51 protein-coding genes, 2 tRNA genes and 1 riboswitch (1 of these 54 cut by a window edge) are annotated in these 54,834 nt (G+C 70.1%); of the genes, 30 read left to right on the forward strand and 23 right to left on the reverse strand.

All coding sequences use genetic code 11. The features are described 5' to 3' along the window. Both ACIOKD_RS06380 and ACIOKD_RS06385 read right to left on the reverse strand, forming a co-directional pair. Nucleotides 1-670, reverse strand: partial view of an ABC1 kinase family protein gene (locus tag ACIOKD_RS06380; protein WP_402078942.1) — the 5' portion only. Its footprint begins 719 nt before the window's first position; only the first 670 of its 1,389 coding nucleotides appear in the window; it begins with the start codon at nt 668-670; its stop codon lies off the left edge, out of view. After that, nucleotides 663-1,856 (reverse strand): TOMM precursor leader peptide-binding protein, encoded by a 1,194-nt coding sequence (locus ACIOKD_RS06385; protein ID WP_402078944.1) that lies wholly within the window; start codon nt 1,854-1,856, stop codon nt 663-665. The genes ACIOKD_RS06380 and ACIOKD_RS06385 overlap by 8 nt, the downstream gene beginning before the upstream one ends. A gap of 222 nt (nt 1,857-2,078) precedes the next feature. On the opposite strand from ACIOKD_RS06385, the gene ACIOKD_RS06390 reads away from it, so the two are divergent. The 4 genes from ACIOKD_RS06390 to ACIOKD_RS06405 all read left to right on the forward strand — a co-directional run bounded on the left by ACIOKD_RS06390 (nt 2,079) and on the right by ACIOKD_RS06405 (nt 5,995). Continuing rightward, nucleotides 2,079-2,675, forward strand: coding sequence for a M48 family metallopeptidase (locus tag ACIOKD_RS06390; RefSeq protein ID WP_402078945.1), 597 nt, complete (start codon nt 2,079-2,081; stop codon nt 2,673-2,675). 151 nt (nt 2,676-2,826) lie between these two features. Continuing rightward, nucleotides 2,827-4,530, forward strand: a complete 1,704-nt coding sequence (locus ACIOKD_RS06395) for a TerD family protein (RefSeq protein WP_402078947.1) — start codon at nt 2,827-2,829, stop codon at nt 4,528-4,530. 13 nt (nt 4,531-4,543) lie between these two features. Then, on the forward strand, nt 4,544-5,224 hold the full coding sequence (locus ACIOKD_RS06400; RefSeq protein WP_107020137.1) for an AIM24 family protein: 681 nt from the start codon (nt 4,544-4,546) through the stop codon (nt 5,222-5,224). Nucleotides 5,225-5,239: 15 nt separating this feature from the next. Next, entirely contained in the window at nt 5,240-5,995 is a 756-nt protein-coding gene (locus tag ACIOKD_RS06405) for an AIM24 family protein (RefSeq protein ID WP_402078949.1), read from the forward strand. A gap of 166 nt (nt 5,996-6,161) precedes the next feature. Here ACIOKD_RS06405 and ACIOKD_RS06410 read toward each other — a convergent pair whose 3' ends face one another. Both ACIOKD_RS06410 and ACIOKD_RS06415 read right to left on the reverse strand, forming a co-directional pair. Then, entirely contained in the window at nt 6,162-6,683 is a 522-nt protein-coding gene (locus ACIOKD_RS06410) for an NUDIX hydrolase (RefSeq protein ID WP_402078952.1), read from the reverse strand. After that, the gene (locus ACIOKD_RS06415) at nt 6,680-8,101 is read right to left on the reverse strand and encodes a zinc-dependent metalloprotease (protein WP_402078955.1); all 1,422 of its coding nucleotides are present in this window, start codon (nt 8,099-8,101) and stop codon (nt 6,680-6,682) included. The genes ACIOKD_RS06410 and ACIOKD_RS06415 overlap by 4 nt, the downstream gene beginning before the upstream one ends. A gap of 190 nt (nt 8,102-8,291) precedes the next feature. On the opposite strand from ACIOKD_RS06415, the gene ACIOKD_RS06420 reads away from it, so the two are divergent. The 4 genes from ACIOKD_RS06420 to ACIOKD_RS06435 all read left to right on the forward strand — a co-directional run bounded on the left by ACIOKD_RS06420 (nt 8,292) and on the right by ACIOKD_RS06435 (nt 11,579). After that, nucleotides 8,292-9,455, forward strand: coding sequence for an SDR family oxidoreductase (locus ACIOKD_RS06420; RefSeq protein ID WP_402078957.1), 1,164 nt, complete (start codon nt 8,292-8,294; stop codon nt 9,453-9,455). Between the two features lie 235 nt (nt 9,456-9,690). Further along, nucleotides 9,691-10,152: a molybdenum cofactor biosynthesis protein MoaE gene (locus ACIOKD_RS06425; RefSeq protein ID WP_402078960.1), complete on the forward strand. Its 462-nt coding sequence runs from the start codon at nt 9,691-9,693 to the stop codon at nt 10,150-10,152. A gap of 104 nt (nt 10,153-10,256) precedes the next feature. After that, a complete protein-coding gene (locus tag ACIOKD_RS06430) occupies nt 10,257-10,421 on the forward strand; it encodes a hypothetical protein (protein WP_402078963.1) in 165 nt (54 codons plus the stop codon). Between the two features lie 69 nt (nt 10,422-10,490). Further along, the gene (locus ACIOKD_RS06435; RefSeq protein WP_402078966.1) at nt 10,491-11,579 is read left to right on the forward strand and encodes a PDZ domain-containing protein; all 1,089 of its coding nucleotides are present in this window, start codon (nt 10,491-10,493) and stop codon (nt 11,577-11,579) included. A 42-nt stretch (nt 11,580-11,621) separates the two neighbouring features. Here the strand turns inward: ACIOKD_RS06435 and ACIOKD_RS06440 are convergent, their stop codons facing one another. Continuing rightward, nucleotides 11,622-12,179 carry a PPA1309 family protein gene (locus ACIOKD_RS06440; protein ID WP_402078969.1) on the reverse strand — a complete coding sequence of 186 codons (558 nt, stop codon included), beginning with the start codon at nt 12,177-12,179 and terminating at the stop codon, nt 11,622-11,624. Between the two features lie 137 nt (nt 12,180-12,316). Between ACIOKD_RS06440 and ACIOKD_RS06445 the strand changes: the two genes are divergently transcribed. From ACIOKD_RS06445 to ACIOKD_RS06460, 4 genes are all read left to right on the forward strand, one after another. Further along, a complete protein-coding gene (locus tag ACIOKD_RS06445; protein ID WP_402079244.1) occupies nt 12,317-15,292 on the forward strand; it encodes a UPF0182 family protein in 2,976 nt (991 codons plus the stop codon). A gap of 74 nt (nt 15,293-15,366) precedes the next feature. Then, nucleotides 15,367-15,440, forward strand: a tRNA-Met gene (locus ACIOKD_RS06450). A gap of 240 nt (nt 15,441-15,680) precedes the next feature. Next, nucleotides 15,681-17,486 (forward strand): sel1 repeat family protein, encoded by a 1,806-nt coding sequence (locus ACIOKD_RS06455; RefSeq protein WP_402078972.1) that lies wholly within the window; start codon nt 15,681-15,683, stop codon nt 17,484-17,486. A 235-nt stretch (nt 17,487-17,721) separates the two neighbouring features. Beyond that, nucleotides 17,722-17,795: transfer RNA gene (locus tag ACIOKD_RS06460), tRNA-Met, on the forward strand. Between the two features lie 84 nt (nt 17,796-17,879). Here ACIOKD_RS06460 and ACIOKD_RS06465 read toward each other — a convergent pair. Continuing rightward, nucleotides 17,880-18,296 (reverse strand): Fur family transcriptional regulator, encoded by a 417-nt coding sequence (locus tag ACIOKD_RS06465; RefSeq protein WP_402078976.1) that lies wholly within the window; start codon nt 18,294-18,296, stop codon nt 17,880-17,882. 138 nt (nt 18,297-18,434) lie between these two features. Between ACIOKD_RS06465 and ACIOKD_RS06470 the strand changes: the two genes are divergently transcribed. Next, a complete protein-coding gene (locus tag ACIOKD_RS06470; protein WP_402078979.1) occupies nt 18,435-19,904 on the forward strand; it encodes a catalase in 1,470 nt (489 codons plus the stop codon). A 151-nt stretch (nt 19,905-20,055) separates the two neighbouring features. On the opposite strand, the gene ACIOKD_RS06475 is transcribed toward ACIOKD_RS06470, so the two are convergent. Both ACIOKD_RS06475 and hisN read right to left on the reverse strand, forming a co-directional pair. Then, nucleotides 20,056-20,448, reverse strand: coding sequence for a cyclic nucleotide-binding/CBS domain-containing protein (locus ACIOKD_RS06475; protein WP_402078982.1), 393 nt, complete (start codon nt 20,446-20,448; stop codon nt 20,056-20,058). 217 nt (nt 20,449-20,665) lie between these two features. Continuing rightward, nucleotides 20,666-21,466, reverse strand: a complete 801-nt coding sequence (hisN, locus tag ACIOKD_RS06480) for a histidinol-phosphatase (RefSeq protein ID WP_402078984.1) — start codon at nt 21,464-21,466, stop codon at nt 20,666-20,668. Nucleotides 21,467-21,863: 397 nt separating this feature from the next. On the opposite strand from hisN, the gene ACIOKD_RS06485 reads away from it, so the two are divergent. After that, nucleotides 21,864-22,475 carry a TetR/AcrR family transcriptional regulator gene (locus ACIOKD_RS06485; RefSeq protein ID WP_402078986.1) on the forward strand — a complete coding sequence of 204 codons (612 nt, stop codon included), beginning with the start codon at nt 21,864-21,866 and terminating at the stop codon, nt 22,473-22,475. 50 nt (nt 22,476-22,525) lie between these two features. Here the strand turns inward: ACIOKD_RS06485 and ACIOKD_RS06490 are convergent, their stop codons facing one another. The 4 genes from ACIOKD_RS06490 to ACIOKD_RS06505 all read right to left on the reverse strand — a co-directional run bounded on the left by ACIOKD_RS06490 (nt 22,526) and on the right by ACIOKD_RS06505 (nt 26,309). Then, complete coding sequence (locus tag ACIOKD_RS06490; RefSeq protein WP_402079246.1) at nt 22,526-22,849, reverse strand: DMT family transporter; 324 nt, start codon at nt 22,847-22,849, stop codon at nt 22,526-22,528. 194 nt (nt 22,850-23,043) lie between these two features. Beyond that, nucleotides 23,044-24,054, reverse strand: coding sequence for a ribosome small subunit-dependent GTPase A (gene rsgA / locus ACIOKD_RS06495; protein ID WP_402078990.1), 1,011 nt, complete (start codon nt 24,052-24,054; stop codon nt 23,044-23,046). Nucleotides 24,055-24,070: 16 nt separating this feature from the next. After that, nucleotides 24,071-25,387, reverse strand: coding sequence for a 3-phosphoshikimate 1-carboxyvinyltransferase (aroA, locus tag ACIOKD_RS06500; RefSeq protein WP_402078993.1), 1,317 nt, complete (start codon nt 25,385-25,387; stop codon nt 24,071-24,073). Nucleotides 25,388-25,586: 199 nt separating this feature from the next. Continuing rightward, nucleotides 25,587-26,309, reverse strand: a complete 723-nt coding sequence (locus ACIOKD_RS06505; RefSeq protein WP_402078996.1) for a M50 family metallopeptidase — start codon at nt 26,307-26,309, stop codon at nt 25,587-25,589. 320 nt (nt 26,310-26,629) lie between these two features. On the opposite strand from ACIOKD_RS06505, the gene ACIOKD_RS06510 reads away from it, so the two are divergent. The 4 genes from ACIOKD_RS06510 (at nt 26,630) to rsrA (ending at nt 29,442) form a co-directional block, all read left to right on the forward strand. After that, a complete protein-coding gene (locus ACIOKD_RS06510) occupies nt 26,630-27,445 on the forward strand; it encodes an SOS response-associated peptidase (protein WP_402079249.1) in 816 nt (271 codons plus the stop codon). A 10-nt stretch (nt 27,446-27,455) separates the two neighbouring features. Continuing rightward, nucleotides 27,456-28,169 carry an alpha/beta family hydrolase gene (locus tag ACIOKD_RS06515; RefSeq protein WP_402079252.1) on the forward strand — a complete coding sequence of 238 codons (714 nt, stop codon included), beginning with the start codon at nt 27,456-27,458 and terminating at the stop codon, nt 28,167-28,169. Nucleotides 28,170-28,447: 278 nt separating this feature from the next. Beyond that, on the forward strand, nt 28,448-29,128 hold the full coding sequence (gene sigR / locus ACIOKD_RS06520; RefSeq protein ID WP_402078999.1) for an RNA polymerase sigma factor SigR: 681 nt from the start codon (nt 28,448-28,450) through the stop codon (nt 29,126-29,128). Continuing rightward, nucleotides 29,125-29,442 (forward strand): mycothiol system anti-sigma-R factor, encoded by a 318-nt coding sequence (gene rsrA, locus ACIOKD_RS06525; RefSeq protein ID WP_267027178.1) that lies wholly within the window; start codon nt 29,125-29,127, stop codon nt 29,440-29,442. The genes sigR and rsrA overlap by 4 nt, the downstream gene beginning before the upstream one ends. Nucleotides 29,443-29,679: 237 nt before the next feature. Here rsrA and ACIOKD_RS06530 read toward each other — a convergent pair whose 3' ends face one another. After that, nucleotides 29,680-30,045 (reverse strand): hypothetical protein, encoded by a 366-nt coding sequence (locus ACIOKD_RS06530; RefSeq protein ID WP_402079002.1) that lies wholly within the window; start codon nt 30,043-30,045, stop codon nt 29,680-29,682. 163 nt (nt 30,046-30,208) lie between these two features. Here ACIOKD_RS06530 and ACIOKD_RS06535 point away from each other — a divergent pair, with 163 nt between their 5' ends. The 10 genes from ACIOKD_RS06535 to ACIOKD_RS06580 all read left to right on the forward strand — a co-directional run bounded on the left by ACIOKD_RS06535 (nt 30,209) and on the right by ACIOKD_RS06580 (nt 40,736). Next, the gene (locus tag ACIOKD_RS06535) at nt 30,209-30,574 is read left to right on the forward strand and encodes a hypothetical protein (protein WP_398286844.1); all 366 of its coding nucleotides are present in this window, start codon (nt 30,209-30,211) and stop codon (nt 30,572-30,574) included. Beyond that, entirely contained in the window at nt 30,571-31,614 is a 1,044-nt protein-coding gene (locus ACIOKD_RS06540; RefSeq protein ID WP_402079005.1) for a DUF4388 domain-containing protein, read from the forward strand. Before ACIOKD_RS06535 ends, ACIOKD_RS06540 begins: the two co-directional genes overlap by 4 nt. A gap of 557 nt (nt 31,615-32,171) precedes the next feature. Continuing rightward, on the forward strand, nt 32,172-32,321 hold the full coding sequence (locus ACIOKD_RS06545; RefSeq protein ID WP_402079271.1) for a hypothetical protein: 150 nt from the start codon (nt 32,172-32,174) through the stop codon (nt 32,319-32,321). Nucleotides 32,322-32,370: 49 nt separating this feature from the next. Next, complete coding sequence (locus tag ACIOKD_RS06550; protein ID WP_402079008.1) at nt 32,371-32,760, forward strand: roadblock/LC7 domain-containing protein; 390 nt, start codon at nt 32,371-32,373, stop codon at nt 32,758-32,760. 282 nt (nt 32,761-33,042) lie between these two features. Further along, nucleotides 33,043-34,446 (forward strand): HD-GYP domain-containing protein, encoded by a 1,404-nt coding sequence (locus ACIOKD_RS06555; RefSeq protein ID WP_402079011.1) that lies wholly within the window; start codon nt 33,043-33,045, stop codon nt 34,444-34,446. 305 nt (nt 34,447-34,751) lie between these two features. After that, the gene (locus ACIOKD_RS06560; RefSeq protein ID WP_402079254.1) at nt 34,752-36,005 is read left to right on the forward strand and encodes a metal-dependent phosphohydrolase; all 1,254 of its coding nucleotides are present in this window, start codon (nt 34,752-34,754) and stop codon (nt 36,003-36,005) included. Nucleotides 36,006-36,122: 117 nt separating this feature from the next. Further along, nucleotides 36,123-37,130 (forward strand): tetratricopeptide repeat protein, encoded by a 1,008-nt coding sequence (locus tag ACIOKD_RS06565; protein WP_402079014.1) that lies wholly within the window; start codon nt 36,123-36,125, stop codon nt 37,128-37,130. 172 nt (nt 37,131-37,302) lie between these two features. Then, nucleotides 37,303-37,953 (forward strand): peptide deformylase, encoded by a 651-nt coding sequence (gene def / locus ACIOKD_RS06570; RefSeq protein WP_402079017.1) that lies wholly within the window; start codon nt 37,303-37,305, stop codon nt 37,951-37,953. A 360-nt stretch (nt 37,954-38,313) separates the two neighbouring features. Continuing rightward, a complete protein-coding gene (gene cyc1, locus ACIOKD_RS06575; protein ID WP_402079257.1) occupies nt 38,314-39,369 on the forward strand; it encodes an epi-isozizaene synthase in 1,056 nt (351 codons plus the stop codon). Next, nucleotides 39,366-40,736: a cytochrome P450 gene (locus ACIOKD_RS06580; RefSeq protein WP_402079019.1), complete on the forward strand. Its 1,371-nt coding sequence runs from the start codon at nt 39,366-39,368 to the stop codon at nt 40,734-40,736. Before cyc1 ends, ACIOKD_RS06580 begins: the two co-directional genes overlap by 4 nt. Before the next feature lie 15 nt (nt 40,737-40,751). Here the strand turns inward: ACIOKD_RS06580 and ACIOKD_RS06585 are convergent, their stop codons facing one another. Continuing rightward, complete coding sequence (locus ACIOKD_RS06585) at nt 40,752-41,717, reverse strand: helix-turn-helix domain-containing protein (protein WP_402079022.1); 966 nt, start codon at nt 41,715-41,717, stop codon at nt 40,752-40,754. A 93-nt stretch (nt 41,718-41,810) separates the two neighbouring features. Here ACIOKD_RS06585 and ACIOKD_RS06590 point away from each other — a divergent pair, with 93 nt between their 5' ends. Further along, complete coding sequence (locus ACIOKD_RS06590) at nt 41,811-42,047, forward strand: hypothetical protein (RefSeq protein ID WP_402079027.1); 237 nt, start codon at nt 41,811-41,813, stop codon at nt 42,045-42,047. Here ACIOKD_RS06590 and ACIOKD_RS06595 read toward each other — a convergent pair. The 9 genes from ACIOKD_RS06595 to ACIOKD_RS06635 all read right to left on the reverse strand — a co-directional run bounded on the left by ACIOKD_RS06595 (nt 41,960) and on the right by ACIOKD_RS06635 (nt 53,015). Next, the gene (locus ACIOKD_RS06595) at nt 41,960-42,988 is read right to left on the reverse strand and encodes a ribonucleotide-diphosphate reductase subunit beta (protein WP_402079030.1); all 1,029 of its coding nucleotides are present in this window, start codon (nt 42,986-42,988) and stop codon (nt 41,960-41,962) included. The two genes, ACIOKD_RS06590 and ACIOKD_RS06595, sit on opposite strands and share 88 nt — an antisense overlap. Next, nucleotides 42,988-45,423, reverse strand: a complete 2,436-nt coding sequence (locus tag ACIOKD_RS06600) for a ribonucleoside-diphosphate reductase subunit alpha (RefSeq protein ID WP_402079033.1) — start codon at nt 45,421-45,423, stop codon at nt 42,988-42,990. Before ACIOKD_RS06600 ends, ACIOKD_RS06595 begins: the two co-directional genes overlap by 1 nt. A gap of 137 nt (nt 45,424-45,560) precedes the next feature. Beyond that, a riboswitch (cobalamin riboswitch) is annotated at nt 45,561-45,760 on the reverse strand. A 57-nt stretch (nt 45,761-45,817) separates the two neighbouring features. Beyond that, nucleotides 45,818-46,354 (reverse strand): GNAT family N-acetyltransferase, encoded by a 537-nt coding sequence (locus ACIOKD_RS06605; protein WP_402079035.1) that lies wholly within the window; start codon nt 46,352-46,354, stop codon nt 45,818-45,820. 7 nt (nt 46,355-46,361) lie between these two features. Then, complete coding sequence (locus ACIOKD_RS06610; protein WP_402079038.1) at nt 46,362-47,351, reverse strand: nucleoside hydrolase; 990 nt, start codon at nt 47,349-47,351, stop codon at nt 46,362-46,364. Nucleotides 47,352-47,538: 187 nt separating this feature from the next. Further along, complete coding sequence (mctP, locus tag ACIOKD_RS06615; protein WP_402079041.1) at nt 47,539-49,167, reverse strand: monocarboxylate uptake permease MctP; 1,629 nt, start codon at nt 49,165-49,167, stop codon at nt 47,539-47,541. Next, the gene (locus tag ACIOKD_RS06620; protein WP_402079043.1) at nt 49,164-49,457 is read right to left on the reverse strand and encodes a DUF3311 domain-containing protein; all 294 of its coding nucleotides are present in this window, start codon (nt 49,455-49,457) and stop codon (nt 49,164-49,166) included. The genes mctP and ACIOKD_RS06620 overlap by 4 nt, the downstream gene beginning before the upstream one ends. Before the next feature lie 138 nt (nt 49,458-49,595). Beyond that, nucleotides 49,596-49,805, reverse strand: coding sequence for a YbdD/YjiX family protein (locus ACIOKD_RS06625; protein ID WP_402079045.1), 210 nt, complete (start codon nt 49,803-49,805; stop codon nt 49,596-49,598). Continuing rightward, complete coding sequence (locus tag ACIOKD_RS06630) at nt 49,777-51,930, reverse strand: carbon starvation CstA family protein (protein WP_402079048.1); 2,154 nt, start codon at nt 51,928-51,930, stop codon at nt 49,777-49,779. Before ACIOKD_RS06630 ends, ACIOKD_RS06625 begins: the two co-directional genes overlap by 29 nt. Before the next feature lie 320 nt (nt 51,931-52,250). Beyond that, complete coding sequence (locus ACIOKD_RS06635; protein WP_402079050.1) at nt 52,251-53,015, reverse strand: GntR family transcriptional regulator; 765 nt, start codon at nt 53,013-53,015, stop codon at nt 52,251-52,253. Between the two features lie 418 nt (nt 53,016-53,433). Here ACIOKD_RS06635 and ACIOKD_RS06640 point away from each other — a divergent pair, with 418 nt between their 5' ends. Continuing rightward, nucleotides 53,434-54,711: an extracellular solute-binding protein gene (locus ACIOKD_RS06640; protein WP_402079053.1), complete on the forward strand. Its 1,278-nt coding sequence runs from the start codon at nt 53,434-53,436 to the stop codon at nt 54,709-54,711. Nucleotides 54,712-54,834: the final 123 nt, after the last annotated feature.

The raw sequence follows: 54,834 nt of genomic DNA on the forward strand, positions 1-54,834 counted from the left end.
CCAGCACATCCGGGTCGTCCGCGAACTCCTCCGCGTGTTCCTGCTGCGCCTGTGCCTCCAGGCCGTAGTCGAGCTCTTCGGACACCCGGTCGCGCAGTTCCGCGATGAGGGGCTTGATGTCCATGCCCGGGATCAGCGGCCCCAGCAGCCGGGCGAAACGGCTCAGCTGGTTCAGATCGGACAGCAGGGCTTCGCCCGCCCCGGGGTACTGGACCTTGACCGCGACCTGCCGACCGTCGTGCCAGACCGCTCGGTGCACCTGTCCGATCGAGGCCGCCGCGGCGGGTTTGTCCTGGAACTCCAGGAACAGGTCCTGCCAGTCCTCGCCGAGCCGCTCGGCCAGCACGGTGTGCACCGTGCGCGTGGGCATCGGCGGGGCCGCTTCCTGGAGCTTCGTGAGCGCCGCGCGATAGGGGCCCGCGACCTCCTCGGGGAGAGCCGACTCGAAGACGGACATGGCCTGCCCGAACTTCATGGCGCCGCCCTTGAGCTCGCCGAGCACCTTGAACAACTGCTCAGCGGTGCGCTGCTGCAGCTCACGGCCCACGAGTTCCGCGGACTTGCCGCCGATTCGTTTGCCGAGTCCCCAGGTGGCGCGCCCGGCGAAGCCGAGCGGTAGCGCGGCGAGCTTGGCGGTCCGGGTGACCGCCTTCCGGGGAAGATCAGACATGCGCCCTCCAAGTACCGGACAGCCGTGCCGCGTGCGGCTGTTGCCCGACCATTGTCTCGTGCGGCCCTTCGTCTTCCGAGGCCTGCTCCCCCTTACCTCTCTCCCCGGGCCCGCAGGGGCATGCGGGATGCTGCCACACCGGGCGGGCGTGCCAGTCGAAACCGGGTACCGAGACCTCCCAGCGGGTTCCCGCACTCGACGGTAGCCCCCCGTCCAGGAAGGCCAGCGCGTGCCCCGCGGCCAGCCCCGCGACCGTGGCCGCCAGGGTCAGATCGCACGCCGGAACCTGGCGGGTCCGCCCGGAGCGCCACTGTGCGAGAAGGCGGGGCCAGGCCGGGTCACGGTCGGTGCGTCCGAGGTCCAGACAGCCCACGCAGGCCGTGTCTCCGGGCAGGACCAGCGGGCCGACGACGCCCGTCCCTTCCACGACCCCGGCGAAGAGATGAGGCGTACCGGAGTCGATCAGTGGCTCGAAGGCCGCCGGGTCGGGCGCGTGGACGGCCAGGCCGTCCCGGGGCGCGATGATCACCAGGGAGAGACCCGGGTCGTCCTGCCCGGGAGCGGATCGGGCACCTCCACGGCGGGGTGGCCGGCCGGGGGTCGCGCTGCGCACCGCGCGCCGTGCGGCCTCGTCCCTGCGCTCGCCGACGGACTCCACGGGCAGTCCGCCCGGCGCCACGTCCCAGGGTTCGACGCAGCCGCCGTCCTGTACGTCGACCCGGCCCACGCCCGCGCTCGCCAGCGCCGAGGCCAGGACGGCCCCGACTCTGCCCGCGCCCCGTACCTGAACGCGCAGTGAGTGGCGGGCCGCCAGCCGGCGCATGGCCTCGCCCGGTTCGGGGGCGACGAGGGAGAGCGAGGCGGCGTCGGGCCTGAGCCGGTCCAGGACGGCCGGTCTTCCGCGCAGGGCGTCGGCGGCCGGGCCACCGCCCGTCGCGTCGTCCAGCAGTCCGGCCCGGGACAGCCGCTCCACCAGGCCGTCCACATGGCCCTCGGGCAGGCCCATCCGGCGCCCCTCGTCACGCAGCAGAGGCAGCCCGCGTGTTCCGTCGAACAAGGTCAGGAGACTGCCCGTCGCCGTGTCCATCGGGCCGAGCACCAAAGCGTGCGCGGGTGCCATCCCGAACTGCACGGTGTTCAGATCCCGCCAGCCGCGCCGCAGCGCGGGTTTCACCATCGGATGCATGCAGCGCCCCCCCGTACGTCCCCGTTGTCGTCCCGGTGCGCCGGCGGAGTTCGTCCTGCTCCGTCGGCCGACTGCCAGGATGCCCGCATTGCCCGACGCGTGCCGAAAGTTATCCACAGGCGGTGGATGTTCGTCACACAAATCAAGCGCGTGAGGTGCGGTTCGGCATCGATGCGTACCGGAGACGGGACTTCCACCATGCGCAACGGGTAACGTCGGGGCGTGTCCGCCGACCCTCTGCACCGTGCCGGAAACCCACAGCGCAGCACGACGAGCCAGCCGCCGAGCGGCTCGGGGGCGAGCGCGATCGAGGTCCGCAGGAGCGCGCGACGGCGCAGAACGGTCTCCGCGTACCGTGAGGGCGATCGTACCGTCGTGCTCATTCCCGCCCGGATGTCCGAGGCGGAGGAGCAGCGCTGGGTCACCGTCATGCTCGACAAGCTGGCCGCCCAGGAGAACAAGCGGGTGCTCGGCGACACGGAGCTGTCCGAGCGTGCCGCGCGGCTCTCCGAGCTGTACTTCGACGGCCGGGCCCGGCCCGCGTCGGTGCGCTGGGTCACCAATCAGAACACGCGCTGGGGCTCGTGCACCCCCGCCGAGGGCAGTATCCGACTCTCGCACCGTCTGCAGGGCATGCCCGAGTACGTCGTCGACTACGTCCTCGTCCATGAGCTCGCGCATCTGCTCGTACCGGGCCACGGAGCCGATTTCTGGCGGCTCCTGGAGGCCTACCCGCGCACCGAGCGGGCCCGCGGCTACCTCGAAGGAGTGGTCGCCGCCGACCGGCTCCCCCACCTGCCCGCGGCGCGCGGCGAGTGAGGCACGTCCGACGGCCTGACGCCGAGCCTCCTGCCCGGACCGCCATAAGCAGGTTTGTGTACCGGGTCTGTACCGGCTTCCGCCACGGCTGGATTTTGCCGTTAGCCTGACGCGACGTACTTGTATTCGGGATGGGGGACGGTCGTTACGCATGGCCAGGGAATTCCAACGCGGCCACAAGGCCAGGATCAGTGACCTCACCGCGGGCACCGATCTGTACGTAGGTGTGCAGATCACCGGCCCGGGGCTGACCTTCGACATCAGCTGCTTCGGTCTGGACGCCGACGAACGGCTTTCGGACGACCGGTACTTCATCTTCTTCAACCAGCCGAAGTCTCCCGAGGAGTCCGTTCAGCTCCTCGGCGCGCAGGCGGGTGACACGGAGTCCTTCCGCGTCACCCTCGACAAGATCCCTCCGCAGATCCAGAGACTGTCGTTCACGGCGACCGTCGACGGCGTGGGACAGCTGTCCCAGGTCGCCCCCGGGTACCTCCGTATCGTGGCGGGCGGCGAGGAGGTGGCCCGGTACTCCTTCACGGGCGCCGAGTTCTCCACCGAACGAGCCGTGATGCTGGGCGACTTCTACCTGAAGGACGTCTGGCGGTTCGCCGCGGTCGGACAGGGCTTCGACGGCGGACTCGACGCACTGCTGCAGAACTTCGGCGGCGAGGTCGCCGAGGAGGAACCGGCCGCCGCGCCCGCGCCGCAGGCCGGAGCCCCGTCGTTCGCGCCGCCGGCCCAGGCCTCCGCCCCGCCGGCGTTCGGGGCCCCGTCGGGCCACGCCGCGCCCGCCCCTGCGGCGCCGCAGCCCGCTCAGGGTTTCGCGCCGCCTCCGGGTCAGACGCCGGCGCCTCCGGTGCACGCCGCGCCGACCATCATCGCGCCCATGACTCCGCCCGGTGGCGCCCCCGTACCGCCTCCGGCACCCGCCCCGGCGCCGTACGGACAGCCGGGCCAGCAGCCCTCGTACGGCCAGGCCCCCGGCCGGACCGCACCCCTGCCGCCCGGTTACGGACAGCCCCAGGCACCACAGGCCCCCCAGGCACCCGCCCCGCCTCCGGGCTACGGCGGCCAGCCGACTCCGCCTCCGGGCTACGGACAGCAGCCGCCGTTCGGTCAGGTGCCGGGTCAGCCCGGCGCGCCGGGTGCGCCCGCCGGATACGGAGTGCCGCAGGGCGCTCCCCAGGGTGGTGCCGGTGTCACCGCGGCGCTGCAGGCGTACAAGGAGACGCCCACCGGGCAGCGCTGGACCCAGCAGAACAAGAAGATGGTCCGTGTCGACCTCGGCATGGGCGGCGACCAGGCCGTACTGGCCCGCCAGGGCAGCATGGTGCTCTACCAGGGCAAGGTCGACTTCAGTTACAAGGGCGCCGGGTTCTCCGGCCGGATCGTGGGCAACGCGACCGGCCAGGAGATGCAGCTCATGCGCTGTTCGGGCCGTGGCCAGGTCTTCCTCGCGGAGAACGGCGCCATGCTGCACCCCATCGAGCTGCAGGGCGACGCCGTCTGCGTCTCCGCGGAGAACGTCCTGGCCTTCGACGAGACGCTTCAGTACGAGGTACGCCGCGTCGAGGGACACGGCATTCCCGGAGGCGCCCTGTTCACGATGCAGTTCCAGGGGACCGGCACGATCGTCGTCAAGACGCGTGGCGTGCCCGTCGTCCTGCCCGTGACACCGACGACGTTCGCCGACTGCAACGCCGTCGTCGCCTGGTCCGCCGCCTCCCAGGTGATCGTCTCCAGCCAGGTGCGCATGCGCCGCAACGCCTATCCGGGCGACACCGGGGAGAGCGTGAACCTCCAGTTCCGCGGAGCGCCCGGCAATTTCATCGTCGTCCAGCCGTACGAGGTCTGAGGGAGCCCGTTTCATGATCCAGCAACTCGCGGGCTTCGCCCCGGCACCCGTTGCCGCGCGCATGGAGAACCACGGCAATCACATGCTCAAGGTCGCCATGCAGACCGGAAACGACCTCCTCGCGCGCGTGGGGTCGATGGTCGCCTACGAAGGCTTCGTCCAGTACGAACCCAATCCGCCGGCCGTGCGCCAGATCGCCAAGGACTGGATGACCGGCGAGGGCGCACCCCTGATGAAGTGCTCCGGAGACGGCCTGCTCTACCTCTCCGACTACGGGGCGAACGTCGTCGTCATCAACCTCAACGGCGACGCGATCTCCGTCAACGCCACCAACCTGCTCGCTTTCGACGCCCACCTGACGTGGGGTGTCGAGCGGGTGAAGGGGCTGGCGAAGTTCGCCGGCCAGGGTCTGTGGAACACCAAGATCTCCGGACAGGGCTGGGTCGCGCTGACCTCCCGGGGCAAGCCCATCGTCGTCGACTGCGGCGGCGGCGAGGACGAGACGTACGTCGACCCGGACGCGCTCGTCGCCTGGTCCCCGAACCTCAAGGTGAAGGGCAAGCGCAGCTTCAAGGCACAGTCGCTGATCGGGCGGGGCAGCGGCGAGGCCTTCCAGATGGCCTTCTCCGGACAGGGCATCGTCGTCGTCCAGCCCAGCGAGGACAGCACCGACCGCCTCCGGGTACGGGGCTGAGGGGGAGGACACACCATGCAGAGTTCGCTTTTCGCCTACAACGACCAGCAGTCCCAGGACCGCTACAGCCTGCAGAACAAGCAGATGCTGCGTGTCCTCCTTGAGGGCCACGACGACGTACTCGCCCGCAAGGGCACCATGATCGCCTACCAGGGCCTCGTGGAGTTCGACGCCGAGTACCAGAACTCCGGCCAGCAGCGGTCGCGCGCCCACACCGGGGAGGGCCTCGACCTGATGCGCTGCCACGGGCAGGGCACCGTCTTCCTGGCCAACCTCGCCCAGCACATCCATGTGGTGGACGTGGACCAGGACGGTCTCACCGTGGACAGCAGTTACGTCCTGGCGATGGACTCCGCGCTGCACCACGACGTGATCGCCGTGGACAGCCAGTACGGCATCTCCGGCTCCGGCAAGTACCAGCTCAACATCACCGGGCGCGGCAAGGTCGCCCTGATGACGTCGGGCATGCCCTTGATGCTGCAGGTCACGCCGGACAAGTACGTCAACTGCGACGCGGACGCGATCGTCGCCTGGTCCACGAGTCTGCGCGTACAGATGCAGGCCCAGACGCATTCCTCCGGAGTGTTCCGCCGCCGGGGCAACACGGGGGAGGGCTGGGAGCTCAGCTTCATGGGGCAGGGGTACGCGCTCGTCCAGCCCAGCGAGATGCTGCCGCCGCAGAACGCGGTGATCGGGTCCGGGGTTGCCGCGCAGTACGGGATGGGGCAGCAAGGGGTTCGACAGCAGAACCAGGGCAACGCCTGGAGCTAGTGCCGCGACAGGCGTTCCCACTCCGGGGCCGGTGGATGGCTGCCGGTCCGTCGTGGCCGGTCGCGCAGTTCCCCGCGCCCCTGAAGGGGTGCGCCTGGAGGGCGCGGCTCAAGGACGTGTGTGTAAGGGGCGAGCGCTGTTGCGGTCGCCCCTTACAGGTGCCACGTCAGAGCCTCGCCCGTGTGGTGTCGAGCAGGCGGACGACCGAGTCGTCGGCCACCTGCGCCACCTCGGCGTAGGCGAACCAGCGCAGGTCGAGGGACTCGTCGCTGATCTCCTGGACGGCCCCAGGCTCGGCCACGACCGCGTACTGGACGTCGAAGTGCCAGTGGCACGGCGCCGGAATGGGGTGCCGGTCGAGCCGTACGGGTCCGCCCGGGAGCAGCGTCAGGCCCGCGATGCCCGATTCCTCCGTGGCCTCACGCAGGGCCGCTGCCGCCAGGGTGGTGTCCCCCGGCTCGCAGTGGCCCCCCATCTGGAGCCACATCCGAAGCTTCCTGTGCAGCGTCAGCAGCACCCTGCCCTGCTCGGGGTCGATCACCAGGGCGCTCGCCGTGAGGTGCCCTGCCGTACAGGCCTTCCACACGCCGTCCGGATGAGCCTGGAGATGGTCGAGGTAGGCCTGGCGCAGCTCCTCCTGGTCCTCGATGTCCTTCAGGACCAGGACGGCGTCGTCGTACAGGCTCACTTGTCGTCGTCGCCCTCGTCCTCGTTCTTGTCCTTCGTGAGGTTGGGCTTTTCGGGTGAACCGCTCGCTGCCTCGCCGAGCATCTTGTCCAGTTCGGAGAAGTCCAGCTGCTCGCGGTGCACGAAGCCGTCAGGGTCGTCCAGGTCGGAGGCGGTCGGGAGCATGTCCGGGTGCTCCCACAGGTTGTCCCGGCCGTCGACCCCGCGCGCGTCCGTGAGCGAGGCCCACAGGCGCGAGGCGTCCCGCAGCCGGCGCGGACGCAGCTCCAGGCCGATCAGCGTGGCGAAGGTCTGCTCGGCCGGGCCGCCCGTGGCGCGACGGCGGCGCAGTGTCTCGCGCAGCGCGTCGGCGGACGACAGACGGGGCTTCGCGGCCGAATGGACCACCGCGTCGACCCAGCCTTCGACGAGCGCGAGAGCCGTCTCCAGACGGGCCAGCGCGGCCTTCTGCTCCGGCGTGTCCTCCGGCTGGAACATGCCCTGCTGGAGGGCCTGCTGCAGCTCCTCGGGGTTCTGCGGGTCGAACTGGCCGACCACGTCCTCCAGCTTCGCCGTGTCGACCTTGATCCCGCGCGCGTACCCCTCGACCGCGCCGAACAGATGCGAGCGCAACCACGGCACATGGGCGAAGAGCCGCTGGTGGGCGGCCTCGCGAAGGGCGATGTAGAGGCGCACCTCGTCCTGGGCGATCCCCAGGTCCTTGCCGAAGGCCTCGATGTTCAGCGGGAGCAGCGCGGCCTTGCCGGCCGGGCCGAGCGGCAGGCCGACGTCGGACGAGCCGACGACCTCGCCCGCGAGCACGCCGACGGCCTGCCCGATCTGCGTACCGAACATGGCGCCGCCCATGGAGCGCATCATTCCGAGCAGCGGGCCCGCCATGGCCTGCATCTCCTCGGGCAGGACATCGCCCATGGCCGCGCCGACGCGCTCGGCGACCGGGTCGACGAGCTCCTTCCACACCGGCAGCGTCGCCTCGACCCACTCCGCGCGGCTCCAGGCCACGGCGGAGGAGGCGCCGGACGGCAGTGACGTCGCGTCGTCCAGCCACAGGTCGGCCAGCCGCACCGCGTCCTGGACCGCGGTGCGCTCGGCGGGGCCGACGCTCGCGTCCTTCGTGCCGTCGGAGGTGCCCTGGGAGACCGTCTGGCGGGCGATCTGCTTGGCCATGTCCCAGTTCACCGGGCCGCCCTCGTAGGAGAGCATCTGGCCCAGCTGCTGGAACGCGGCGCCCAGGTCGTTGGGGTTCAGCGAACCGAACATGGCTGCGAGCGGGTTGTCGCCTCCAGGTCCGCCGGGCCCGAAACCGAACGGGTTGGCAGGTCCCTGACCACCGCCGCTCTCCTGGTCCTTCTTCTTGCCCTCGTCGCCGTTCTCCGGCTCCTCCGGCGGAAGGCCGAATCCGAATGGGGTGTCGCTCACGGGATTCCTCGGCTGTTAAGGCCGCCGGTTCGCTCCGACGGCGGCTGCCCTGCATCACCACCCAGCGTAGACACCACAACCGGTTCGGGCCTCGGTGCGTCGCCGACTCGGCGGCTGCGGCAGGATGGATGCCACCTGGTACGTACGCGTCACTCGCGTTCTTACTGAAGACAACCGCTGGAGACGCCTGGTGAGTTCCCCAGATCCACAGGTTCGCGCAGCGCGAAACCTCTCAACCCACTCGTCACCCGAACATCGGCCCGCTCCGGCGGCACAGCGCGCCGACGGGGCCCCCGCCGTGCGCGGCCCCGTCGTCGCGATCACCGGTGCCGCGGCCGGGATCGGCGCGATGCTCACCGAGCGGCTCGTCGCCAGTGACGAGATCAAGCAGGTCATCGCCATCGACGAGCGGCGCGGCGAGTGCGCGGGCGCGCAGTGGCACATCCTCGACGTCCGGGACCCGGCCATCGCCGAAAAGCTGCGCGGGGCGGACGTCGTGGTGCACCTGGCCCTCGACCTCGATCTTGAGACGGACCCGGCGGCGCGTACGGCGTACAACGTGCGGGGTACCCAGACCGTGCTCACGGCCGCCGCCGCTGCCGGGGTCCACCGTGTCGTGCTGTGCACGTCGGCCATGGTCTACGGAGCGCTGCCCGACAACGAACTGCCCCTCTCCGAGGACGCCGAACTGCGGGCCACCGCCGAGGCCACGGGGGTCGGGGACCTGCTTGAGGTCGAGCGGCTCGCCCGGCGGGCGCCCCGCGCGCACCCCGGGCTCAACGTCACGGTCGTACGCCCCGCCGTGCTCGTCGGAGGCACCGACACCGCGCTGACCAGGTACTTCGAGTCGCCTCGCCTCCTGGTCGTCGCCGGTTCCCGACCTGTCTGGCAGTTCTGCCATGTCGAGGACCTGTGCGTCGCTCTGGAGTACGCCGCCCTGGAGAAGGTCGAAGGAGAGCTGGCCGTCGGGTGTGACGGCTGGCTGGAGCAGGAGGAGGTCGAGGAGCTCAGCGGGATCCGGCGCATGGAGCTGCCGTCCGCCGTCGCCCTGGGCGCGGCGGCCCGGCTCCACCGCATCGGGCTCACCCCTTCGCCGGCCGGGGACCTCGCGTACACGATGTATCCCTGGGTGGTCAGCGGAAGTCGGCTGCACGATGCCGGGTGGCGCCCCCACTGGACCAACGAGGAGGTTCTCGCCGAGCTCCTGGGAGAGGTCGCCGGGCGGCACACCCTCGCCGGACGGCGGCTCGGCCGCAAGGACGCCACGGCGGCGGGAGCCGCTGGGGCGACGGTCGCCCTGCTGGGCACGGCCGCGCTGGTTCGGCGGGCGCGCAAGGCCCGGCGGCGGATCTGAGCCGGTGCCGCGCCGCGACGCCTGCCGGCTCCACCGGAGCATGGTGTCGGGTCCACGACACTGTCGGATCCGGGCCGGTACCAGTGCCGGCGCCGGACCCGGGGTGGCGCCGGATCCGTGGGGCTACGGATCCCGGGGCCTGAAGGCGGTTCCGCAGGAGGCTCCGGCGCTATGCGCGCGTGTGCGGGTGAAAGAGCCGTTTCACGGGGCCGCCGGGGTGGGGCACGATGGGGGCATGGCACCCATGAGCGACCATCCCGGTGAGCAGGCGGCACAGGACCCCATCAAGCTTCTGGCGATCCGGGAGACCGACCTCTCCCTGGACGAGGTCTTCCGGGCCGTCGGTGACGACGCCTCCGGAGGAACCGCGCTCTTCGTGGGAACCGTGCGCGACCACGACGGGGGAGCGGACGTCGACGCCCTCGGATACTCCTGCCACCCCAGCGCCGAGGCCGAGATGCGGCGGGTCGCGGAGAAGGTCGTCGCGGAGTACCCGGTACGGGCGCTCGCCGCCGTGCACCGGATCGGTGACCTGCGGGTGGGCGATCTCGCGGTGGTCGTCGCCGTCTCCTGCCCGCACCGGGGGGAGGCTTTCGAGGCCTGCCGGAAGCTGATCGACGACCTGAAGCACGAAGTCCCGATCTGGAAGCACCAGACGTTCTCCGACGGCACGGAGGAGTGGGTCGGGGCCTGCTGACCGCTCAGGTTGCGTAACCCGACCCCTGCCGTGAGCGTTGGACAAGCGGATGGTTAATCTGCTGATCAGTCAGTTGCGGTGGTTCATGGGGTTGGGAGGTCGGCATGGCAGCGCTAGCCTGGTTGCTGATTCCGCTTTTCGCCGCGATCGGTGCCGGGGCCTGGGGCAGTTGGGCGGGACGGAACCGCAAGACCATCGGTGACGGCCACGAGCTCGCCGGCTACTCGCGCTTCCGCGAGGCCATGGAGAAGTCCCGCTCCGACGCCTGATCGGCCGTCGGACCCCCGGACGGGCGGCCCCGACGGTGCGTTGACAGTGCGGTCCCGTACTGTCGTTCCATGCCACGCCGCACCGCGACGATGCTCGCCTCCACCCTGATGTTGATCGCGCTCCTGTGCGCGGGAGTCTTCATCAATGTGCCGTATTCGGAGATGTCACCGGGTCCGACGGTGAACACGCTGGGCGAGCACGACGGCGAGCCTGTGCTCCGGATCACCGGCCGCAAGACCTACCCGACGAGCGGTCATCTGAACATGACCACCGTCCGGGTCACCAGCGCCGACTACAACATGAACCTCGTCGAAGCCGTGTACGGCTGGCTGGCACACGACAACAAGGTGGTTCCGCACGACACGCTCTACCCCAACGGCAAGACGGAGGAGCAGTCGACGCAGGAGAACGCCGAGGAGTTCAGCCAGTCCCAGGAGAGCGCCAAGGTCGCGGCCCTCAAGGAGACCGGCATCCCGGTGAAGTCCTGGGTGATCGTCTCCACCGTCGTCAAGGACACCCCCGCCGAGGGCAGGCTGCACGCCGGTGACGTGATCAAGGCCGTCGACGGTACGGCGGTGAAGGCGTACGACGACGTGGCGAAGCTGGTCACCAAGCACAAGGCCGGCGAGAAGGTCGTCTTCAAGGTCGTGCCGGCCAAGGAACAGGCCGCCGCCGAGAAGGAGAAGCGGACGGCGACCAGGACCGAGGACATCACGCTCACCACCGCCAAGTCCGACGACGGCGGCGAGGACCGCGCGATCGTCGGCATCGAGGCGGGGACCGACCACACCTTCCCGTTCACCATCGACATCAAGCTCGCCGATGTCGGTGGCCCCAGCGCCGGTCTGATGTTCGCCCTCGGCATCGTCGACAAGTTGACCCCGGGAAGCCTCACCGGCGGCAAGTTCGTCGCCGGCACCGGCACGATCACCGACGAGGGCAAGGTGGGCCCGATCGGCGGTATCGAAATGAAGACCGTCGGCGCCCGCGCCAAGGGAGCCCAGTACTTCCTGACCCCCAAGGACAACTGCGCGGCCGCCGCCCGTGACGTCCCCGACGGGCTCACGCTCGTCAAGGTCGACACCATCGACGACGCGGTGGGCGCCCTCAAGGACATCCGGGGCGGCGACACGGACGACCTGCCGGAATGCGCCTAGACCAACGGGTCGGGGCGCCACGGCAGGTCGCGTACGCCCGGACTACTCCGCGAACGTCGCCGTGAGCGCGTCGGCCAGCCCCGGTACCAGGTCGGAGCCGGTGAGCACGTCGTTCGCCGAGTCCTTCTCGCGCAACCGCAGCGCCGAATCACGCTTGCCGCCCCGCAGCACCGCGACGGTCATCCGGACCTCCTGGCGCTCCGGGTGCTCGGCGACCCACTTCGTCAGCCGCTTCTCGTCGAGACCGTCCGGTACGGACGCCTCGGCGGACGGCGGCAGCATCAGCCGCTCCACGGACAGCGCGCAGCCGACCACGGAGTCCGGCCAGGCGATGGTGCCGAGAAACTCGTCCAGCGGGCTGCCCGCGGGAATTTCCTCCTGCTCGATAGGGGTGAGGGTGCCGTCGGGCACGTCTTCGGTCAGACCCAGCCGCTCGGCGAGTCCGGGTTCCTGAGAACGCAGTCGGCCGGTGTCGACCAGGGCGAAGAGCCGGGCGGGCTGGTCCCAGCCGAGTCCCGCGACGTACTCGTCGATTTCGAGTGCGGCGCGGGTGAGCGGACCGGCCGCCATGGGGGTGCCTGAGGAGGCGGTGTTGGACATGGTCACAATCCTGCCTCGTTCGGCCCCGGAACCGGGAACCGAGTAAAGCATTAGTAAGTTGCATAGATGTGGCCCTGCGTTTGCGGGGTCCCAAGATTCCAACAGCGAACTTCGAGGTGCGCACCTTGGCTTTCCAGATGCCGGACCGCGGCGGAGGCCCGACAGGGCCGCGGATGAGAGTGGGCCGACCGTCCCGGCGCGTCCGGACCCTGCTCATGACACTGGGCGTACTGGCCGTGCTGGCCATGGCCTTCGTCATGTTCGCGGGGTTCTGGACGGACTGGCTCTGGTACCGGTCGGTGAAGTACTCGTCGGTCTTCACGACCACGCTGTGGACCAAGATCGGTCTGTTCTTCGTCTTCGGACTGCTGATGGCCGTGGCCGTCGGCGTGAACATCTGGCTGGCCCACCGTCTGAGGCCGCCGCTCAGCGCCATGTCGATGGAGCAGCAGAGCCTCGACCGGTACCGGATGAGCGTGGCCCCGTACAAGATGTGGATCCTTCTCGGGATCACCTCGCTGGTCGGGCTGATCGCGGGAGCCTCCGCGGCCGGCCAGTGGCGTACGTGGCTCATGTGGGTGAACGGAGTGCCCTTCCACCAGAAGGACCCCCAGTTCCATCTCGACGTGTCCTTCTACGCCTTCGACCTGCCCTGGTACCGCTTCATGCTGGGCTTCGGCTTCGCCGCCGCGATCCTCTCCCTGATCGCCGCGGCGCTGACGCACTACCTGTACGGCGGACTGCGCGTCACCAGCCCCGGAGCACGCGCCACGGCAGCGGCCACCGGCCACCTGTCGGTGTTGCTGGGCATCTTCGTCGCACTGAAGGCGGTGGCGTACTGGCTCGACCGGTACGGCCTCGCGGTGAAGTCCAGTGACTTCAAGGCGACCGGCAACTGGACGGGCCTGAGGTACGTCGACGCCAACGCGTATCTGCCGGCCAAGACGATTCTGTTCTGCATCGCGGTCATCTGCGCCTTGCTGTTCTTCGCCACCCTGTGGCGGCGCACCTGGCAGCTGCCCGTCATCGGCTTCGGCCTGATGGTGCTCTCGGCGATCCTCATCGGCGGTCTGTACCCGGCGATCGTGCAGAAGTTCCAGGTCCAGCCGAACGAGCAGGCCAAGGAAGCGCCGTACGTCGAGAAGAACCTCAAGGCGACCCGCGACGCGTACGGCATCACGGGCACCGAGGTCACCGAGTACGCGGGCACGAGCACGACCAAGGACAAGACCAAGCTGCGCGACGACGCCGACGGCGCCGCGAGCATCAGGCTCCTGGACCCGAACGTCGTCTCGCCCACGTTCCAGCAGCTCCAGCAGGTCCGTAACTACTACGCGTTCCCGTCGAACCTGGACGTCGACCGCTACAGCAAGGACGGCAAGGACCAGGACACCGTCATCGGTCTGCGCGAGCTGAACCTGCAGGGCATCCCGAAGAGCAACTGGATCAACAACCACTTCCGTTACACGCACGGCTTCGGAGTGGTCGCGGCCAAGGGCACCAACGCCGACGCCGAGGGGCGCCCGGAGTTCACCGAGTACGACCTGCCGTCCAAGGGCGACCTCGGCGAGTACCAGCAGCGGATCTACTACGGCGAGAAGACCAGCCAGTACTCGATCGTCGGCGGTCCGCAGAAGGAGATCGACTACTCCGACGACACCGGTGAGAAGACGACTAGCTACAAGGGCAAGAGCGGCGTCAACCTCTCGAACCCGGTCAACCGGGCGGCGTACGCGGTGGCGTTCAGCGAGCCGCAGATCCTCTACTCCGGCGCGATCGGTGAGGGCTCGCGGATTCTCTACAACCGCACGCCCAAGGAGCGCGTCGAGGCGGTGGCCCCCTGGCTGACCATCGACGGCGACGCCTATCCCGCGGTCGTCGGCGACAAGATCGAGTGGATCGTCGACGCGTACACGACGACGAACGGCTACCCGTACGCCTCGCGCACCACGCTCGGTGACACGACGGCCGACTCGTTGACCGCCGCCAACAACCAGCGGGCGGTGGTGGCCCAGCAGAACCAGGTCAACTACATCCGCAACTCGGTGAAGGCGACCGTCGACGCGTACACCGGCAAGGTCACGCTCTATGAGTGGGACACCAAGGACCCGGTCCTGAAGACCTGGAAGAAGGCCTTCCCCGGGACGGTGAAGCCGAAGGGCGACATCCCGCAGAACCTCATGGACCATCTGCGGTACCCGCAGGACCTGTTCAAGGTCCAGCGCGAGCTGCTGACCCGCTACCACGTGAAGGACGCCGAGACGTTCCTCAGCGGCAGCGAGGTGTGGCAGGTGCCGGACGACCCGACCAACAAGTCGGGCAACGCGGTACCGCCGTACTACCTCAGCATGAAGATGCCGGGCGAGCAGTCGCAGGCGTTCTCCCTGACGACGACGCTCACTCCGAACGGCCGCGACAACCTGAGCGCCTTCATGTCGGTCAACGCCGAAGCCGGCACGAGTGACTACGGCAAGATCAACATCCTCAAACTGCCCACCGGCAGAACGGTCGACGGACCGAAACGGGTGCAGAGCCAGTTCAACTCCGAGCCATCCATCGCCGAGTCCATCAGGCTCCTCAGAGGTGGTGACTCGGAAGTCGAGTACGGCAACCTGCTGACGGTGCCGCTCGACGGCGGACTGCTCTACGTGGAGCCCGTCTACGTACGCGGTGGCGGACTGAAGTACCCGCTGCTGCGGAAGGTACTGGTGACGTACGGAGGCGCGACGGCCTTCGAGGACACGCTGGGGCAGGCGCTCGACAAGATCTTCGGAGCGGAGGGTTCGACCGTCGAACCGCCGGACGAGGACGAGACGAATCCGCCGCCGACATCCAGTGATCCGACGGTCCAGAAAGCGCTCGACGACGCCCAGAAGGCCTTCGACCAAGGCCAGGAAGCCCTCAAGAAGGGCGACTGGGAGGCGTACGGAACAGCGCAGAAGGACCTGGAGGACGCGCTTGAGCGGGCCGAGGACGCACAGGCCGCGGCCGACAAGAAGGCGGACGGCGGCGACAAGGCCGGCGACTCCGGTGACAAGAACGACAAGAACACCGAGGAGAGCGGCAAGCCCAGCAGCAGTCCGAGCAGCAGCAAGAGCCCGGACAGTGGCTGAGCAGACCGGACAGTAGCTGAGCAGAGCTGAGTCAAGGGCTCCCTCCGCGCCGTGGTACGGTTGCAACACAACGGCGCGGGGTGGAGCAGCTCGGTAGCTCGCTGGGCTCATAACCCAGAGGTCGCAGGTTCAAATCCTGTCCCCGCTACTGATGTTGAAGGACCCGGATCCTCACAGGATCCGGGTCCTTCTGCGTGTGCGGACCGTCAGCCGAGTGAGCGAAGACGCCCCTCGTTCATCAGTGCTGCCGCGGTGAAGGTCGTGCCGGACGGAGGGAGTTGGGCGAACTGTGTTTCACTTGTCTCTCTGTGGGCATGTCGACAAAACGCTGAAGTGACCTCACTGGTCGCGGTATACCAGGTGTACCCAGGTTGCAGGTGGTGCGACGATGGACGTTATGGGGGACAAGGCAACTCTGTTGGATACAGGGCGGTTTGTGCAGCCTTCCGACCGGGACGAGACCGGTGAGGCTGTGGAGGAGGCTCGTCGACGGCTCGTCGTGAAAGAGGACGATGCCGAGGCGATGAGTGTTCTCGGAGCCATGCTGCTCCGCCGTGGTGATCTCGACGGAGCCGAGCCGCAGCTGCGTGCTGCCACCGCGGCCGGTGACCGGGCCGCCGCCAACAACCTCGGTGTCCTCCTGCACCAGCGCGGATACGCGGAGGAGGCCGCCGGATGGTGGCGGATCGCCGCCGTCGCCGGCTCCGCGGCCGCCGCGCACGCGCTGGGCCGCCACCACCGTGAGCGCGGTGACGAGCCCGCCGCCGAGTACTGGCTGCGCCAGTCCGCCGAGCAGGGCCACTCGCTGGGGGCGTACGCGCTCGCCGATCTCCTGGAGCACCGCGGTGACCCCCGCGCCGAGGACTGGATGCGTGCCGCCGCCGAGCGAGGGCACCGCGAGGCGGCCTACCGGCTCGCGCGGGCCCTCGACCGCACCACCGCGCAGGCGGGCGACACCGACACCAGCAGCGCCGGCTCCGAGATCGTCGGCGAGGCGGCCGAGCAGTGGTACAGGCAGGCCGCCGCGCGCGGCCACCGCCGGGCAGCGCTGCACCTCGGGGCGATCCTGGAGAGGCGCGGGGAGCTCAAGGAGGCGGGGCGCTGGTATCTGACCTCCGCCAAGGACGGCGAGGCGCGGGCCGCCTGCGCGCTGGGGTTCCTGCTGCGGGACGCGGGCGACACCGAGAGCGCGGCCGTGTGGTGGCTGCGCGCCGCCCAGGACGGCGACGGGAACGCGGCCAACGCCCTGGGCGCGCTGCACGCCGAGCGGGGTGAGACGCAGACCGCCGAGCGGTGGTACCGGGCCGCGATGGACGCGGGCGATGTGAACGGCGCGTACAACCTCGGGCTGCTCTGCGCCGAGCAGTCGCGGACCGCCCAGGCCGAACAGTGGTACCGGCGGGCGGCGTACGCGGGACACCGCGAGGCGGCCAACGCCCTGGCCATTCTGCTGCTGCAGGTCGGAGACGCCGCCGGGGCCGAGCCGTGGTTCTCCAAGGCCGCGGATGCCGGCAGCGTGGACGCCGCCTTCAACCTCGGCATCCTGCACGCGGGGCGCGGGGCGGACGCGACGGCGCTGCGCTGGTACGAGCGGGCCGCTGCCGCCGGGCACGCCGAGGCCGCGCTCCAGGTCGGCATCGCCCGGCTCCGGGACGGCGACGAGTCGGCTGCCGAGCGGCATCTTAGGTGCGCCGCGGGAGGCGGCAGCGCGGAGGGGGCCTACCGGCTGGCGACCGTGCTCGACGCGCGGCGCCCGCCCGCGCCCGAACATGAGCTGGGCGAGCCGGCCACCGAGAAGAGCGAGTGCGAGGAGTGGTACGAGCGGGCCGCTTCCCAGGGGCATCGGCGGGCCCAGGTGCGGGTGGGGATGCTGGCGTCCGCGCGCGGGGACGTCGTGGAGGCCGCCCGGTGGTACCGGGAGGCGGCGGAGGCGGGGTCGCGGAACGGGGCGTTCAATCTGGGGCTGCTGCTGGCGCGGGAGGGGAGTGAGCCGGAGGCCGCGCTGTGGTGGGCTCGTGCCGCCGACGCGGGGCATGGGCGGGCGGCGTTGCGGCTCGCCCTTGTCTACGCGCGTCGTGGGGAGTTGGCCGAGGGGCAGCGGTGGGCTGATCGGGCGGTGTCTCTTGGGCCGGGGGAGGTTTCTGAGCGGGCTGCTCGGTTGCGGGATGCTTTGCGGCAGGAGTTGTCTGCGTGACCCCTCCGGGGGGTGGGTGAGGGTGGCGAGGGTGGCGGGGGCGGGGTTTTCGCCCCCGCCGCCCTTACCCTTCCCGTCACTGCATGGGGGCTGCGCCCCCTTGCCCCCCTGTCGCGCTTCGCGCTCGTCCTCAAACGCCGGACGGGCTGAGAGGGCAGTCGACGGGCTGAGAGGGGGGCGGTGGGTTTAGTGATTTGCGCTGGTCGGGCGGGGTCGCGTACTGTTCAGTCATCGCCGCGGGGTGGAGCAGCTCGGTAGCTCGCTGGGCTCATAACCCAGAGGTCGCAGGTTCAAATCCTGTCCCCGCTACTGAAGACCGAAGGCCCGGAACCAGATCACTGGTTCCGGGCCTTCGGTCTTTTGGTGGGCCGGGCCGCCCAGAGGGCGGAGTCTTCAGGCTGCCGCGCAGTTCGGGCAGAGGCCGCGGTACGTCACCTCTACGTTCGCGACGGTGTAACCGAAGCGCTCGGAGTCGGGGAGGTCCGCCAGCGGGTTGCCGTCCGGGTGCACGTCCTTGATCGCGCCGCACTGGGCACAGACCAGGTGGTGGTGCGGCCGGTGGGCGTTCGGGTCGTACCGCTTGGCGCGCTTGTCCGTGGCGACTTCCAGCACCTCGCCGAGTGAGACCAGCTCACCCAGGGTGTTGTAGACGGTCGCCCGGGAGATCTCCGGGAGCCGCACCACGGCGCGTGCGTGTACCTCGTCGGCCGTCAGGTGGACGTGATCCCCGTTCAGGACCTCGGCCACGACGCGCCGCTGCGCGGTCATGCGCCAGCCGCGTCCGCGCAGTCGTTCCAACAGGTCGCTCATGCGCACAGCTTAACAGCTTGCTGGACCAGAACCCGAACAAGTGTGACTTTGGAGCTCAGCTTGACTTAGACAATGTCTATTGTAGGATCGAGCTCGGCTCTGGCCAAAGGTCAAGCCGAGAGACAGGACTCGCAAGGAATGACGCAGGAGGCGCACGTGACGCAGGGACCGCTTACGACGGAGGCCGGCGCGCCGGTGGCCGACAACCAGAACAGCGAGACCGCGGGCATCGGCGGCCCGGTCCTCGTCCAGGATCAGCTCCTGCTGGAGAAGCTCGCCCACTTCAACCGCGAGCGCATCCCGGAGCGTGTCGTGCACGCCCGTGGCGCCGGTGCCTACGGCACGTTCACCCTCACCGCCGATGTCTCCCGGTACACGCGCGCCGCGTTCCTCTCCGAGGTCGGCAAGCAGACCGAGACCTTCCTGCGCTTCTCCACCGTGGCCGGCAACCTCGGCTCGGCCGACGCCGTCCGTGACCCGCGCGGCTGGGCGCTGAAGTTCTACACCGAGGAGGGCAACTACGACCTCGTCGGCAACAACACCCCGGTGTTCTTCGTCAAGGACGCCATCAAGTTCCCCGACTTCATCCACACGCAGAAGCGCGACCCGTACACGGGCTCGCAGGAAGCCGACAACGTGTGGGACTTCTGGGGGCTGTCGCCCGAGTCCACCCACCAGGTGACCTGGCTCTTCGGTGACCGCGGCATCCCGGCCTCGTACCGTCACATGAACGGGTACGGCTCGCACACCTACCAGTGGAACAACGAGGCCGGCGAGGTCTTCTGGGTCAAGTACCACTTCAAGACCGACCAGGGCATCAAGAACCTGACGACCGAGGAAGCGGTGAAGGTCTCGGGTCTCGACCCCGACTCGCACCAGCGTGATCTGCGGGAGTCGATCGAGCGCGGCGAATTCCCGTCCTGGACCGTGCAGGTGCAGATCATGCCGGCGGCCGACGCGACCACCTATCGCTTCAACCCGTTCGACCTCACCAAGGTGTGGCCGCACGAGGACTACCCGCCGATCGAGATCGGGAAGCTGGAGCTCAACCGCAACCCGCAGAACGTCTTCGCCGAGGTCGAGCAGAGCGTCTTCAGTCCCGCGCACTTCGTGCCGGGCATCGGACCCTCGCCCGACAAGATGCTCCAGGGCCGCCTCTTCGCGTACGGCGACGCCCACCGCTACCGCGTCGGCGTCAACGCCGACCACCTGCCGGTGAACCGTCCGCACGCCACCGAGGCGCGTACCAACTCCCGTGACGGCTTCCTGTACGACGGCCGTCACCAGGGTGCGAAGAACTACGAGCCGAACAGCTTCGGCGGGCCCGTCCAGACGGACCGGCCGCTGTGGCAGCCCCTCCCCGTCACCGGTGTCACCGGCAACGGCGAGGCGCCCGTCCACGCCGAGGACAACGACTTCGTGCAGGCGGGCAATCTCTACCGTCTGATGTCCGAGGCCGAGCGGGAGCGGTTGATCGACAACCTGGCGGGCTTCATCGCCCAGGTCTCGCGCGACGACATCGCCGCGCGCGCGATCGACAACTTCCGTCAGGCAGACGAAGACTTCGGCAAGCGGCTGGAAGCCGCGGTCCAGGTCCTGCGCGGCTGACACCAGCACTGGATCGCTTGCCGTAGAGAGCGGGCCGGATTCCCTCGTACCGGGGAGCCGGCCCGCTCACCTGTGTGCCGCCACACCTCCAGGGTCCGCCGGGCCCCATTCCGTATCGGGCCCCATTCCGTAGAGGAGTGCCGAGGTTCTCTCAGGCCGGGGCGGGCTGACGGAGTGGTGCCCAGCAGCGGATGATGTCGCGGACCGAGACGATACCGACCGGCTCGTCGCGGTCGAGGACGATGAGATGACGGAAGCCGCCGTGGGCCATCGCCCGTGCGGCCTCTTCCAGTGTCCAGGTCGGGGCCGCGAACACCACGTCGGTGGTCGTGTGGGCGTGCGCCCGCTCGGTGTCCGGGTTCTGGCCCAGGCCGACGGAGTTGAGGATGTCGCGCTCGGTGAGGATGCCGATCCCGATGCCGTCGGGGTCGAGGACCACGGCCGCGCCGATGCTGCGCGCGGCCATCAGGGTGGAGGCCTTCCGGAGAGTGTGGGCGGGGCCGATGGTGAGGACCACCGTGCTCATGGCGTCACGGACGAGCATGGACGGAGCCACCTCCTACGAATCCGTTCGTTAACGAATTCACAAGTTCACAAGTGGGGGGCTCTCAGAGTCGCAGTTAAAGGGAGGGTCAACAAGAGGGCGTGCGCGGCCGGTTCGGGGCGCGTGTCCGGTCGCCCGTGCCCCGGACGATCCCACGCGCCTCACGAGCGCCGGTCGGCCGGTGGCGCCGACGACCGACGTCGGCTGGTGACGTCGGTCAGTAGCGCTGGTTCAAGTACCCCAGCAGCTCGTCGTGGAGGATGCCGTTCGAGGCCGCCGCGTTGCCGCTGTGGGGGCCCGGGCGGCCGTCGAGGCCGGTGAAGGTGCCGCCCGCCTCGGTCACCACGATCGCGGTGGCCGCCATGTCCCAGAGTGACAGTTCGGGTTCGGCGCAGATGTCGACCGAGCCCTCGGCGACCATCATGTACGGCCAGAAGTCGCCGTACGCGCGCGTGCGCCACACCTCGCGGGACAGGTCCAGGAAGCCGTCCAGCAGGCTGCGCTCCTCCCAGCCGCCGAGTGAGGAGTACGCGAACGAGGCGTCCTTCATCCGCGAGACCTGGGAGACCTTCAGGCGGGACGCGGAGGACAGACTGCGGCCGGTGAAGGCGCCGTGGCCCTTCGACGCCCACCAGCGACGGGCGAGCGCGGGTGCGGAGACCACGCCGACGACCGGCTGGTAGCCCCCCTCGCCCGCCTCCATCAGTGCGATCAGTGTGGCCCAGACGGGCACTCCGCGTACGTAGTTCTTGGTGCCGTCGATCGGGTCGATCACCCAGCGGCGGGGGCCTGTGCCCTCGACCCCGTACTCCTCGCCCAGGATCGCGTCCCGTGGCCGTGCCCGTCCGAGATGGCCGCGGATCAGTTCCTCGGCGGCTTTGTCGGCCTCGCTCACCGGGGTCATGTCCGGCTTGGTCTCGACCTTGAGGTCGAGCGCCTTGAACCGGTCCATCGTCGCGGCGTCGGCGGCGTCCGCCAGGACATGGGCGAGGCGCAGGTCATCGCGATAGTCGGGCATGACCGAACGGTACCGCTCCGCGGGGGGCGGCCACAGGGCCGGGGTTGTGGAGAGGCTGCGGGGCGGTTGTGGCCGAGCGCGCCCACGCGGCGGAGCCGCATATCGATACAGCCCCGCGCCCCTGAGGGGGAAAGGCTGGGGCGCAGCCCCGCCTTTCAGGGGCGCGGGGAACGGCGCGGCCGACCCCAACGGCCCGCACCCTCCAACGGCCAGGGCCCTTCCACGGCCCGGGCCTGCCCTGCCCTGCGGCCCGGCCGGCCCGCCCTCAGACGCGCCCAAGGGCGCACACCCCCGCTTCCGCGGACGTCGCACGCCCCATAGCCCGTGCGAAGTCTTGACAGTGCCCCCGCGCGCGTCAACTCTGATGCGCAGAGCCGATCGCCCCAGGGAGGCGACGATGCCTGCAGCGCGGGAATCCCTACTGGACGCCGCCTACACGGCGCTCGGACGCCGTCCGTGGTCCGCCGTGCGGATGGTCGATGTCGCCGCCGTGGCCGGGGTCTCCCGGCAGACCCTCTACAACGAGTTCGGGAGCAAGGAAGGCCTCGCCCGCGCGCTCGTACGGCGGGAGGCGGACGCCTATCTCGCCGGGGTGGAGCGGGCTCTGGTGAGCCGGCCCGAGCCCCGGGAACGGCTGGCCGCCGCGGCGGAGTGGACGGCGTCCGCGGCGCGGGGGAACGTGCTGGTGCGCGCGATGCTGACGGGATGCTGGGGAGAGCGGCTGCCCTCTCCGACCCTGTCCGCCGTGCCGTCGTCCTCGGCCGTGCCCGCCCAGCGCCGGGCCGACGGGCCGTTGCCCTCGCCCGGCGACTTCGTGGCGTTGGTACGGGACCGGGCCGTCGCCTCGCTCGCCGCGCGCGGCGGGTCGAAGACGGAGGCGGCGGAGCTGGCCCGGGCCTGTGAACTCGCGGTGCGGCTGGGGGTGTCGTGTGTGCTGGCCCCGGCGGGCGAGGGAGGCACGGCGGGGCTGGTCCGCAACGCGCTCGCCACGGTGCGGTCCGTGGTCTGAGGTGCCCGCGCGGCCGGGCGAGGCCGGGAGGGGGACGGGAAGGAGTCGGCTCAGTGGGACGAGCCGGACAGCTGCAGGCCGATGACTCCTATGATCACGAACGAGATCGAGACGATCTTCAGCGTGGACACCAGGTCGTCGAGGAAGATCATGCCGTAGATGGCGGTGCCGGCCGCGCCGATGCCCGTCCACACCGCGTAGGCGGGGCCCACGTCGAGCTTCTTCAGGGACAGGGTGAGGAGCCCGAAGCTGCCCAGCGCGAAGACGCAGAAGGCGATCGTCGGCCAGAGCCTCGTGAAGCCGTGCGAGAGCTTGAGACAGACGGCGAAACCCGTCTCCAGGCACCCCGCGACGACGACCAGCAGCCACGCCATGTGATGCCCTCCCATGCTCCGTGACCGCTTGGTACTCGCTCTGTTACGCGCTTCGGCTCGCTCGGGTCCGGTCGTCCCAGCTGAATCCGGCTTGGTGCGATTATGCCTTTACCGTTGCGACAGGGATGCAAACAACACAGAGGTCACGCAGGGATCAGCCCCGATCAGCCCCGATCGGTAGCGCACGGCCGCGATCAGTCGCCCTCGCGCCGCTCCCTGGTCGAGAGCAGCCGGCGCAGCGAGTAGAGGCGGGCCGGGTCCGCGTGCCCCTCGGCGACCCAGGCGTCCAGCGCGCAGTCCGGCTCGTCGTGGCCGCACGCGCGCGGGCAGCCCTCCGTGCCGGGCTCCAGGTCGGGAAACGCCTTGATGACCTGCGAGGGGTCCACATGGTGCAGCCCGAAGGACCGCACGCCCGGCGTGTCCACGAGCCAGCCCTCGTCGCCCGGCAGGGGGACCGCGCGCGCCGAGGTCGTGGTGTGCCTGCCGCGTCCGGTGACCGCGTTGACGACACCCGTGGAGCGCCGCCGCTCCGTCGACACGAGCGCGTTGACCAGCGTCGTCTTGCCCACGCCCGAGTGCCCGACGAACGCCGTGATCTTGCCGTCCAGCTGCTTGCGTACGCGGTCGACGGCCTCGCCGCTCTCCAGCTCCTCCCGGCTCGTCACGACGTACGGGACCCCCAGTGCCCCGTACAGCTTGAGGAGTTCGTCGGGGGACGCCAGGTCCGACTTGGTGAGGACGAGGAGCGGGTCGAGGCCGCCCGCGTACGCCGCGACCAGGCAGCGGTCGATCAGGCGGGGGCGGGGCTCCGGGTCGGCGAGGGCCGTGACGATGGCCATCTGGTCGGCGTTGGCGACCACCACCCGCTCGTACGGATCGTCGTCGTCGGCCGTGCGGCGCAGGACCGAGGTCCGCGGCTCGATGCGGACGATCCGGGCGAGGGTGTCCTTCTTGCCGGTCAGATCACCGACGATGGCCACCCGGTCGCCGACGACCGCCGCCTTGCGGCCCAGCTCGCGTGCCTTCATGGCGAAGATCACGCGGTCGTCCACGAGGCAGGTCAGCCGGCCGCGGTCGACGGTGAGGACCATGCCCTCGGCCGCGTCCGCGTGCTTGGGCCGGATGTTCGTCCGGGGGCGGTTGCCCTTGCGGTTCGGACGCGAGGGGATGTCGTCCTCGTCGGTGTGCTTGCTGTAACGGCGCATGATCCCGGTCCGCCCGTCAGTTCCCGAGCATTCCGGTCCACAGAGCGGGAAAGTCCGGCAGGGTCTTCGCCGTCGTCGCCACGTTCTCGATCTGCACGCCCTCCACCGCCAGGCCGATGATCGCGCCAGCGGTCGCCATGCGGTGGTCGTCGTAGGTGTGGAAGACCCCGCCGTGCAGCGGGCGCGGGCGGATGTGGAGGCCGTCGGCGGTCTCGGTGACATCGCCGCCGAGTTCGTTGATCTCCTTGGTGAGGGCGGCCAGCCGGTCCGTCTCGTGCAGCCGCAGATGGGCCACGCCGCTGAGGGTCGAGGGGGAGTCGGCCAGCGCCGCGACCGCCGCGATGCCCGGGGTCAGTTCGCCGACCTCGCCGAGGTCCACGTCGATGCCGTGGATCGAGCCGGAACCGGTGAACTCAAGGCCCCGTTCGGTCAGTTCGCAGGAACCGCCCATCTCGGTGAAGATCTCGCGCAGCCTGTCGCCCGGCTGGGTGGTGCGGGCCGGCCAGTCGGGGATGACGACGGTGCCGCCGGTGACCAGTGCGGCGGCCAGGAACGGCTGGGCGTTCGACAGGTCGGGCTCGACCGTCAGGTCTCGGCCCAGGAGTGCGCCCGGCGTGACCCGCCAGACGTTCGGCTCGCCGCCCGACTCCGGGGTGTCCACCTGGGCGCCGATCGAGCGCAGCATGTCGACGGTCATCCGGATGTGCGGCATGGACGGCAGCGTCGAGCCGGTGTGCCGTACCTCCACGCCCTGGTTGAAGCGCGGGCCCGACAGCAACAGCGCCGACACGAACTGCGAGGACGAGGACGCGTCGATCTCCACGGGGCCGCCCTCCAGCGCCCCGCCGCCCTGCACGGTCAGCGGCAGCGCGCCCCGGTTGTCGTCGTCGATACGGGCCCCGAGGGCGCGCAGTCCGTCGATCACGCCGTGCAACGGTCGCTCGTACGAACGGGGGTCGCCGTCGAAGCGGATGGGGCCGTCGGCGAGTGCGGCGACCGGCGGCAGGAAGCGCATCACGGTGCCGGCGTTGCCCACGTCGACGGTGGTCGGGCCGTGCAGGCCCGAGGGGATGACACGCCATGCCTCGCCGGAACCGTCGGGGCCCACGCCCTCCTCGATCCCGACGCCCATCGCCCGCAGGGCGCCGGCCATCAGGAGAGTGTCGCGGGAACGCAGCGGGCGGCGGAGCCAGCCGGGCTCGGCCGCGAGTGCCGCGAGGACGAGCGCGCGGTTGGTGACCGACTTGGACCCGGGCACGTGGACCGTCGCGTCGACGGCTCCGCTCGCGTGCGGGGCGGGCCAGAGGGCGGTGAGTGCGGGATTAACGGGCATGCCCTCACTTTAGTGGGGGTTCGCTCTGCTGGGTTTGGCCGGGAAGTGGGTGCGGTGGGCTTCCGCCGGCTTGGTGGGGACTGCCGTCGGCTGGTTGTCGGGTGCGGGTGTGCTGTGGCTGGTCGCGCAGTTCCCCGCGCCCCTCGTGGGGCTGCGCCCCACTGGGTGCTGCGCCGCCGCGCCCAGCCCTGAAGGGCGCCTACAGCGCCAGCAGCCATTTGCCGCCGGCCAGCAGCGAGCAGAGGGAGACCGCGTGGAACAGGAAGAGCCACAGGCCCGCCGGTATGCGCGTCAGGCGAGACAGTTGGTCCGCGTCCGAGTCGCCCGCTCCGCCCCGCATGCGCTTGGCCTGGAGTTCGAAGGCCGGGCGCACTCCGCCGAGCAGCAGGAACCAGACGACGGCGTACGCGAACGCCGCCTGGACCTGGGGACCGGCCAGCCAGGACACCACCACGAAGGTGCCGCCGGTGACGAGGACCGTGAGGGCGCCGTAGGCGTTGCGGATCATCACCAGCATGGCCAGGAGCAGCAGGGTGGCCAGCCAGAGCAGGGCGGTGATGTGACCGGCCGCCAGCAGCGCGGCGCCGCCCAGACCGAGCAGCGGGGGAGCCGTGTAGCCCGAGGCCGCGGTGAGGATCATGCCGAGGCCGGTCGGCTTGCCGCGGCTGACGGTGAGGCCGCTGGTGTCGGAGTGCAGCCGGATGCCGCTGAGGCTGCGGCCCGTGAGCAGCGCGACCAGACCGTGGCCGCCCTCGTGGGCGATGGTGATGGCGTTGCGCGAGAGCCGCCACACCGGGCGCGGCACGATCACGGCCAGCGCGGCCGCGATCGTGGCGACGACGACCCAGGTGTCGGGGTCGGGCTGGCTCCCGAAGACCTCGTCCCAGAGGGTCGCCATCGAGGTGGCTGCGGTGCTGTCCATTGGTGGCTCGGGCTCCCTTGGGACGCTGGCGGCAGGGGGTTTGCGCGTGGGCCAGGCAGTCTGACATGTATGAGCGGACGGTATGTGGGACGCGGACGGGACGGGGATCGTTCCGGACGGCGAAGGCACAGGTCGCAGCGGTGATCACAGTGGTAAGGACCTGAAATGGTCCGGGACACCTGCTCTACCCTTGGCTGCTGTGCGCGGGCCCGGAGGCACCTGTGAACCGCTCCGGAACAGGGCGGGGCCCGGAAGCGGTCGAGACGGTGACTGCGACGATGCAGGTTTACGATCGCGTCAGGTCGGAGGGGTGGTTCCAGATGTGCGGACGGTACGCGGCCAGTCGTGGCCCTGAAGACCTCGCAGGAGTCTTCGAGATCGAGAAGTGGGAGCCAAAGGAGGCTCTGGACCCCGATTTCAACGTGGCGCCGACCAAGGAGGTCTACGCGGTCCTGGACCGTCCCCTCAGGGATGCCGAGGACCCCGTGCCGGTTCGCCAGTTGCGCCGCCTCAAGTGGGGCCTGATCCCCTCCTGGTCGAAGACGCCCGAGGGCGGCGCCCGGATGATCAACGCCCGTGCCGAGACGGTCCACGAGAAGCCCTCGTTCCGACGCGCCTTCACCTCCCGGCGCTGCGTCATCCCGGCCGACGGCTACTACGAGTGGGTGACCGGCACCGGCGAGCGCGACCTGGAGGTGGAGGGCAAGAAGAAGCGGCCCCGCAAGCAGCCCTACTTCGTGCTCCCCGCCGACGGCTCCGTCTTCGCGATGGCCGGGCTGTACGAGTTCTGGCGGGACAGGACGCTGCCCGACGACCATCCCCGTGCCTGGTGGGCGACGTGCTCGGTCATCACCACGGAGGCGGAGACCTCACCGCTCGCGGTCGGCCCCGAGGAGGGCCCGCGCTCCCTCGCCGACATCCATCCGCGTATGCCGCTCATGCTCACCCCGGACCGCTGGGACGCCTGGCTCGACCCCTCCCGTACGGACGTCGAGGACCTGCGCTCCCTGCTCGCGCCGCCGCCGGAGGGGTTGATGCGGGCTTATCCCGTCTCCACGGCGGTGAGCAACGTCCGCAACAACGGCCCGGAGCTGCTGAAGGAGCTGGAAGGGCCCGAGGAGGGCACACTCTTCTGACGTGACGCATGTGACAGAGGTCATCGAGACGGACGCGGGCGCGGCCCGGATCACCTGGCACCAGGCCGAGAAGGCCGAGAAGGCCGAGAAGGGCGAGAAGGCCGAGAAGGCCGAGAAGGGCGACAAAGCCGACAAGACCGACAAGGCGGTACGGCTGGTGCTGGCCGTCAGCCATGGCGCCGGTGGCGGGATCGAGGCGCGCGACCTCCGCGCACTCTCCGCCGCGCTGCCCGCGCACGGAGTCACCGTGGCCCTCGTCGAACAGCCCTGGAGGGTGGCGGGCAAGAAACTCGCGCCCGCGCCCAAGACGCTGGACGTGGGCTGGCGGGGCCTGTGGCCGGCGCTCGCCGCGCCGGGGCTTCCCGTCGTCGCGGGCGGCCGCAGCGCCGGAGCCCGCGTCGCCTGCCGCACGGCCACCGAGCTGGGCGCCCACGCCGTCCTCGCGCTCAGCTTCCCCCTGCACCCACCGGGCAGGCCGGAGAAGTCCCGCGCCGGCGAACTGCTCGGAGCCGGGGTGCCCACTCTCGTCGTACAGGGCGGCAACGACCCGTTCGGACGGCCCGAGGAGTTCCCGGAGCAGACCCTGCCGGGTTCGTACGAGCTTGTCGAGGTGCCGTACGGCGATCACGGCTTCGCCGTCCCGAAGCGTGCCCCGGTCGGCCAGGAGCAGGCGTTGACGGTCATCACGGACAGCGTCCTGAAGTGGCTTTCGTCACTCCCGTGACCCCGGGAATGTTGCGCCCCGGACCACTGTTGTGCGGATCAGACAGCACGGAAGGTGTGCTGGGAGACGTCGTACGAGAGGAAGTCCGCCGCATGGGTTCGACCATCTGCCCGAGCCGTGGCAGCAGCACAGACCTGGAGTGGTCGGTGCTGCACGCGGCGAAGACCGCCCCTGTTCGGGTGGCGGGCGGACCGGATCGGCAAGCCGCCGCGACCGTTGGTCGTCTATTCTCCGATTCAGGTGGGACCGGTTTCGGCTCCGCCCAGACTCTGGAGGAGGTGGGTCCGGTCACAGGGACCGACGCAGGGACCGAAAACGGCCAGGCGGAGCAGCCCGAGGACACGGGCAGCAGCGAGTCGACCGCTGAGCGCAATGTGCGCTTCGAGCGGGACGCGCTGGAGTTCCTCGACCAGATGTACTCGGCCGCGCTGCGCATGACGCGGAACCCGGCCGACGCCGAGGACCTGGTGCAGGAGACGTACGCCAAGGCGTACGCGTCCTTCCACCAGTTCCGTGAGGGCACCAACCTCAAGGCGTGGCTGTACAGGATCCTCACCAACACCTTCATCAACTCGTACCGCAAGAAGCAGCGCGAGCCCCAGCGGTCCGCCGCCGAGGAGATCGAGGACTGGCAGCTGGCGCGTGCCGAGTCGCACATGTCGACCGGTCTGCGTTCCGCCGAGTCGCAGGCGCTCGACCACCTGCCCGACTCGGACGTCAAGTCGGCGCTGCAGGCGATCCCCGAGGAATTCCGCATCGCCGTCTATCTCGCGGACGTCGAGGGCTTTGCGTACAAGGAGATCGCGGACATCATGGGGACACCCATCGGTACGGTGATGTCCCGCCTGCACAGGGGCCGCCGTCAGTTGCGCGGCATGCTGGAGGACTACGCCAAGGATCGCGGCCTGGTCCCGGCGGGCGCCGGAGAGTCGGACGCAACGAAAGGCTCGGGCTCATGAGCTGCGGAGAGCCGCACGAGACGGACTGCAGTGAAGTACTCGATCATCTCTACGAGTTCCTCGACCACGAGATGCCCGACGCCGACTGCACCAAGTTCGAGGTGCACTTCGAGGAGTGCTCACCGTGCCTTGAGAAGTACGGACTTGAGCAGGCCGTGAAGAAGCTCGTCAAGCGGTGCTGCGGTCAGGACGACGTGCCGACCGATCTGCGGGCGAAGGTCATGGGCCGCATCGAGCTGATCCGCTCCGGGCAGGCGGTGCCCGAGCACGAGGTCACGACCGCGGACGCCCGCGGCGCCGCCGCCGAGGGCTGAGAGCCGAGGGCTGAGGGCTGAGGGCTGAGAAGAGCCTCGCTCGAAGCACGGGAACCCCGCGCTTTCGAAGTCTTCGAGCTCCGAGAGCCGCGAGAACCCCGAAGCTGCAGAGCCCCGAGGCTTCGAGGCTTCGAAAATTCGAGCCCGTGAGGGCGCCCAGATGCCGGACCGGTTCAGCCGGTCCGGCATCTGGGCGTTACGGGTGGTACGGGTGTGGCGGGCGCGGCGCGCGTGGCGTCAGATCTCCAGTGCCGCTTCGATCCTCTTCAGGCTGTGCCGGGCCAGGGCCAGGTTGCTGCGGGCACGGTCGAGAGCGAGGTACAGGAAGAGTGTGCCGCCGCTGGCGGTGAGCGGGCGTATCAGGTGGTACTGCTTGCCCAGCGTGATCAGGATGTCCTCGATGGTGTCGTCCATGGCCAGCGAGGAGAGCGTTCGCATCTTCGCGCGCACCACCTCGGTGTTGCCCGCCGACGCGAGTTCCAGATCGAGCGTCGGTCCGCCGCCGAGCGTGCCGAGCGCCATGCCGCTCTCGTAGTCGACGAGGGAGACGCCGATGGCACCTTCCACGGACATGGCTTCCTTGAGCGCGGTCTCGATGTTCATGCTGCTGCCCCAATGCCTCGGTGACGCTGTCCGGTCGCTGCCTGTACAACTACGATCGAACACAAGCGACTAGTGCGTCACAAAATACAAAATATGATGCCTGTTGCGTAAGTTGAATCTCAAAGTAGTGTGCGACGTCAAGACGTGAAGGGGGAACGGGGTAATGACGACGGCCGTTGATGCCTCCCTGGTCCGGCTTCTCGACTCCCCCGGGGTCACCGGCGTCGCCCTGGTCGACGCGGTCACCGGCCTCACCTACGGGGTGGCCGGAAACGCGGACGAGGCGGGAGACGGCGCCGAGTGCGCCGAACTCGCGGCCCTCATCGCCGAACGACTGGGGCGAGCGGGCGCCGAGGGGGAGTTGGAGAGTGTGATCATGACCAGCACGCGGCGCCATCAGGTGCTGCTCGCCGTCGAGCGGCCGGTCGGCGACCCGTTGTTGCTGACCGCGGGGATGGACCGGGAACGGGCCAACCTGGCGCTCGCCACGCGGAGTCTGGCCGACCGGGCCGCCGAGGTGCTCGCATGACGGCAACCGAGGCGCGCAATCTGCCCGCGCTGCTGCAGGGGTTGCGCGAAGAGGGTCACAGCGGCACCGTCCGGGTCTCCGGATCCCCAGGCGGAACGATTCACCTGCGGGGCGGACTGATCGCCGCTGTCGAGACTCCAGGCGCTCCGGCCGCCACCTCGGTGCTGCTCACACCGGGCCGTATCGACGACGAGACCTGGCTGGCCGCCTGTGCGGCGGAGCCCGACACGGACCGGCTGGGCGGGTACCTGGTGTCCGCCGGCCTGATCGGCGCCGCCGAACTGGAGGTCGTGTGCACCGCGTCGGTGTTCGACGCGGCCTTCGCCATGGCGATCGGCCCGCCCGGAAGCTGGACGCTGGACGGCCCGGAACCCGCACTCCACGCCGGGCCCGGTGTGGAGCCGCGGCGGCTGACCGAGGAGACCACTCGGCGCATCGTGCGGCTCTCCGGCCCGTGGGGGGCGCCGGGAGAACTCGCCCGGATACGGCCCGCGGTGGTTCCCGACGCCGGCCTGCGCCGGGGTCTTTCGGACCGCCATCGCTCCGTACTGAGCACCGTCAACGGCCGCCGTACCGCCCGGGACATGGCCTTCACCCTCGGGCGCGGGCTGTACGCGATCATGCTGGACCTGACCCGTCTGGAGGCCCAGGACCTCATCCGCTGGGAGACGGGCGGCCGGCCCGACGGCCGGCCCAGCACCGCACCGCGGGTGCTGCCCGGACGCGACGCCCCGGACGCGCCGGCGCCGAACCCCCCACGGGCCGAGCCGGCCGCGAAGGCGGCGCCGTTGCCGAGGCGTACGCGCGGCGGTGGTTCGTGGCCGGGGGAGGCCAGGACGCGTGAGAGCCAGTCGCGCGATGGCCAGGTGCACGAGGACCAGGCCCGTGAGGGTCAGGCGCATGAGGCCCTCGTGCGGGATGGGCGGACGCGTGGGGCCCGCGCGCCGGACGGGCAGGCGCGGGAAGGCCCGCCGGGGGAGGCACCCGCTGAGGGAAGCGACGCCTTGCCCGCGGGGACGACCGGGGGGCACGGGGGCTAGTGAGTTCAAGCAGACGTCGGGCGGCGAAGCGTCTTCGACGGGGGACGGGCGCCGAAGCCCGACGGACCGCGAACCGTCGGACGCGAGGCCCGGACATCGTGCCGGGCCCGGACGGCGTACGGGCACGGGACACCGAGCCGGCACGGGACACCGAGCCGGCACGGGACGGCGTACCGGGATCGGACACGGCACCGGGATGGGACACGGCACCGGTGCCGGACACCGGACCAGCGCCGGACGGTGTACCAGGAGCGGGCTCCGGGCCGGGGCGGGATGGCGTGTCGGGACCGGACGCGGCATCGGTTCCGGCCGGTGAGTCGGGATCGGGTGCCTGGCCGGGGCGGGATGGTGTGCCGGGACCGGGCAGCGTGCCGGGATCGGATACCTCGGTGGTGCCGGGGCCGGACGCCGAAGCCGGAGCGGACGGTGGGTCAGTTCCGCGTGTCGGGAGTCGGGGTCCGGACGCCGGGCCCCGGGACGGGGTGGCGGCGCCGGGTCCGGGTGATGCTCGTGAACCGGGAGCGGGGCCGGGCCGGGGAGCGGGCAGCCCGCCGCCGTTGCCCGTGCGGGGTGCCGCCTCGTCCCCTTCCGCGCCGCCGTTCGCGATGCCCCCGCTCTCGCCCGAGCAACTGGCCGCCGACCAGCCCTCTCTCGACATGCTGCGCCGGGTCCGCCGGGGCCTGGGCGCACTTCCGGAAGCCGACTGACACCGCTCCGACCGCACCACGACCACCCATGCACGCAGCAAGGAGCGCCATGAGCGACACGTCGCAGCCCAATCCCCTCACCGAGATCCTGACCTCTCTGCGCGACCGGGTGATGGGAGTCGGTGAAAGCGTCCTGTCCACGGCGGACGGACTCCTCGTGGTCGCCGACACGGACTCGTCCCACGCCGAGTCGGTCGCCGCGCTCGCCGCCGCGACCCTCGGTGTGGCCCGCCGGATGGCCGACCAGACGGGCGTCGGCGCGCTGCGCGAGGTGGTGGCGAGGTGCGGCTCGGGGCACGTCATCGTGATGGCCGTGGGCGACCGGGCCCTGCTGACCGTGATGGGGGACGACGGCCTCGACCTCGCCGCGTTCCAGCGGGAGTCGCCCGCCACGGTGGAGCAGTTGACCCAGGCGCTCGCGGCCGACGTGGCGCGCTGAACCGCAGGCCCGGAGAACGATCCCGGCGCCGACGGACTCGTACTCGTACAGGCGTCCGGTCGTAGCCGGGCGCGAGGCCTCGTACGAACGGGCGGCTCACTCGAACGGGCGAATCTGCTCCCGTCGGCCCGGTGAATCGGCCCATGCCTCCCCCGCGCCCCACCCGACCGGCCTATCGTCCATGTCCCGAAGGCTGTACCGGGCGCCTGCACGGGGCCCGTGCAGGATCTGTACGGGGCTTGTGCGAGGTGGTTCGTGCGGGAGCGGGAGGGAATCTGCGCCATGCGGTCGGTCCCGCCGTGGGCGCGCGTCTACGTCCTCTGCACCGCGCTCGCCGCGGCGTTGTGCGCCGTGCCGGTTCCGGACACGCACGCCCCCTGGGCCGCGGTGGCGCTGTTCGCGGTGCTCTGCGCGGCATGCGAACTGCTCGCCGCGAGCCGCTTCGCGGGCGACGGGGGGCCCGAGGGCGCGGGCGCGTCCCGGGAAGCCGGTGAGGCCGGGGCGTCCCTCAGATGGCACACGCCGGTGATGCTCGCCGCCGCCTTTCTGCTGCCGCCGCCCGCCGCCGCGCTCGTGCCGTTGCCGGGGGCGCTGCTGGCCCGGGTCGAGCAGCGGCCGCGGTGGCCGCGCCGGGTCTGGCGGGCCGCGCAACTCGTGCTCAGCACCTGGGCCGCCTCCAAGGTCCACTGGTCGCTGGGCGGCCGGGACGCGGTCGTCACGTCCGACTTCCCCTACGCCCTGGTGGCCGCCGGCGCCGCCGTGGTGGCGTTCTGCCTGGTACTGACCGTGCTGGACGGGGGGATCCTGGCGCTCGCCGAGCGGGTGCCGGTACGGGCCGCGTGGCGCGGGCTGTTCCTGCGCTCGCTCGCACCCGTCGCCGTGCACGGGCTCGCCGGGCTGATGATGGCGGTGCTCTGGCGCAGCCCGTACGGGCCGGCCGCCGCGCTCCTCGTGCTGCTGCCGATGTACGTGTCGTGGTGGGTGTTCGCCCAGTACCACCGGGAGCGGGCCGCCCACCGGGCCACCATCAGGGCGCTCGTGCAGGCCGTCGACATCAAGGACGGATACACCCGCGGGCACAGCGAACGGGTGGGGCAGGCGTCGATGATGATCGCCCGTGAACTGGGCATGGACGACGAACGGGCCGAGGTGCTCAGGTTCGCCGGCATCCTGCACGACGTGGGCAAACTCGGGGTCCCCACCCGGCTGCTGCGCAAGGACGGGCCGCTGACGGCCGAGGAACGCCGGGTGATCGAGCTGCATCCCGAGTACGGGCACGAGATGGTCCGCGGGATCGGGTTCCTCGGGGAGGCCAGGTCGGCGATCCTGCACCACCACGAACGGCTCGACGGGAGCGGCTACCCGTACGGGCTGAAGGGGGGCCAGATCCCGGAGTTCGCCCGGGTGGTGGCGGTGGCGGACGCGTTCGACGCGATGACGTCGACCCGCTCGTACCGGCGGGCGCGGCCGGTCCCGGTGGCTCTTGAGGAACTGGAGCGATGCGCCGGGGCCCAGTTCGACCCGCGGATGGTGGAGGCCCTCGTGCGAGCGCTGGTCCGGCAGGGATGGCATCCCGTGGTGACGGCGGACGAGACACCGCCGCACGCCGAGCCCCACCCACCGGCTCCACGCGCTCCCACGAACCTGGAACCCCACAGCGGGACCGTCGGCGGGCCCGGCACATGAGCACGACGAACAACAGGCCGCCCCCGTCGGCCGACGACGGGACCGGGCGGTTCGCGTCGGCCGACGGCGACATCCGGCCGCCCCTGTCGCCCGGCGGTGGCAACGGGCCGTTCGCGTCGGCGGACGGCGACACCGCGCCGTTCTCGTCGGCCGGCGGCGGTGACGAGTCGCTCCCGGAAGTCGACGGCGACACCGGACCGCTCACGTCGGTCGGCGGCGGCACCAGGCCGTTTCCGCCGGTCGGCGGTGACACCGGGCCGCTCCCGTCGGCCGGCCGTGGCAGCGTCCCGTCTGCGGTCGCCGACGTGCACCCCCCTCGCGCCCCGCTCGCCCTCACGGCCGTCCGGGCCGCCGCCGCGCTGGTCGCCGTGGTCGCTCTCGCCGTCACCCTGTGGGACGGCATCGACGAGCGGAGGGTCGCCCTTGCCTTCGCCGTGCTCATCGGCCTGGGGGAGCTCGCCCGGTGGAGCGGCGCCGAGGAACGTGAGTCGGCGCCGTTGGCCGCTGCCGGGGCCCTCGCCTACGCGCTGCTCGGCGAGGACGCCGGGCACCCCACCCACGACGGGGTCCCGCAGATCGTCGCCGTGGTCACGGCCGCCTCCCTGCTGGGCTGTGTGCCGCATGTGGCGAAGGGCCGCGGGCCCACCGCGGACCATCTCACCCGGCGCGTCCTGACCGTCGGATTCGCCGCGGTGTGCTTTCAACCCCTCTACGACCGGGGCAGGTCGGCGCAGTGGGCGGAGACCGGACCCGCGTACGCGGCGCTCGTCGTCGCGCTGCTCCTGCTGACCACGCTGTGGGACGCCGTGCTGGCCGCGGCCATGGCGCACGCGCGGACCCGGTGGCCCTTCGGACCGCTGCTGCGGGACGAGCTGCGCAGCACGCTCGGCATCGGTTCGGCGGTCTGCGCGACCGGGGCCGTGATGGCGCTCGCGGTCGCCGTCGCGGGCCTGTGGGCGCTGCCCGTCCTTGCCCTGCCGTTGCTGCTCACCCAGCTGTCCTTCCGGCGGTACGCGGCCGTACGGACCACCTACCGCCAGACCATCGCCTCCCTCGCGCGGGCCACCGAGATAGCCGGCTACACCCCGGCGGGGCACGCCCGGCGCGTGGCGGCGCTCAGCCGGGCCGTCGGCCGTGAGCTGGGCCTCTCCGGACCCGAGCTGACCGTCCTGGAGTACGCGGCCCTGATGCACGACATCGGCCAGCTCTCACTCGTCGACCCCGTACCCGCCGGTGCCACGGCCGCCCTGGCCCCCGCCGAACAGCGGCGCATCGCCCTGCTCGGCGGTGCCGTGGTGCGGCAGACGGGAGTGGCCGCCGAGGTCGCCGTCGTGGTGGAACGGCAGGCGGACCCGTACCGCGGACAACCGGTCAGCGCGTCCATCGTGAGGGCCGTGAACGTGTACGAGGAGATTGCCGGGGAAGCGGGCCCGGGAGGGCCGTTGAAGGCGCTGGAGGAGCTGCGGCTGGGCACCGCGCGCGACTACCGGCCCGAGGTCGTCGAGTCGCTGGCCAGGGTGCTGGCGAGAGACGGTCTTACCTTGCCTCCGGGTGGGTAACCCATGGGTAATGAGCGCCCTTCCGACCGTCCGTGGTTGGATGCGAGGAAGAGGACATCAGGGGGCACAGTCCAGCCCGAGGCTGCACGCTCTTCAACGAACTGGCAGGCGGGAATCGTGAGGATCTTCGGCAAGGGACGGCACCGGCCCTCCGCCTCATGGCGGCAGGCCACCGACCGTGCGTTCACCCTCATCGGCGACGGCCGGTACGAGGACGCGGGGGCGCTGCTGACACGTGCGGCGGACCTGGAACCCTGGCTTTCCGAGTCCTGGTTCAACCTCGCGCTGCTGCACAAGTTCCGGCACGACTGGGAACAGGCGCGGGCGGCCGGTCTGCGCGCCGTGGCGCTGCTCGACCGGGAGACCGGGGCCCCCGACTGGTGGAACGTCGGCATCGCGGCGACCGCCCTGCAGGACTGGCCGCTGGCCCGGCGGGCCTGGCAGGCGTACGGCCTGCGGGTGCCCGGCGGTGCCTCGCGGCCGAAGCCCGGCGCGGGCGCCACCGCCTCGGGCGAGCCGGTGGGCATGGAACTGGGCAGCGCGGCCGTACGGCTGTCGCCCGAGGGTGAGGCCGAGGTCGTGTGGGGGCGGCGGCTCGACCCCGCCCGCGTCGAGGTCCTCTCCATCCCGCTGCCGTCCTCCGGGCGGCGCTGGGGCGAGGTCGTCCTGCACGACGGTGTGCCCCACGGGGAGCGGACGACGGCCGCGGGGCACGCGTACCCCGTCTTCGACGAGATCGAGCTGTGGGCGCCGTCGCCGGTGCCCACCTGGGTCGTGCTCCTTGAGGCGGAGACCGAGGACGACCGGGACGCCCTGGAGCGGCTCGCGGCCGACGCGGGGTTCGCCGCGGAGGACTGGTCGTCGTCCGTGCGGCTGCTGTGCCGGATGTGTTCCGAGTCGCGGATGCCGTCCGACGAGGGGGACGGGGAGCATCTCGATCCGCACGATCACAGTGAGCCGGGGCATCCTGGGCCGCTCGGTCATCGGACCGACGGGCAGTTGTGGGTGCCCGAGCGGGAGTGTGGGCTCGCGGCGCCGGCCTCGCTGGTGCGGGGGTTGCTGGACGGGTGGGTCGCCGACAGTCCTGACTCCCGGGACTGGCGGGATCTCGAAGAGGTCTGTTGAAAGCCTGGGCCGCTGGGCTTGTTCGCGTCGGGTGCGGGTCTGTCGTGGTCGGCCGCGCCCCGCGGCGGAGCCGCATACCGGCACAGCACCGCGCCCCTGAAGGGGCCCGGGGCGGCCCCGTACCCTGTATCAGCATCGCAACCCCGTTATCCGAGGAAGGCTTACGTCGGTCATGGCGCAGCAGGACACTGAGCAGCAGCACTCCGGAGTGCTCCCCGTGGACGACGAGGGCTTCGTCATCGACACCGAGAACCCGGAGGAGCGCGAGGCGGCCTACCGCGGTCGCGGGACCTCCCGGCCCATCACGGTCGTCGGGAACCCGGTGCTGCACAAGGAGTGCAGGGACGTCACGGACTTCGGGGACGACCTCGCCCGGCTGGTCGACGACATGTTCGCCAGCCAGCACACCGCCGAGGGTGTGGGCCTGGCCGCGAACCAGGTCGGTGTCGACCTCAAGGTCTTCGTCTACGACTGCCCGGACGACGAGGGCAAGCGGCACACGGGCGTGATCTGCAACCCCGTGCTCGTCGAGCTGCCCGCCGAGCGGCGCCAGCTGGACGAGAGCAACGAGGGCTGCCTGTCGGTGCCGACCGCGTACGCGCCGCTGGCCCGCCCCGACTACGCCGAGGTCACCGGGCAGGACGAGAAGGGCAACCCGGTCAAGGTGCGCGGCACGGGCTACTTCGCACGCTGCCTCCAGCACGAGACGGACCACCTGTACGGGTACCTCTACATCGACCGGCTCTCCAAGCGCGAGCGCAAGGACGCGCTGCGGCAGATGGCCGAGAACGAACCGCGCTACCCCGTCGTCGCGAACGACTGAGAACGTCCGCGACAACCTCTGCGAACGTCTGAGACAGAGAACGGCAACCGGGGCGTGAGCGTCCCGCAGCCACGGCGCCTGGTCGGATTCCCCTCCGACCAGGCGCCGTTCGTCTGTGCGTTGCACGTTCGATCCCTTGTGCGCCTGTGATGATCCATATTCAGTCACACATGGGGAGATTCTCGGCACCGTGGGGTAGTGAGCGAAGCAAATCCGTTCCCAGAACGGTCAGTTGTGGTGCTGAATGGGAAGCGCGGGGATACGCAACGGCGCACGCCCGGCACAGCGGGAGGGGCGTGTCGTCAACAGGCGGCTGAGAGGGGTTTGTTCGTGCCTGCTTTCTCACAGAGCACCTCAACGATGTACACCTCGGCCCTCGTTCCACCGGCGCTCTCTCTTCCGGTGATCGAGGCCGAGTTTCCCCGTCAACTCCATCCGTATTGGCCCAGGCTGCAAAGGAACACCAGGGCCTGGCTCCGGGAAATGCGCCTCATGTCGGCGGCCCAGGTGGAGGCATATGCCGATGGGCTTTGCTACACCGACCTCATGGCGGGCTACTACATTGGCGCGCCCGACGAGGTCCTCCAGGCGATAGCGGACTACAGCGCGTGGTTCTTCGTCTGGGACGACCGCCACGACCGTGATGTCATCCACGGCCGGCCGGCGGCCTGGGAGCGGCTCAGGGCCCGGCTGCACGTGGCTCTGGACTCCCCGCGGGAGCATCTGCACCACCAGGACCCGCTGGTTGCGGGGTTCGCGGACAGCGTGCTGCGGTTGTACTCGTTCCTGGGCGAGGGGTGGAACGCGCGGTTCGCGGACCACTTCCACGAGGTCATCGAGGCGTACGACCAGGAATTCCGCAACCGTACGTCGGGCATTGTCCCGACCGTCGAGGAATACCTCGAACTGCGGCGGAACACTTTCGCGCACTGGATCTGGCTCGACCTGCTGGAACCGAGCGCGGAGTGCGAACTGCCCGTCGCCGTGCGGGAGAACCCCGCGTACCGTAGGGCTGCTTTGCTGTGCCAGGATTTCGCCGCCTGGTACAACGATCTCTGCTCTCTGCCCAAGGAAATCGCGGGCGACGAGGTGCACAACCTCGGCATCAGTCTCATTCAGCACGAGGGAATGCGACTCGAAGAAGCGGTCAAGGAAGTCAGGCGGCGGGTCGAGGAATGCATCACTGAATTCCTCGTCGTTGAACAGGAGGTATTGAGGTACGCGGAAAGGATCGACAACGGGTCCGTCCGCGGCGGCGAACTAGCGGCTGCCGTACGGGCGTGCCTGTTCAATATGCGGAACTGGTTCAGCTCCGTGTACTGGTTCCACCACGAGTCGGGACGGTACATGGTCGACAGCTGGGACGACCGCACCACACCCCCGTACGTCAACAACGAAGCGGCAGGTGAGAAATGACCGTCGAGTCGGTACGGTCCGCGGCACACCAAGCGGCAGAACTGTCCACCCCGCCCCTCGCCCAGGGCGGCGTCCCCGGCCTCGGACACGGCCTGAAACTGGTCCGCGACCCGCTGGGTCTCCTCTCCCGGCTGCGCGACCAGGGCGATGTCGTCCGGCTGAAGCTGGGCCCCAAGACGGTGTACGCCGTCACCACGCCGGCCCTCACCGGGGAGCTGGCCCTGAGCCCCGACTTCAAGATCGACGGACCTCTGTGGGAGTCCCTGGAGGGCCTGCTCGGCAAGGAGGGGGTGGCGACCGCCAACGGCTCGCGGCACCGGCGTCAGCGCCGGACGATCCAGCCCGCCTTCCGGCTGGACGCCATCCCCGGCTACGGGCCGATCATGGAGGAGGAGGCGCACGCCCTCGCGGAGCGCTGGCGGCCCGGCGAGACGATCGACTGCACCGCGGAGTCGTTCCGCGTCGCCGTCCGCATCGCCGCCCGCTGTCTGCTGCGCGGCGATTTCATGGACGAGCGTGCCGAGCGGCTGAGCATCGCCCTCGCCACCGTGTTCCGCGGCATGTACCGCCGTATGGTCGTTCCCGCGGGACCGCTCTACAGGCTCCCGCTCCCGGCCAATCGTAAATTCGACCGCGCACTGGCCGATTTACACCTCCTGGTCGACGAGATCGTGGCCGAGCGCCGTGCATCCGGTCAAAAGCCGGACGATTTGCTGACAGCATTGCTGGAAGCGAAGGACGAGAATGGCGAGCCCATCGGGGAACAGGAGATCCACGACCAGGTGGTCGCGATACTCACCCCCGGAAGCGAAACCGTCGCCTCCACGATCATGTGGCTTCTGCAGGTCCTCGCGGAACACCCGGAACAGGCGGACCGAGTACGCGAGGAGGTCGAATCGGTCACTGACGGCCGGCCTGTCGGATTCGCGGACGTGCGGAAGCTCTCCCACACGAACAATGTCGTCGTCGAGGCCATGCGGTTGCGTCCCGCCGTATGGATATTGACGCGCCGGGCCGTGACCGAAACCGCACTCGGCGGGTATCGCATTCCGGCCGGGGCCGACATCGTCTACAGCCCCTACGCGATACAGCGCGATGCGCGTTCGTACGGCGGGCATCTGGAGTTCGACCCCGATCGCTGGCTTCCGGAACGCGCGAAGGACGTGCCGAAGTACGCGATGAGCCCGTTCAGTGTGGGCAACCGGAAGTGCCCGAGCGACCACTTCTCGATGGCCCAGCTCGGGCTCGTCACGGCGGCGGTGGCCTCGCGCTGGCGTCTTGAACAGGTGTCCGAGTCGAACGACACCACCCGCGTCGGCATCACCCTGCGACCGCACCGGCTGCTGCTGAGGGCCGTGCCGCGCTGACCGCTCCGCGCACGTTCAGGCGGCCTGCGGGCCCCTGAACGTGCGCCGGTACGCGTTCGGTGTCGTCCCCAGTGAGCGGACGAACTGATGGCGCAGCGCGGCCGCGGTCCCGAACCCCGTGCGGTCCGCGATGAAGTCCATCGTCTGGTCGGTGGCCTCCAGCAACTCCTGCGCCAGCAACACCCGTTGGCGCAGGAGCCAGCGGTACGGGGTGGTACCCGTCTCCTGCTGGAAGCGCCGCGCGAAGGTGCGCGGCGACATGTGCGCGCGGGCTGCGAGCTGTTCGACGGTCACCTCCTCCGCGAGGTGGCGCTCCATCCAGGCGAGCGTCTCACCGACCGTGTCGCACTGCGAGCGCGGCAGCGGCCGCTCGATGTACTGCGCCTGGCCGCCGTCGCGGTGCGGCGGCACCACCATGCGGCGCGCGATGCTGTTGGCGACCTCCGGGCCCTGCTCCTTGCGGACGATGTGCAGACAGGCGTCGATGCCGGAGGCGGTGCCCGCCGAAGTGATCACCGGGTCCTCGTCCACGTACAGCACGTCCGGTTCGACCTTCGCGCGCGGGTGGCGCGCGGCCAGTTTGTCGGCGTGCTGCCAGTGGGCCGCGCAGCGGCGGCCGTCGAGCAGGCCGGCCGCGCCGAGCACGAAGACCCCGGAACAGACGCTCAGCACCTTGGTGCCGCGGTCGGCGGCCCGGACCAGGGCGTCGAGCAGCGCGGGCGGATAGGTGCGCCCGCTGTAGTGGCTCCCGGCGGGCACGACGATGAGGTCGGCCTCCTCCAGCCGGTCGAGCCCGTACGGGGTGGAGAGCGTGAAACCCGGGACGTGGGTGGCGAGGGTCGGCCCTTCGGCCGAGGCGACCGCGAAGTCGTACACCGGCAGTCCCTCGTCACTGCGGTCGAGGCCGAACACCTCGCAGACGACGCCGAGTTCGAAGGGATGCACACCGTCGAGCAGGACGGCCACCACGTTGGTCAGCATGCTGACAGTGTGCACCCGATCTGGCAGGAAATCGAGGGCGTATGGCAGTCCTGCCACTCACGGTAAGGAGTGTGGGGCGCGACAGTGGTGTCCATGAACACGACACAGCTGGAAGGCCTGATCGGAATGCTCTTCGTCCTCGGAATCCTCGTCCTGCTCGTCCTGCCTTCGGTGTTCGGCATCGTGCGCGACCGGCGCGTCGACCGTCAGCTCAGGGAGGCCGAGCAGGGTCCCTCCGTCGATCAGAAGTCCTCGTCGAGGTCGACCGTCCCCTCCACCGCCACCTGGTACGCCGAGGGCCGGCGCTCGAAGAAGTTGGTCAGCTCCTGAACCCCCTGCAGCTCCATGAAGGAGAACGGGTTCTCGGAGCCGTACACCGGGGCGAGCCCCAGGCGCTGCAGCCGCTGGTCGGCGACGCACTCCAGGTACTGCCGCATCGACTCGGTGTTCATGCCCGGCAGGCCCTCACCGCACAGGTCGCGCCCGAACTGCAGCTCGGCCTCGACGGCCTCGCGCATCATGGCGGTCACCTGCTGCCGGAGCTCCTCGTCGAAGAGCTCCGGCTCCTCCTTGCGGACCGTGTCCACGACCTCGAAGGCGAAGCTCATGTGCATCGTCTCGTCGCGGAAGACCCAGTTGGTGCCGGTCGCCAGGCCGTGCAGCAGGCCCCGGCTGCGGAACCAGTAGACGTACGCGAAGGCCCCGTAGAAGAACAGGCCCTCGATGCACGCGGCGAAGCAGATGAGGTTCAGCAGGAAGCGGCGGCGGTCGGCCTTCGTCTCCAGCCGGTCCAGCTTCTCGACCTCGTTGATCCACCTGAAGCAGAACTCGGCCTTCTCACGGATGGACGGGATGGTCTCGACGGCGTCGAAGGCCGCCGCCCGGTCCGCCGGATCGGGCAGATAGGTGTCGAGCAGCGTCAGATAGAACTGGACGTGCACGGCCTCCTCGAAGAGCTGGCGGCTCAGATAGAGCCGCGCCTCGGGGGAGTTGATGTGCTTGTACAGCGTCAGCACCAGGTTGTTCGACACGATCGAGTCGCCCGTCGCGAAGAACGCGACCAGCCGGCCGATCATGTGCTGCTCGCCCGGCGACAGCTTCGCGAGGTCGGAGACGTCCGAGTGGAGATCGACCTCCTCGACGGTCCAGGTGTTCTTGATCGCGTCCCGGTAGCGCTCGTAGAAGTCCGGGTAGCGCATGGGGCGCAGGGTCAGCTCGAAGCCCGGGTCGAGAAGGTTCTTCTCGCTGTTGGCAGTGGTCGGGGCGGTCATTACTGGCAGGCCTCGCAGGACTCGGGGTTCTCAAGGGAGCAGGCGACCGCGTCGGGGGCGGCGGCCTGCTGGACGGGGACGGTCTTCGCCGCCGGCTGGGCCTGGGCGGCGCGGGCGATGCGGGTCGCCGGGCGCGAGCGCAGGTAGTACGTCGTCTTCAGGCCCGACTTCCAGGCGTACGCGTACATCGAGGAGAGCTTGCCGATGGTCGGCGTCTCCAGAAACAGGTTCAGCGACTGGGCCTGGTCGAGGAACGGGGTCCTGGCGGCGGCCATGTCGATCAAACCGCGCTGCGGGATCTCCCACGCCGTGCGGTACAGGTCGCGCACGTCCTGCGGCACCCAGGTGAAGCCCTGCACCGAGCCGTTGGACTCGCGCAGCGCCTCCCGGGTCCGCGCGTCCCACACGCCGAGCTTCTTCAGCTCGGCCACCAGGTAGGAGTTGACCTGGAGGAACTCGCCGGACAGCGTCTCGCGCTTGAACAGGTTGGAGACCTGCGGCTCGATGCACTCGTACACGCCCGCGATGGACGCGATGGTGGCGGTCGGGGCGATGGCGAGCAGCAGCGAGTTGCGCATGCCCACCGCGGCGATCCGCGCCCGCAGCGCCGCCCAGCGCTCCGGCCAGTTCAGCTCGACGTCGTAGTGGTCGGGGTGCAGCACACCCTGGGCCGTACGGGTCTTCTCCCAGGCGGGCAGCGGGCCGTCGCGCTCGGCGAGGTCGGCGGACGCCTCGTACGAGGCGAGCATGATCCGCTCGGCGATCCGGGTGGAGAGGGCGCGCGCCCGCGGGGAGTCGAACGGCAGCCGCAGCTTGAAGAAGACGTCCTGCAGTCCCATGGCGCCGAGGCCCACCGGACGCCACTTGGCGTTGGAGCGGCCCGCCTGCTCGGCCGGGTAGAAGTTGATGTCGACGACCCGGTCGAGGAAGGTGACGGCGGTACGGACGGTCGCGTCGAGCCGCTCCCAGTCGATGTCCTGCGCGTCCGCGTCCACGAAGGCGCCGAGGTTGACCGAACCGAGGTTGCAGACCGCGGTCTCCCCGTCGTCCGTGACCTCCAGGATCTCGGTGCACAGGTTCGAGGAGTGGACTGTGTGGCCGGGCAGCGCCGTCTGGTTGGCCGTGCGGTTGGCGGCGTCCTTGAAGGTCATCCAGCCGTTGCCGGTCTGCGCGAGGGTACGCATCATGCGGCCGTACAGCTCACGGGCGGGGATGGTCTTCCTGGCGAGCCCGGCGGCCTCCGCCCTCCGGTACGCGGCGTCGAACTCCTCGCCCCACAGGTCGACCAGCTCGGGCACGTCCGAGGGCGAGAACAGTGACCAGTCGCGGTCCTCGTTCACCCGGCGCATGAACTCGTCGGGGATCCAGTGCGCGAGGTTCAGGTTGTGCGTGCGCCGGGCGTCCTCACCGGTGTTGTCGCGCAGCTCCAGGAACTCCTCGATGTCGGAGTGCCAGGTCTCCAGGTAGACCGCGGCCGCGCCCTTGCGCCGGCCGCCCTGGTTCACCGCGGCGACCGAGGCGTCGAGGGTCTTCAGGAACGGGACGATGCCGTTCGAGTGCCCGTTCGTACCGCGGATCAGCGAACCGCGCGAACGGATCCGGGAGTACGAGAGGCCGATGCCGCCGGCGTGCTTGGAGAGGCGGGCCACCTGGTGGTAGCGGTCGTAGATCGAGTCCAGCTCGTCCAGCGGGGAGTCGAGGAGGTAGCAGGACGACATCTGCGGGTGGCGCGTACCGGAGTTGAAGAGCGTGGGGGAGGAGGGCAGGTAGTCGAGGCGGCTCATCAGCCGGTACAGGGAGGCGACTTCGTCGACGGAGCGGGTCCCCGCTTCTGAATCGAGCACGGTGTCCTCGGCGAGACCGCTCGCCACCCGCAGCATGAAGTGCTGGGGCGTCTCGATGACGGACCGCGTGATCGGGTGCCGCAGCAGGTACCGGCTGTGCAGGGTGCGCAGGCCGAAGTAGCCGAAGCGGTCGTCGGCACCCTCGGCGGAGGCGGCGTCGGTCAGCGCGTCGAGGCGGGCCGCGTGGTGGCGTACGAACTCGGCCGTGCGGTCGGCGATCAGGCCCTCGCGGTGGCCGACGGCGACCGACTCGGAGAAGGAGCGCACGCCCTGCGAGGCGGCCTCCGCGGCGATGGTGACGGTCAGCAGGCGGGCGGCCAGCTTCGAGTACACGGGGTCCTCGGAGATGAGGCCGGCCGCCGCCTCCGTGGCCAGCTCACGCAGTTCGGGCTCGTCCGCGGCGGCGGACCGGCCGCGCAGGGCGGCGGCGGCGACCCGGCCGGGGTCGGCGCCGGGGAGGTCGGCGGTGAAGTCGGTCAGGATCCGCAGCAACGCGGTTCCCGGCCCGTCGGCCTCGGCCCTGTCCTGCTGATCCCGGGTCGCTGTCGCTGTCGCTGTGGCGGAGACCGGATCGGCTGGCGCGATGGTCACGTGGGGCTCTCCCTCGCTCGGCACGGGGCCTCGGCGGGAGGGGGTTCGGGGCACACGGGGGTACGCGCTTCGGGCAGCGGTACGCCGCGTCCACCGGCCCACTCCACGAGGCCCGGACGTCATGCGCCCGGACCGGACGGCCTGGGCGCGCTGTCGGCAGGTGCTCGGACTGACTCCTGTTACGCGACATTCGGGCATGCGGACATCTGACAGCTGAATCCGACATCTGGGCATGCGGGCATATCACGTACAAGTACACCGTTGCGGGACAGTTCCGGATTCGCACCGGATTCCCCTGCGACGACAGCGAGCATGAGCATACATCTTGTGTCGGGTTCCGAAAGCACCCCCACATGTTGTGTCGCGTCGGCCACGGACGGTCGAGCGGGGAGTGTCAGAGCGTCAACTCATAGGTGAGGAGCACGACGTCGTCCAGGTGCGGGAGGGGGTTCCAGTCGCGGACGGGGGTGCGGGTGAAACCGAGGCGCTCGTAGACGCGGTGGGCGCTGTGCATGGTGCGCTGGGTGGACAGCACGACGGCTCCGCAGCCGGCCGTGGCCCGGGCGCGGCCGACGCAGGCGCGCACGAGCAAGGTCCCCACGCCCCGGCCGCGGGCCTCCTTCGCGACCGCCAGCATCCGTATCTCGGCCTCGCCCGCACGCGCGATGTCGGCCATGGGCCCGCCGGACGGCACGAAGGTCACACCGCCGCGAAGCCGGTGCCGGGGCGGGCCCGAGCCCTCCGCGGCGGCGGCTTCGACGGCCACCAGCACGTCGGCGGCGGCGGCGCGCTTCGCCACGTTCCGCAGTTCGCCGAGATACGCGTCGTTCTCCCCGAAGTCGAGCAGTCCGTCCCCGAGGTAGGCCCGCGCGGTGATGTCGCCCAGGGCCGCGTACTCACCGGCCTCCGCCCGTCGGATCACGATGGTCATACGGACCTCAGCCCGTACCCGGCCACAGGGGCAGGGTCGAGACGAAGTCCTTCGTGAAGTCGCGCGGGCCAGGACCGAGGGCCACCCGGCCGGTGAGGCGGGCCCGCGCGGTCAGGGCGGGCGACTCGGGATAGTAGATACGTCCGGCGGCCGAGGGAACGAACACGGTCTGGCCGCGCGTGAGTTCGGCGGCCGACTCCACGATGACCGCCCCCTCCGCGAGCGTCACGAACGACTCGTCGGCGCACACACCGACGGCGAGCGGATCGTGCAGCGGACAGGTGCCGTCCCCGCCGCTGCGACGGTACGCCTCCATGTAGACCCGCAGCAGCCGGGCGGCGAGCGCGGTGCCGGGACCCGCCGCCTCCAGGGCCGCGAGGTCGGCGGGCCCGAACAGCCAGCGGTGCGAGGCGTCCAGGTCGACCATGGTGAACGGGATACCGGACGACAGGACCAGCTCGGCGGCGTCCGGGTCGGCCCACATGTTGAACTCGGCGACCGGAGTGATGTTCCCGGGCACGCGTGCCGCGCCGCCCATGAACACGAACTTGCCGACGCGCTGGGCGAATCCGGGGTCCTCCAGGAGCGCGATCGCCACGTTGGTGAGGGGGCCCGTCGCGCACACGGTCAGCTCGCCCTCGTACTCCCGGGAGAGTCGCAGCAGCGTCTGCGCGGAGGACTCCGCCGGGTGCGCCGCGGTCGAGTCGGGCAGTGTCTCGTCGCCGAGTCCCGCGGGGCCGTGGAAGTCGGCGGCGACGCGGTAGGGGAGGCGGGTCAGGGGGCGGCCCGCGCCGCGGTGGACGGGGACGTCCGCGTCGATGCGGAGGGTTCGCGCCAGGGCGCGGGCGTTGAGGTAGGTCTGCTCCGCGGGGAGGTTGCCGCCCACGGACGTGTAGGCCTTGAGGTCCCACAGGCCTGTGCCGAGCAGGTACTGGAGGGCTACGGCGTCGTCGATGCCGGGGTCGCTGTCGAGGACGATGGGGGTGCGTGGGGTCACCTGTCCACGGTATCCGCCGCTGTCCCCGGGGGCTGCGCCCCCAGACCCCGCTGTCGCGCTTGCGCGCTCGTCCTCAGACGCCGGACGGGCTGAAGATGCGCGGACGGTCCGCGCATCTTTCAGCCGTCCGGCGTCTGAGGACCGGGGGTTCGGGGGCGGAGCCCCTGAGTACGCCTCTAGGGCAGCCCTAGTGGCCCGCCCCCGCCGTCGCCGGCGGCAGTTCCACCTGGACGCCCTTGTCGCCCGCGTCGGCCGTGTAGTCCTCGGCGGAGGTCTCGTCGACCCCGTCGGGAGCCTTGACCGCCTTGAGGACGAAGGTCAGCACCACCGTCACGACCAGGTTCAGGACGAACGCGGTCAGCCCGATGTACCCGATCTCCCCGATCCCGGGAATCTCCTTCGACGACCCCCCGAAGTGCTTCTGCGTGGGCGAGGCCACCCCGTACGCGGCGACCGTGCCGTACAGCATTCCCACCGCCCAGCCCGCGAGCAGCGCCCACCGGTGGAACCAGCGCGTGAACAGTCCGCCGACCAGCGCCGGGAAGGTCTGCAGGATCCAGATCCCGCCGAGCAGCTGGAAGTTGATGGCGACCGTCTTGTCCATGGTCAGGACGAAGACCAGCGCGCCCACCTTCACCAGGAGCGAGACCAGTTTCGATACCTTCGTCTCCTGGGCGGGCGTCGCGTCGGGCTTGATGAAGTCCTTGTAGATGTTGCGGGTGAAGAGGTTCGCCGCAGCGATGGACATGATGGCCGCCGGCACGAGCGCGCCGATCCCGATCGCCGCGAACGCCACGCCCGCGAACCAGTCCGGGAACATGGTCTCGAAGAGCTGCGGAATCGCCAGCTGCCCGTTGTCCACCTTGATCCCGGCCGCGATCGCCATGAAGCCGAGCAGCGCGAGCAGGCCCAGCATCAGCGAGTACAGCGGCAGGATCGTGGTGTTGCGCCGGATCACCTCGCGGCTGCGCGAGGACAGCGTCGCCGTGATCGAGTGCGGGTACATGAACAGCGCGAGCGCCGAACCCAGCGCCAGCGTCGCGTACGTCCACTGGCCCGCCTCGCCCGGTACCAGGGAGCCGCGTGGCGCGCCGGTCGCCGGGTTGGTCTGGTTGTACGCCTCGTTCGCCTTGGCGAAGATCTCGTCGAAGCCGCCCAGCTTGATCGGGATGTAGATGATCGCGACCGCGATGACGATGTAGATCAGCGTGTCCTTGACGAACGCGATCAGGGCGGGCGCGCGCAACCCGGACGAGTACGTGTACGCGGCCAGCACACCGAAGGCGATGAGCAGCGGCAGGTCCTTGACGAACCAGTTGGTGTCCTCGCCGCCGCCGACGCCCATCACGTCGAGGACGGCCTGGATGCCCACCAGCTGCAGCGCGATGTACGGCATCGTCGCCAGGATGCCGGTGACCGCGACCGCGAGCGAGAGCCCCTTCGAGCCGAAGCGCCCGCGCACGAAGTCCGACGTCGTCACGTACCCGTGCTTGTGCGACACCGACCACAGGCGGGGGAGGAAGGTGAAGATCAGGGGATAGACGAGGATCGTGTAGGGGACGGCGAAGAAGCCGGCCGCGCCCGCCGCGTAGATCGCCGCCGGGACCGCCACGAACGTATACGCCGTGTAGAGGTCGCCGCCGAGCAGGAACCAGGTCACCCAGGTGCCGAACGACCGGCCGCCCAGGCCCCATTCGTCGAGGGTCTGCTCGCCGTCGGCCCGGCGCCAGCGCGAGGCCAGGAAGCCCATGACCGTGACGGCCAGGAAGAAGAAGATGAAGACGGCGAGTGCCACGCCGTTCACACCGTCGTTCATGCGGACGCGCCCCCGTTCTGCGTCCGGCGGGCGGCCTTGCGGGCGCGCTGCTCACGGTTCCACAGCGTGAACGCGGTCATCGTGAGCACGGTCGAGACGAGCACCCACAGCATCTGGTACCAGTAGAAGAACGGGATGCCGATGAAGGTCGGGTCGACCTTCGCGTACGACCCCACCCAGAGCATCGCCACGAACGGCGCGATCAGGCAGAGGGCGATCACCACGCGGACGGGTGTCACCACCGGCGGTTCCCCTTCGGGCGCTCTTGGCACATCCGGTGTTTCCGACATACGGCGGCTCCGTCCCCTCAATGATCACCTGTGCAATCCGCAGGAAATCTAAGGGACGGTTCCGCTTTATGGAAACCCCTTGTCCGCATAACGGATGTGCCGTGTCGTGCGACAGCGGGGCGGTTCACGGGAACAGCGTCAACAGCAGCGGAAGCCCTGCCGCGGGTCCGCCTCCTGACGGTCCGTGCGCATCCGCTCGAACTCCCGTCGAGAGGGCACTTCCGCGTCGGCCCGCCCCTCGCGCAGATGCGCCACGTACCGGTCGTACGCCGACTCGTCGGTGAGCTCGCGTATGTACCAACGCACGCCCCTGGCAGCCCTAACCGCGTGGTTCAGCGCCGACCGCATCGCGCACCTCCTCCTTCTCCTCCCTGGTCGGGATCAGCCCGGCCGGAGCGACGATCTGCGACTCGACGTACGGCGCCTCGCTGAGCGTGGAGAGCGCGGGACGGCGTATGTGCCGGATGCACACCCTCGTCGCGTCCGCGATCACGACGACGACGAGCAGGGCGAGGACCGCCGTGAGGACACCGTCGACCGTGGAGTTCGTGACGATCGTGTGCATGTCGTCCATGCTCTTCGCAGGTGCGACGATCTCGCCCCGGTCGATGCCGTCCTGGTAGACCGAACGCTGCTTGAAGAAGCCGACGCGCGGGTCGCTGGAGAAGACCTTCTGCCAGCTCGCGGTCAGGGTGACGGTGGCGTCCCAGACCAGCGGGATCCCGGTGATCCAGGCCCATTTGAGGCGACCGGACTTCACCAGCAGGGTCGTGCAGACGGCCAGGGCGACCGCGGCGAGCAGTTGGTTGGAGATGCCGAAGATCGGGAACAACTGGTTGATCCCGCCGAGCGGTTCATGGACGCCGACCCACAGGAAGTAGCCCCACAGACCGCAGACGATGCCGCTCGTGATGACCAGACCGGGCTTCCAGCTCACATCCTTGAAGGGTTTGTAGAGATTGCCCAGCGTGTCCTGGAGCATGAAGCGGCCCACCCGGGTGCCCGCGTCGAGCGCGGTCAGGATGAACAGCGCCTCGAACATGATCGCGAAGTGGTACCAGAACGCGCGCAGGCCGTCCCCGGTGACGTCGGAGAAGATCTCCGAGACGCCGATCGCGAGCGTGGGCGCGCCGCCGGTCCGCGACAGCAGGGACGCCTCCTCGACGTTCTTCGCCGCGGCGGCCAGGTCGGCCGGGGAGATCTGATAGCCCCAACCGCCCACCACCTGGGAGGCGCTCTGGACCGAGTCGCCGATGACACCCGCGGGCGCGTTCATCGCGAAGTACAGGCCCGGATCGATGACGGACGCCGCGATCAGCGCCATCACCGCCACGGACGACTCCATGAGCATGGAGCCGTAGCCGATCATCCGGACCTGCGTCTCCTTCTGGATCATCTTCGGCGTGGTGCCGGAGGCGATCAGGGAGTGGAAGCCGGAGAGCGCCCCGCAGGCGATGGTGATGAAGACGAACGGGAAGAGCGCGCCCGCGAAGACCGGCCCGTCGCCCCGCGAGGCGAAGTCCGTCACCGGGTCCATCCTCAGGGTCGGCAGTGAGACGACGACCCCGACCGCGAGCAGCCCGATCGTGCCGATCTTCATGAACGTGGAGAGGTAGTCGCGGGGCGCGAGGAGCATCCACACGGGCAGGATCGACGCGATGAACCCGTACGCCACCAGCCAGAGGACCAGGGTCGAGGGTGCGAGCGTGAACGTGTCGGCCCAGGACGACTCGGCGACCCAGCGGCCGGCGACCAGCGCGAACAGCAGCAGTGCCACGCCGATGAGCGAGACCTCGGCGATCCGGCCGGGCCGCAGGACCCGCAGGTAAAAGCCCATCAGCAGGGCGATCGGGACCGTCATCGCGATGGAGAAGGTGCCCCACGGCGACTGGGCGAGCGCGTTGACGACGACCAGCGCGAGCACCCCGAGCAGGATGATCATGATGGCGAAGGCGGCGATCAGGGCCGCCGCGCCGCCGAACGGGCCGATCTCCTCGCGCGCCATCTGCCCCAGCGACCTGCCGTTGCGCCGGGTGGAGAAGAAGAGCACCACCATGTCCTGGACCGCGCCCGCGAAGATCACGCCGACGATGATCCAGATGGTGCCGGGCAGATACCCCATCTGCGCGGCCAGCACGGGCCCCACCAGCGGCCCCGCGCCCGCGATCGCCGCGAAGTGGTGACCGAGCAGCACGCGCCGGTCGGTGGGATGGAAGTCGATGCCGTTGTTGAGGCGTTCGGCCGGGGTGGCCCGGGTCTTGTCGACCTTCAGAACCTTGTGGGCGATGAACTTCGCGTAGAAGCGATAGGCGATGGCGTACGAGCCGAGGGCGGCCGCCACCATCCAGGCGGCCGAGACCTCCTCGCCCCGCGAGAGCGCGAGCACGGACCAGCCGGCCGCGGCGATCAGCGCGACAAGGGTCCAGATGACGATGCTGCGGGGACTTGCCTTGCGGGGGCTGTCGGTGTGCACCGGTCGTCCTCCCGTCCATGAGTGACGGGAGGACGGTAGAACAGGATGGGACCCAGCGCTACACCACGTGCATCACCGATCCCCACCAACCCAACTCAGCCGTATCCAGGGGAGCTTAAGCCCAGCCCACCAGGGGCGCGGGGAACGGCGCAGTCTTTGTCTTTCAGGGGCGCGGGGAACGGCGCGATCTTTTAGGGGGGCACAGCCCCCAGGGCGCGGGGCTGTGTCGATATGCGGCTCCGCCGCGTGGGCGCGACCAGCCACAACGCACCCGCACCCGCACCCGACAACGCACCGCACCGCACCGCACCGCAACCCACCTAATCCATAGGCCTCTTCAGCCGCGCGACGAACTTGTACCTGTCCCCCCGGTAAACAGACCGAACCCATTCCACCGGCTGCTGATCCTGATCGATCGAGTGCCGGGACAACATCAGCATCGGCAACCCCACATCGGTCCCGAGCAACCCCGCCTCCCGCGGAGTCGCCAGCGACGTCTCGATCGTCTCCTCCGCCTCGGCCAGACGCACGTCGTACACCTCGGCCAACGCCGTGTACAGGGACGTGTACTTCACCAGCGACCGCCGCAACGCGGGAAACCGCTTCGCGGACAGATGCGTCGTCTCGATCGCCATCGGCTCCCCGCTCGCGAGGCGCAGCCGCTCGATCCGCAGCACCCGCCCCCCGGCGGTGATGTCGAGCAGCTCCGCGAGCGTGTCGTCGGCGGTGATGTATCCGATGTCCAGCGACTGCGAGGTCGGTTCGAGCCCCTGCGCCCTCATGTCCTCGGTGTAGGACGTGAGTTGCAGCGCCTGCGAGACCTTCGGCTTCGCGACGAACGTGCCCTTGCCCTGGATGCGTTCGAGCCGCCCCTCGACGACCAGCTCCTGCAGCGCCTGACGCACGGTCGTGCGCGAGGTGTCGAACTCGGCGGCGAGCGTGCGCTCGGGCGGTACCGGCGTACCGGGCGGCAGTGTGTCCGTGATGTCGAGCAGATGCTTCTTCAGGCGGTAGTACTTGGGCACGCGCGCGGTACGGATGGGGGCGCCACCCTCGTTCTCCGCACTGCTGACGTCGGTGCTCATACTCTGCCTTCCCGGCTTCGAGTGCCGATGCGGCCGGCGTACGCGCCGGCCACGGCTCACATCGTGGCACGCCCAGCCGTGCGAGTGTCCTCCCGCACGCTGCGTGATCCCCTCTATATACCGTCGGGGTCCCTTCTGGTCTAGTCCATAGCCCGCGCAGGCCGGGCCGGAGGTGCTGCCGCGACCTGCGCGCGGGCCCGCCCGATCTGTCACCCGTGTAGTGAAAGGTCCCTGCATATGTAGGTCGCGTAACGGACCGTCGGGAGCGGCTTTTTCACCCTTGACACCCCTCTAGGTCTAGGCCAAGCTCCCCGTACTGGTCTAAACCATTGAGGACCAGGTCCCAGCCCCACGGGCAGTACTCGTCGTAAGTCACACGGTGGGCAGGGGGGTTGCTGGCATCCCTGAGGAGGATGACGTGAATCGCAAGCTCATCGCGGCCGTCGGTGTCGCGGGCATGTTGATGTCGGTCGCTGCCTGTGGCGGCGACGACGGTGACGACGGTGGCAAGGCGGGGGCCGACGGCTACAAGGGCCAGACCCTGACCGTCTGGGCCATGGACGGCTCGACGCCGGAAGGCTGGACCAAGGACCTCACGGCCGCCTTCGAGAAGAAGACGAAGGCCAAGCTGAAGTTCGAGACGCAGCAGTGGAACGGCATCCAGCAGAAGATCACCACCTCGCTCTCCGAGGACAACCCGCCGGACGTCCTTGAGGTCGGCAACACCCAGACCCCCGCCTACGCGGCCACCGGCGGTCTCGCCGACCTGAGTGACCTCAAGGAGGAGATCGGCGCCGACTGGACCAAGACCCTGAACGAGTCCTCGGTCTTCGACGGCAAGCAGTACGCCGCCCCCTGGTACTTCGCCAACCGCGTCGTCATCTACAACAAGAAGGTCTGGGCCGACGCCGGCATCACGGACACCCCCAAGACGCGCGCCGAGTTCTTCGACGCTCTGAAGACCATCGACAAGAAGACCGACGCCGAGCCGATCTACCTGCCCGGCCAGAACTGGTACTTCTTCGACGGTCTGACGATCGGCCAGGGCGCCGACCTGGTGAAGAAGGAAGGCGACAAGTACGTCTCCAACCTCGCGGACCCGAAGGTCGGCAAGGCCATGGACATCTACAAGGAGTACCAGTCCTACTCCAAGGCCCCCAAGGACAAGGACGAGGCGACCCCGCAGCAGGCCGAGGTCTTCGCCAAGGGCGACGTCGGCGCCTTCATCGGCATGGGCTGGGAGGCCGGCACGGCCATCGCGGCCAACAAGAAGATAGAGAAGGACATCGGCTACTTCACCATCCCCGGTGAGACGGCCGACTCGCCCGAGGGTGTCTTCCTCGGCGGTTCCAACTTCGCGGTCGCGGCGGGCAGCAAGAAGCAGGAGCTCGCCAAGGAGTTCCTGAAGCTCGCCCTGTCCGACAAGTTCGAGGGCGCGCTCGCCAAGGAGAACGGCGTCATCCCGAACAAGGAGGCGCTGCAGATCCACCTCGCGGGCAACGGCGCCGCCGAGGCCGCCGCTCCGGCCGCGGCCGGCGGTGGCACCACGCCGCTGATCCCCGAGTGGGCCGCCGTGGAGAACGACCCCAACCCGATCAAGGCCTACATGACCGCGGTCCTCAAGGGGAAGTCGCCGGCCGCCGCCGCCAAGCAGGTCGAGGCGGAGATCAACAAGCGGCTCGCGCAGAGCAGCTGATCACCTCCGTGGCGGGGGCGGCGCCCACCCACCCCCCCACCCCCGCCCCATGAAAAGCGAAACCCGATGGGGGGAGTGATTGCGGGCCAGTGAGTGGAGACCGGCCCCACCCGCACACGCACC

The sequence above is a fragment of the Streptomyces sp. NPDC087844 genome (assembly GCF_044742785.1).
Classification (GTDB): Bacteria; Actinomycetota; Actinomycetes; order Streptomycetales; family Streptomycetaceae; genus Streptomyces.

Excerpts from the sequence above, each read along its gene's own strand:
- ACIOKD_RS06385 (WP_402078944.1), bottom strand. The coding sequence starts at position 1,856 with ATGCATCCGATGGTGAAACCCGCGCTGCGGCGCGGCTGGCGGGATCTG.
- ACIOKD_RS06395 (WP_402078947.1), top strand. The coding sequence starts at position 2,827 with ATGGCCAGGGAATTCCAACGCGGCCACAAGGCCAGGATCAGTGACCTC.
- ACIOKD_RS06400 (WP_107020137.1), top strand. The coding sequence starts at position 4,544 with ATGATCCAGCAACTCGCGGGCTTCGCCCCGGCACCCGTTGCCGCGCGC.
- ACIOKD_RS06405 (WP_402078949.1), top strand. The coding sequence starts at position 5,240 with ATGCAGAGTTCGCTTTTCGCCTACAACGACCAGCAGTCCCAGGACCGC.
- ACIOKD_RS06425 (WP_402078960.1), top strand. The coding sequence starts at position 9,691 with ATGGCACCCATGAGCGACCATCCCGGTGAGCAGGCGGCACAGGACCCC.
- ACIOKD_RS06430 (WP_402078963.1), top strand. The coding sequence starts at position 10,257 with ATGGCAGCGCTAGCCTGGTTGCTGATTCCGCTTTTCGCCGCGATCGGT.
- ACIOKD_RS06435 (WP_402078966.1), top strand. The coding sequence starts at position 10,491 with ATGCCACGCCGCACCGCGACGATGCTCGCCTCCACCCTGATGTTGATC.
- ACIOKD_RS06440 (WP_402078969.1), bottom strand. The coding sequence starts at position 12,179 with ATGTCCAACACCGCCTCCTCAGGCACCCCCATGGCGGCCGGTCCGCTC.
- ACIOKD_RS06445 (WP_402079244.1), top strand. The coding sequence starts at position 12,317 with ATGCCGGACCGCGGCGGAGGCCCGACAGGGCCGCGGATGAGAGTGGGC.
- ACIOKD_RS06455 (WP_402078972.1), top strand. The coding sequence starts at position 15,681 with ATGGACGTTATGGGGGACAAGGCAACTCTGTTGGATACAGGGCGGTTT.
- ACIOKD_RS06465 (WP_402078976.1), bottom strand. The coding sequence starts at position 18,296 with ATGAGCGACCTGTTGGAACGACTGCGCGGACGCGGCTGGCGCATGACC.
- ACIOKD_RS06470 (WP_402078979.1), top strand. The coding sequence starts at position 18,435 with ATGACGCAGGAGGCGCACGTGACGCAGGGACCGCTTACGACGGAGGCC.
- ACIOKD_RS06475 (WP_402078982.1), bottom strand. The coding sequence starts at position 20,448 with ATGCTCGTCCGTGACGCCATGAGCACGGTGGTCCTCACCATCGGCCCC.
- hisN (WP_402078984.1), bottom strand. The coding sequence starts at position 21,466 with ATGCCCGACTATCGCGATGACCTGCGCCTCGCCCATGTCCTGGCGGAC.
- ACIOKD_RS06485 (WP_402078986.1), top strand. The coding sequence starts at position 21,864 with ATGCCTGCAGCGCGGGAATCCCTACTGGACGCCGCCTACACGGCGCTC.
- ACIOKD_RS06490 (WP_402079246.1), bottom strand. The coding sequence starts at position 22,849 with ATGGCGTGGCTGCTGGTCGTCGTCGCGGGGTGCCTGGAGACGGGTTTC.
- rsgA (WP_402078990.1), bottom strand. The coding sequence starts at position 24,054 with ATGCGCCGTTACAGCAAGCACACCGACGAGGACGACATCCCCTCGCGT.
- aroA (WP_402078993.1), bottom strand. The coding sequence starts at position 25,387 with ATGCCCGTTAATCCCGCACTCACCGCCCTCTGGCCCGCCCCGCACGCG.
- ACIOKD_RS06505 (WP_402078996.1), bottom strand. The coding sequence starts at position 26,309 with ATGGACAGCACCGCAGCCACCTCGATGGCGACCCTCTGGGACGAGGTC.
- ACIOKD_RS06510 (WP_402079249.1), top strand. The coding sequence starts at position 26,630 with ATGTGCGGACGGTACGCGGCCAGTCGTGGCCCTGAAGACCTCGCAGGA.
- rsrA (WP_267027178.1), top strand. The coding sequence starts at position 29,125 with ATGAGCTGCGGAGAGCCGCACGAGACGGACTGCAGTGAAGTACTCGAT.
- ACIOKD_RS06530 (WP_402079002.1), bottom strand. The coding sequence starts at position 30,045 with ATGAACATCGAGACCGCGCTCAAGGAAGCCATGTCCGTGGAAGGTGCC.
- ACIOKD_RS06535 (WP_398286844.1), top strand. The coding sequence starts at position 30,209 with ATGACGACGGCCGTTGATGCCTCCCTGGTCCGGCTTCTCGACTCCCCC.
- ACIOKD_RS06540 (WP_402079005.1), top strand. The coding sequence starts at position 30,571 with ATGACGGCAACCGAGGCGCGCAATCTGCCCGCGCTGCTGCAGGGGTTG.
- ACIOKD_RS06550 (WP_402079008.1), top strand. The coding sequence starts at position 32,371 with ATGAGCGACACGTCGCAGCCCAATCCCCTCACCGAGATCCTGACCTCT.
- ACIOKD_RS06555 (WP_402079011.1), top strand. The coding sequence starts at position 33,043 with ATGCGGTCGGTCCCGCCGTGGGCGCGCGTCTACGTCCTCTGCACCGCG.
- def (WP_402079017.1), top strand. The coding sequence starts at position 37,303 with ATGGCGCAGCAGGACACTGAGCAGCAGCACTCCGGAGTGCTCCCCGTG.
- cyc1 (WP_402079257.1), top strand. The coding sequence starts at position 38,314 with ATGTACACCTCGGCCCTCGTTCCACCGGCGCTCTCTCTTCCGGTGATC.
- ACIOKD_RS06580 (WP_402079019.1), top strand. The coding sequence starts at position 39,366 with ATGACCGTCGAGTCGGTACGGTCCGCGGCACACCAAGCGGCAGAACTG.
- ACIOKD_RS06585 (WP_402079022.1), bottom strand. The coding sequence starts at position 41,717 with ATGCTGACCAACGTGGTGGCCGTCCTGCTCGACGGTGTGCATCCCTTC.
- ACIOKD_RS06590 (WP_402079027.1), top strand. The coding sequence starts at position 41,811 with ATGAACACGACACAGCTGGAAGGCCTGATCGGAATGCTCTTCGTCCTC.
- ACIOKD_RS06595 (WP_402079030.1), bottom strand. The coding sequence starts at position 42,988 with ATGACCGCCCCGACCACTGCCAACAGCGAGAAGAACCTTCTCGACCCG.
- ACIOKD_RS06605 (WP_402079035.1), bottom strand. The coding sequence starts at position 46,354 with ATGACCATCGTGATCCGACGGGCGGAGGCCGGTGAGTACGCGGCCCTG.
- mctP (WP_402079041.1), bottom strand. The coding sequence starts at position 49,167 with ATGAACGACGGTGTGAACGGCGTGGCACTCGCCGTCTTCATCTTCTTC.
- ACIOKD_RS06620 (WP_402079043.1), bottom strand. The coding sequence starts at position 49,457 with ATGTCGGAAACACCGGATGTGCCAAGAGCGCCCGAAGGGGAACCGCCG.
- ACIOKD_RS06625 (WP_402079045.1), bottom strand. The coding sequence starts at position 49,805 with ATGCGGTCGGCGCTGAACCACGCGGTTAGGGCTGCCAGGGGCGTGCGT.
- ACIOKD_RS06635 (WP_402079050.1), bottom strand. The coding sequence starts at position 53,015 with ATGAGCACCGACGTCAGCAGTGCGGAGAACGAGGGTGGCGCCCCCATC.